The organism is Blautia sp. AF19-10LB (genome assembly GCF_003461245.1).
In the GTDB taxonomy this organism is placed as follows: Bacteria; Bacillota; Clostridia; order Lachnospirales; family Lachnospiraceae; genus Blautia_A; species Blautia_A intestinihominis.
In genome coordinates, this window is sequence record NZ_QTWS01000002.1 from 57,672 (window position 1) to 115,342 (window position 57,671).

Sequence of the window (57,671 nt, forward strand, 5' to 3'; positions counted from 1 at the left end):
GTAAAGCCCTACCAGGGTACACAGATACAGATAGGTTCCTGCTTCCTCCAGTTCATCCCTTGTAAATTCCTTGCTCTGGCAGTTTTTGAGAATTTCCTTTGCAAGACTCTGGTTGTCCTCAAGATAAGCAAGATATGCCTCAAACAGACGGTACTCCGGATATTCATTTCCGGATTCATGAAGTCTTTCCAGAATTCTGTGAGATTTCTCCGCCCAGGTCTTGAAGTCGGTTTTTTCTTCGCAGTAATCAATATAGGCATGAACCAGTCCTGCCTTGCGGCGTTTCTCTTCTGTATTCAGATCAATGCGGATACGCGCACCCCTGGATGCTGTCACATGATAAACAAGCTCCTGATACGGGCTTTTTACGATGATCTCTCCGAACTGATTTCCTTTTTTGAGTTTTTCTGCGTGTATTACATAATTGATGCGGCAGCTGCTTCCGATGAATTCATCCTGAGTGATCACATGACGCTCAGGCTCCAGGAAATCTACGGTCGATTCGATCTCCAGACGGAGATATCCCCACCCTGTCTTGTGAATATCAAAAGATTCCTGTATGGATTCTCTGAGTCCGAAAAAGTCTGCTGCTGTTGTTTTGAGAGAAACAGAGACCGGATCTTTTTCTCCGAGACCGATCAGAAATTCCTCCAGGTTCTGATAGTTGGAGGATGTCGCAGAAAGGCCTGCATACAGTGCCTTCTGTTTCTTGTCTGCCTTTGCCATGACTGCTGCAAAAGACGGTTTCTTAAACAGATGATAGGCTGTTTTGAAATCCTCTGCAGCGGTCTTTTTGAATGTTTCGATGTCCTTTATTTCTTCGAGAAAGTTCTGTTCTTCGTTCTGTCTGGCTTCAATAGAGAATGGAATCTTGTATTCTCCTATGCTTGAAGTAACACAAAGCCAGCCTGTACATACCTCGCCCGGCTGCATTCCTGTCCCGTCGGCACCATACGGAAGGCAGACGGTCGTTCCCGAAAAGCGGCTGCTTCCCGGAACAAGTCTGCGGTTGGAAGAAGTTATGTATCCCTTTATCTTGTCATTGTCCTCTGTTCCAAGATAAAGCTCTCCCCGTGCTGTCTTTCCTGCCTCCAGGGTGATGGACAGCTTATCCTTTGAAAAAAGAAGCCGGGGCTGATCGTACTTGAATTTTCCACTGAGTAATTGTTCAATCTGTTTTTTCAATATGGTTCACCTTGATTTATCCCTAAAAATTGTATTTTTGGCTCACATATTCAATATTATACACTACATCTGTTTGATACGCAAGAAAAGACAGCCCGTTATCTTTACGATAACGACTGTCTTTTTCTGTGTTCTGAATATGATGCTGTTACTGAAGAACCTGCGCAACAGCCTTTTTCCATCCCTGATACTTTTGATCTCGTTCTGCGGCATCCATCTTCGGTGAAAATCTGGTACGGCTCATCTGACTGAAAACTTCTTCACGGTCATAGATTCCCACTGCAATACCGGCCGCATAAGCAGCTCCGATACCGGACAGTTCTTCCGCGGACGGAACCTGTACGGACACCTCTGCGATATCGCTCTGGAACTGCATCAGATATTTGTTTCTGGTCGGGCCGCCATCTACGCGGAGTTCTCCGATCGCAATGCCGGATTCCTCGCTCATGGCTTTTACTACGTCGGTAATCTGGTATGCGATGCAGTCCAGACCGGCGCGGACGATCTCAGCTCTTTTTGTCGTTCTGGTCATTCCTGTGAGAATTCCCTCTGCCTCGCTGTCCCAGTAAGGTGCTCCAAGTCCGGTAAACGCCGGAACCAGATATGCATGGTCTTTTGGATTCGCCTCAAACGCCAGTGCTTCTGTCTCACCCGGAGAGGCAATCAGCTTCAGATCATCCTTAAGCCAGGTGATCACAGCTCCTGTATAATTGATATTTCCTTCCAGAACATAGTTTACTTCTCCGTCCAGTTTCCACGCAAGAGAAGTTACCACGCGGTTACTGTAGACCGGTTTCTTACCGATGTTCATCATAATGGAGGAACCTGTTCCATAAGTGGTCTTAATCATTCCTGTCTCAATACAGCCCTGTCCGAACAGTGCTCCATGGGAATCTCCAAGAACGCCGCGGATCGGGATCTGTGCATCAAGATAGCCGCCAAAATCTGTTGTGCCGTATTCGCCATCGGAATCCGTCACTTCTGCGAGGCAGGATACCGGGATTCCAAACAGTCCGCAGACTTCCGAATCCCAGGCAAGCTCTCCGATATGGAACATCTGGGTACGGGAAGCATTGGAATAATCGGTGCGGAATTCTCTTCCGCCAGTCAGCTTATAGACAAGCCAGCTGTCGATCGTTCCACAGCAGAGTTCGCCTCTGTCTGCTTTTTCCTGTGCTCCCGGCACATTCTGGAGAACCCAGGCGATCTTTGCCGCTGAAAAATATGGAGATAACTGGAGCCCTGTATGCGAGCGAACCAGTTCTTCTGCATTTTCATGCTCTGCTGCAATCTTTTTGCAGATCTCGCTTCCTCTTGCACACTGCCACACAACAGCATTGTATACCGGCTTTCCGGTTTTTTTGTCCCATACAAGAGCGGTTTCTCTCTGATTGCTGATTCCAAGTACAGAGATCTCTTTTTTGTCGATTCCTGCTTTTTCAATGAGATTTTTTACAACCTGGAGGGTATTCGCATAAATCTCCTCCGGATCATGCTCAACCCATCCACGTTCATCGATATATTGTTTATGTGGAAGATCAGCTCTGCAGAGAAGGGCTCCTTTTTCATCAAAAAGGAGTCCCTTTGTTCCCTGTGTACTCTGATCGATCCCAAGTACATATTTATTCATATCATTTCACCAGTTCCGCTGCTTTTTTTGCAATGCCTTCTGCATTTAATCCATAATAATCAAACACTTCTCTGGATGTTCCTGTGATGACCGGTGCATCCGGGAGAGACATATTGACTACCTTACGCGGACACTCGCTTCCTACTACCTGGCTTACCATGGAGCCAAGTCCGCCGAACGGTGCATGTTCCTCTACAGTAAGAACTGCTTTTGCATTGGAAGCAGCCTTTACGATCGCTGCTGTATCAAGCGGCTTGATACAGTACATATCTACTACAGCTGCACTGATTCCCTGCTCTTTCAAAAGCTCTGCTGCTGCCTTTGCAGGTCCTACCATCTCGCCGCAGGCAATGATCGCAACATCGCTTCCTTCACAGATCACTGTTGCCTTATCCATCTCAAATGGTACATTTCCTTCTTCGTAAACAGGGTCTACTGCGTTACGTCCAACACGTATATAAGCTGGCTTTTCATCCTTGAGAAGTGCTTTTGTCAGTTCTTTTGTCTGAAGATGATCACTTGGGATATAAACTCTCATATTCGGAATTGCAGACATTGCTGCGATATCCTGTGCGGAATGATGGCTCATTCCCAGTGCACCGTAGCTTACACCGCCGCTGATTCCGATGAGTTTTACGTTGGTATTGGAGTAGGCAACATCTACCTTTGCCTGTTCATAGCTTCTTGTAGAAAGGAAGCAGGCCGGTGATACTGCATAGGATTTTTTGCCGCATTTTGCAAGTCCGGCAGAGATACTTACAAGGTTCTGCTCTGCAATACCTGTCTCTACAAACTGATCCGGATAAGTTTCTGCAAAAGGGGTAAAGGATCCGCTTCCTCTGGAATCGCTGCACAGTGCAACGATATCTTTATCGGTTTTTGCTGCTTCCATCAGCACTTCACAAATCATCTGTTTATTGGCAATTTTACTCATTGAGAGCAGCCTCCTTTCTTGCTTCCAGGTCTTTCATGATCTGATCATATTCTTCTGCATTCGGTACATGATGATGCCATGCTGCCTTGTCTTCCATGACAGAAGATCCACATCCCTTGATGGTGTTTGCGATCAGTACGGTTGGTTTTCCTTTGACTGTTTTTGCTTCCTCAAACGCTGCATTTAACTGGTCGATATTGTTGCCGTCTTTTACATCGATCACGTTCCATCCGAAGCTTCTGAATCTTTCGTGAAGATCATCCTGATGCATAACGTCCTCTGTATTTCCGGAGATCTGAAGACGGTTTCTGTCGACTACTGCACAGAGATTGTCGAGTTTGTACTGGCTGGCTGCCATTGCACCTTCCCAGACAGAACCTTCTGCCAGCTCGCCATCACCCATAACGGTGTATACACGATAGGTGAGACCATTCATTTTTCCTGCAAGTGCCATACCAACACTTACCGGAAGTCCATGTCCCAGAGAACCGGAGTTCATTTCGATTCCCGGAAGCTTATTGTTCGGATGTCCGATAAATTTGGAACCGAATTTACTGAAGGTATCAATTACTTCCTGTATCGGGAAGAAGCCTTTCTTTGCAAGCACTGCATACAAAGCTTCCACAGAATGTCCTTTACTCATAACAAAACGGTCATGATTCGGATCATCCATATTGTCCGGTGTTACATTCATCTGATTAAAGTACAGTGCTACCAGAGTATCCATAACACTCATATCACCACCGATGTGTCCGGCTTTTCCGGCACAGATCATATCAATTACATCTTTTCGTAAATCATAGGATAACGCTGTCAGATTTTCCATATTCATCTCATTCTCCTCTTAAATAAGCTTTTACATCTTCTTCGATCGGGTCGTAGAGATCCGGTTTTATGCCGATATATTTACATGCCTCATACAGTACCGGAACAACATCCTTGTGGATTCCCACACAGTGATGGATGTAAGGTCCTTCTACGATCTTGGCTTCCAGTCGTTTGATATTTTCTACTTCTACCCAGAGGTAAGTTCCCATTCCCTTTGGTCCGTCCACGCCTTTGGCATTTCCAAGAAGGAGGGAATATTCTCCATTGTCTCCGTCGAAACGTGCCAGAGTAACCTCTCCATGTTTTGCCTCAGCTGTGATCGCACCCGGATGACTGAATGCCAGCGGATAGGTGATCTTTGGTGTTTCTCTTGCCACGGAGATCGGCCATGGTCCGCAGTGCTGCAGAAGCTCACCATTTTCGATATCCGGATGGCGGATGGTCCAGTCTGCAAAGAAGCTTCTGGTATCTCCCATCCCTGCTGCCTCTACCATCAGTGCGGTGATTGCACCGTGAATGTCAGTTTCGCAGACAACCGGGATTCCTTCTTCGTTCAGAAGTGAATTCGCTGCGCACGGCATGATTCCAAGTTCACACTGCAGCTGGTTCCAGCACTGGATTGCTCCTGCCTGACATCCGTATTTTGTGATCAGGTTCTTCATTGCTACCTTGAGGGCTGCCACGTTTTCAAGTTCATTGTCTTTGATGTCAATGATCATGTTCTGGCGGCAGTATTCCATTACTTTGGCAACTTCCGTTCCTTCTTCTTTTGCTTTCTTTACTTCATCAGTAAGTTCCGGCATCGGGATCGGAGTAAGCTGGATATTGAATTTCTCCAGAAGTTCTCCTTCGTTGCACATGGTGGTCCAGAATTCATATGGTCTTGTGGAAATCTGAAGGATTCTGATGTTTTTGAATTTCTTTACTACGTTGCAGACTGCCATGAAGTCTCTCAGGCCACGTTCAAAAACAGGATCGTTCAGACGACAGTTTGTCATGTAAGTAAACGGTACCCGGAATCTTCTGAGTACTTTACCTGTTGCAAAAAGTCCACACTGAGTATCTCTTAAACGAACACCGTTTTCATCCGGACGCTCATCCAGCGGCCCCCAGAGAAGAACCGGAACTCCCAGTTCCTTTGCAAGTCTTGCACATTCAAATTCAGTACCAAAGTTGCAGTGCGGAAGAAACAGACCGTCAATTTTTTCTCTTTTGAACTTCTCTGCGATCTTGTACATTCCTTCATCATCATAGAGAAGTCCTTCCTCGTTGATGTCTGTGATATCTACAAAATCGATTCCAAGCTCTCTCAGTCTGTCTGCAGTCAGTCCACGATACTTTACTGCATCTGGTGCACTGAAAATACTTCTTCTTGTCGGTGCATATCCAAGTTTAATATGGTCCATGGTATTTCCCCCTTAATGTGTTTTTGCGTTTCTCTTTCTGTAAACATTATTATAAACTGTTCATATTATTTTTCAATAAAATATTATATTTTTTTACTCAAAACGGGAAGTTATACAATTTTTATTTCCTGTTTTTGGATGTTTTTCACAGTTATTCTGCTGTTTTCAGTATTTTATCCTTAAATATGTTATAAACGTTTATATAAACATTTATAAAAATTCGCATAAAAAAAGAACCAGAATGTATATTTTTATTTACACATCCTGATTCTGCTGCTCCACGATCATCTGCTGATCATTTGATATTTTTTACGGTATTTCTATATATTATTTTCGGACACACCTGTATTTTGGTAACTGTGCTGGTACCGATCCCATCGATCAGTTCTACCAGACGGCGAACCGCCATCTTACCCATTTCACGCTTCTCTACACGCAGGGTCGTCAGCGGAGGAGAAGAGATTTCACTGAATGTAAGATCATCAAATCCAACAATGGAAATATCCTCCGGGATCCGATAACCCATCTCCTGCAGAGCTTTCATCGCACCAAGCGCGATAATATCATTATCCGCAAAAAACGCGGTCGGAAGCTTGGGTTTTTTCTTAAGATATTCAAGCATATCCTGGCAGGCAGTACTCATATAAGTACCTACTGTTACCGTGTATTCCTCTTTATACGGAACCTTATATTTCTTAAGTGCTGTCTGAAAGCCGATAAATCGTGACCGGAATGCCTTGATCCTGTAATTTCCCCTCAGATATCCAACTTCCCTGTGTCCGTTATCCAGAAGATGCTCTGTAATCGCTCTCGCAGCATCCGCATTATTGATCAGGACAGAGTTAAAATCCATGCTCTCCGTCCAGTGATCCAGTAGAAGGACCGGGCACGAGGCATTCCTGTATAGACTCAGATCACCATCCATCATCTCTGTTCCAAGCAGGATAATTCCAACCCCCTGTTCTTCCAGAAGATCTCGCACCTGCTTCTGATAATTTGGATTTCTCTGGTCAACGTGAGAAATAACCATCTCGTACCCCAGACGATGGCATTCTTCCTCAATCCCCTCTATCATCTGCTGAAAAAACGGAGTCTCCTCCAAAATCTGTCCATTCTTCTTAAAAATCACAAGCCGGATTTTGGTCACAGCATTTGCACTGAGATATCCCGTCTCTCTTGCCACACGAAAAATCTCCTCCGCAGTCTCTCTGTTGACACCTTTTTTATGATTCAGTGCATTTGAAATTGTTGCCGGAGAAAATCCGGTCATTTTACTTAGATCCCGAATACTTACCTTCATATATCGCGTTACCACTCCTGTCTGTCCAAAGTTTTACTGCCGATTTCCGTACAGCACTTATGCAGGCAGAAGCGCCTTACAGTCTGCTGTCCAGAACTTCCCGTTTCATCGGTATGGATGCTGTCGCACCAGGCCGGGAAACTGCGATCGCAGATGCTTTCGCCGCCATTTCAAGTCCTTCCTTAACCGGCATTCCATCTATGATAGAAGAAATAAAATATCCAGTAAATGTATCACCTGCTGCCGTCGTATCTACTGCCTTCACCTTAAAGATTCCCTGATGATAAATCCCAGTTTCATCCTGATACACAGAGCCATCGCCTCCAAGTGTCAGAACAATCTTTGCAGACGGATATTTCTCTTTGACCGCTGCAAGGATCCTCTCCGGTTCCCTCTCTCCTGTAATCTGATATCCTTCTATCTCATTTACAAGAAACAGGCTTACCTTTGACATATCACAGTTTTTCAGTTTATCATCGTATGGGGATGGATTCAGAATGATCATCATTCCCTTTTCATATGCACGATCGATAATATAATCCAACTCATTTATCTCGTTCTGAAGCAGGATAATATCGCCCTTATCAAAAGCGCTCAGGACTTCATCCACAAATTCGCGGGTAATGCTACGGTTTGCTCCGCCATACAGAAGAATGCAGTTCTGCCCATCCTTATCCACCTGAATCACCGTATGGCCGCATGGCCCTGCTATTTTGCGGATAAATTCTGTATTCACGCCATTTTCCCTGCATGTTTCCAGAAGCATCTCTCCGTCATCCCCGATCATTCCGGCATGATAAACCGGAATTCCTGCCTTCGCAAGAGCAATCGACTGATTCAGGCCCTTGCCTCCGCAGAAAGTCTGACGATTTCTGGAAGCCTGTGTTTCCCCCGGAATCAGGATACTTTCTACCTGATATACATAATCAAGGTTCAATGAACCAAAATTCAATACTTTCATATCTGTACTCCTTATTTCTTATGCCGGAAAAGCAACTCCCGCTCTCAGAATAATATTTGGATATGGTGTGAATTCACCTGTACGCACGGCAAACTTCACATTTCGAGACATTTCCTTTAATTCCGTGTGAGGAACCATATTCCACTCTGCATTCGGAAGCTTTTCTCTGATATAAGCAAGAAGTTCCGGATTTTTCTCTTCAATCTCGTTAGCTATAGTATACTGCTCAATTTCTGCTTCGTCAAGAATCGCGTCCATCACCTGGCGAAATGTCGGCACACCGCCGCACAGTGCAAGATCAACAATCTCCACGCCTTTGGGGATTGGCATTCCGCCGTCCCCGATCATAAAGGTATCCTTATGTCCCAGTCCTGCGATCAGACCCGCAAGCTGTGCATTGATAATTCCTCTTTTTTTCATAAAAATCACCCTGTTTTCAGATATTATTTGTTTTCGTTACGTGCCTGAAGTGCCATCTTAGCCTGAAGATTTCTCTGGAACTGGTCAATGATAACTGCGATAATGATTACAAGACCACGGATGATCTTCTGCCAGAACTCTGTAACACCGCACATAGTCATACCATCATTGATAACACCGATTACAAACGCACCGACAATGGTTCCTCCGATGCTTCCGACACCACCTGCCATGGAGGTTCCCCCAAGAACAGAAGCTGCGATCGCATTCATTTCCCAGGATTCACCTGTTTTTGGTGTTGCAGAAACAAGCTGGGATGTCGCGATAATACCAACGATCGCTGAGCAGAGGCCTGAGAATGCATATACCCAGATTTTTACGCGGTCAACCTTGATACCGGAAAGCTTAGATGCCCTTTCATTACCACCGATCGCCTGTACGTGCCAGCCAAACGGAGTTTTCTTAAGAATCAGCCCGGCAATCACTGCCACGATAATCAGGATAATAACGCCTGTCGGAATCATAGTTCCTGCAAAGTTACGTCCAAACACTTCAAACCCTGTATTTCCAAGTCCTTCATATCCTGCAAGGTCAGAGAATGTAGCACCATTGGAACGGATATTTGCAAGACCACGACAGATGTACATAGAACCGAGGGTTGCAATAAATGGTGCTACATTAAATTTGGTGATCACAACACCGTTGAGAGCTCCAATAAATGCTCCCAGAAGAACTGTGATCAGAACTACCAGTGGAATACTGAAATAAATAGTCACACCTGCAAACTCCAGAGTCAGACCTTCCTGGATCAGACCACCGGCAATCATTCCTGCAAGACCTGCCACAGAACCAACAGAAAGGTCGATTCCACCGGTAATGATAACATAAGTCATACCAATTGCCAGGATCCCATAGAGAGCAACGTGTTTTGCTACCGTCAGAAGAGATCCTACTGTAAGGAAGTTATTTGCTGTAATGCTGAAGAAAATCATCAGGATGATCAGAACAATGAAGGTTCTGCCCTTCAGCAATGTCATTGCCAAAGCGTTGTTTGATTTTTTATTATCTGCTGCCATATCAAAAATTCTCCTTTTCACTATTTCTGTGCATGATGTCCTTTATAGGATGCCAGTACAAGAGTATCCTCCTGAATCTCATCACCGCTGAACTCACCTGTCTTCAGTCCATTTGACAGAACCAGAACGCGGTCTGCAATGGATACGATCTCCTGAAGTTCCGAGGAGACAACAATGATAGACAATCCTCTCTCTGCATACTGATTAATAATATCAAATACTTCTGTTTTTGCTCCGATATCAATACCACGGCTCGGCTCATCCATCAGAAGGATCTTAGGCTCTGTAAGAATGCCTTTTCCGATAACAACCTTCTGCTGATTACCGCCTGACAGTGACAGGATCGGCAGATGTTTATCCGCTACTTTGATATGGATATCCTTGATCTGTTCGTCTACTTTCTGTCCTTCTTTTGTCTTATCAAGGAAAATTCCAGCCTTCTTATAACGCTTCATCGCAGAAAGGGAACAGTTTTTCTCGATGTCCATCGTCTGCACAAGTCCCTGTGCCTGTCTGTCCTCCGGAATCAGTGCAAATCCCTTGTCAATCTGTCCGGAAATAGACTTGATATCCAGCTTCTCTCCCTCCAGGAACACTTCTCCGGTATGTTCCGGATGCATTCCCATCAGGCACTCAAAAATTTCACTTCGGCCCGCACCCATCAGACCATAGATTCCAAGGATTTCACCTTTGTGAAGATCAAAATTCACATGATCCACCAGATATCCGCCGCCGGCTTTTGGAAGGCAGAGATCCTTTACTTCCAGAACCTTTTCTGTCTTTGACCAGTCTATCTTGGATTCTCTCTTCGGATAAGATTTCGCGCCACCCGTCATTTCATGAACGATCCAGGGCACATCAATATCTTTTACTTCTGCATCAGAAACATATTTTCCATCTCGAAGAATTGTAATATGGTCTCCGATCTGCATAATCTCCTCCAGACGATGAGAGATATATACAATAGAAATACCCTGAGCTGTCAGCTCTCTCATAATCTTAAAAAGGACCTGTACCTCCTGCTGGCTCAGAGAAGACGTCGGCTCATCCATAATAAGAACCTTAAGATCATCTGCAACCAGGTTTCTGGCAATCTCGATCATCTGCTGCTGGCCTACACGAAGTTCTCCTACCTGTGTATTCGGATCTATTTCATGCTCCAGTCTTTTGAGAATTTTTTGGGTTGCCTCAACATGTGATTTATTATCGAGTTTAATCTTTCCAACTGTTTTTTCTCTCGCCATGAAGATGTTCTGATAAACATTCAGGTTCGGAAAAAGACTCAGTTCCTGATGAATAATACCAATTCCATGTTTTCTTGCTTCCGTCGTATCCTTAAAAGAAACTTCCTGATCACCAATATACATTTTTCCCTCACTGGGATGCTCGATCCCGGCGATCATTTTCATCAATGTGGATTTACCTGCACCATTCTCACCGATCAGAACGTTTACCTTTCCCCTGAGCAGGTCAAAAGAAACGTCATCCAGGGCTTTTGTTCCAGGATAAATTTTGCTGATATGGTCCGCATGCAGAAACACATGCTCCGGACATGTATAACCCATAACCGTCCCTCCTATTTTGCTTCCAGTTCAACCGGAGTGATCAATATTTTTTCATTGTCATTTGCCGTGAAACAGCCTGTGAATGAAATGGTTTTGCCATCCAATGATGCCGGATCTGCTTTCTGTACCACTTCTTCATCAATCAATTTATTGATACTCTGAGAAACAGCTGCCCAATCCTGCTGGTTGGTGTAATCGCCAAACTTGATCACATCCAGCGAATCACGGATAGAAGATCCCTTATAAACAGAACCGATCTGGATAGAAATTTCTTCCGGTCCATCATAGCCATCCAGTTTAACATTCATATATCCTGCTTTCTTTTCCTGATTTACTTCTGTAACTGTGCCGGTTCCCTTTACAACATAATTAATCTCACCGCTGGTTCCCATAGAATATTTTCCATATTTATCAACCAGAGATTTTACATCTCCATTTGCTTCTGTAAGAAATTCTGCAAGATCCACTGCTTTTCCTTCAAGATCCGGGAGAGCTTTTGATTCCCAGATTCCTGCCACATCGTCACCTGCATTAAACTCTGTCTTTCCTGTATATTCCGCTTCCTGACCAATCTTTATTACTTTCACGCATCCAGTCATGGCTGTAGACATCATAACTGCTGCCAGTCCCACTGCTAACACTCGTTTTCTCATAACCGCGCTCCTTTAAACATTCCTTTACTGAAAGACAGGAAAGCAAGCCTCGCTTTCCTGTCCCCTTTTTACTAAATCAGACTTTTCATTCCAGCGGATTATTCTGCTGCTTCTTCTGTTGTTTCCTCTGTTGTCTCTTCTGGTGTCTCTGCATCAGCTGTGTCTGCTCCGTCCTCTGTATATACGAAGGTTTTCAGATTTGCGACATTGTCTTTTGTGATCGCAACACAGTCAACAAGCTGTTTCTCATCAAGTCCAGTGCTTCCATCTTTCAGGTAAGTATCTGCCTGCTCAACTGCCATCTGTGCCATCAGAGCAAACTGCTGAAGCGCTGTACCGGTTGCCTTGCCATCTCTGATCAGAGCAGCTGCTTCATCAGAGCCATCCACACCGATGATCGGAATGCTCAAGCCAGCTGCCTCACATGCTGCCGCTGCACCTTCCAGCATGGTGTCGTTGCCGCAGATGATTCCATCAAGATCCGGGTTTGCCTGAAGGATTGCTTCTGTCTTATCGAAGGCTTCTGTCTTCTCCCAGTTTGCTGTCTGCTGTGCTACCATTTCGAGATCCGGGTACTGATCGATCACTTCATGGAATGCTGAGGAACGAACACCTGCGTTTGTATCAGATTCTTTTCCAAGAAGCTCTGCATATTTTCCTTCTTCTCCCATAGCCTCAACCCATACTTCTGCGATTGCTTTTGCACCCTGATAGTTGTTAGCTACGATCTGAGAGATTGCTGCACCATCTTCATTGATCTCACGGTCGATCAGGAATGTCGGGATTCCTGCATCTTTTGCTTTCTTTACCGCTTCGATGGTTGCATCTGCACCAGCATTGTCACAGATGATTGCTGCTGCTTTATCAGCAATTGCACTGTCAAATAATTCTGTCTGCTTTGTCGGGTCGTCATCGTGTGATGCAGCTTTTACTTCATAGCCGAGATCTTCTGCTGTCTTTGTTGCGATGTCTGCTTCTGTTTTGAATGCCGGGTTGGAAACGGATGGTGTGATAACATAAATAATATTGGAGCCGCCGCCTGGAAGCGCCTCTTCACTCTCTGCAGCCATAACGCTTACACTTCCCATTGCAGAAACTGCCATTGCTGCTCCTAATAATGCCACCAGTAATCTTTTTTTCATTTTAAAACCCTCCTGTTTTTTAATTGTTCTGACAGACACATTCGCTTCTGTCGTTGGGATTCTGTGTCCCTGTTGATGTTTTATATTTTAAACGATAATGTAAATATTTCAATAGTATTTTTATATTTTCTTTAGTAAAGTTCTCTTTTTCGTCAAAATTAACGAGTTATTTTCTAGTTTTTTGTATATTATGCATATAGTTTTTGACGTTCAAATTGAATTTCAGCATCTTTTTTGTTGTTTTGTATATAAACGTTTATGTAAACATTCATAATATTTTTACAGGACATTTTTCTTTTTACCCTGCCTTCAAATCTTCTATATTATTTTTTTGGAAAAGCACGCAGAACCTGTCTCAGACATAAACTATAAGGAACACCCCTTTCGAGGTGGATATTTGAAGACTTTTTCGAAACCTTTGACTTCCGCTCAGGAAAAAATATATCTTCACCGCTGTCAGGAGGGGGATCTGGATGCAAAAAACATTCTTATCGAACGAAATCTCCGCCTGGTCGCCCACATTGCAAAAAAATATCAGAACTCCGGGGAAGACCTCGAAGACCTGATCTCTATAGGAACGATCGGACTTATCAAAGCGATCTCTACTTTTGACCACACACGCTGCGCAAGGCTTTCTACCTATGCCGCACGCTGTATTGATAACGAACTTCTGATGATGTTTCGCTCTAAGAAAAAACATTCCAGGGAGATTTCCCTGTACGAACCGATCGGGACGGATAAAGAAGGGAATGAGATCAGCCTGCTGGATATTATCGAAAGCCCGCCGGTAGATATCGTGGAGGAATATTCTACGCAGGAGGATATCCGGTTTCTGATCTCTATTCTGAAAGATGCGCTTTCTGAGAAGGAATATCAGGTTATTTGTTTAAGATATGGGTTGTTTGGGATTAAGGAGCAGACGCAGAGGGAGATTGCCACACAGCTCGGGATCAGCCGGTCGTATGTGTCTAGAATTGAGAAGAATGCGTTGGAGAAGCTAAAGAAATTGTTCAACTACAGATAATAACACAAAGCTCATTCACAGCCGCTCAGATAAACGAAGCACAAAACAACATTCATAACAGATTTCCACATCGGAAAATATGCTAACTTCCAGTTCCGATGCATCGACGCATAATTCAGAACATAGAATAAGCCCACAGCATTTGCCATGGGCTTACTCTACAGTTTGAAAGCTTCAAAATCTCCTATGCTTCAGATCTTCTCAAGAGATCATATTTCTCAATTTCAACTCCAAGATCCACCGCGAGTTTCTGTTGCGGATGCGGTGCGCTCTCGACGGAATTTCCATCTTCATCATAGATCGCCTTCACCGTAGCTTCGATATTTCTGCCATCTGGTTTCATGATCTCGATGGTCTCACCTACAGTAAATTTATTTCTCTGGGTGATATGTGCGAAGCCGTTTTCATCAACTTCCTCTGCATATCCAAGATAAGTATATTCCTTAACATAGGTATTATTATCATAGATCTGCGTATTCTCATCTGGCTTGCCGTAGAAGAATCCTGTCGTAAACTGACGGTAGGTGCAGTTTGAGATCTGCTCCTGATACCAGGACATGTTTGCCTTGTATTTCTCCGGTGATTCCAGATAATCGTCAATCGCCTTGCGGTAGGTTCTTGCAACAGTCGCTACGTAGAGGGCTGTTTTCATACGTCCCTCGATCTTGAGGCTGTCGATACCGCTGTTCAGGACATCATCCATGTGTTCTACCATGCACAGATCCTTGGAGTTAAAGATGTAGGTTCCTCTCTCGTTCTCAAAGACTGGCATGTACTCGCCTGGGCGTTTCTCCTCAACGATGGAATATTTCCATCGGCATGGATGTGTACAGGCTCCCTGGTTGGCATCTCTTCCTACCAGATAGTTGCTGAGCAGGCAGCGTCCGGAATAGGAAATGCACATGGCACCGTGAACAAAAGTTTCAATCTCCATGTCATCCGGGATATTTGCACGGATCTCCTGGATCTCCTTGAGGGAAAGCTCACGCGCTGTTACAACACGCTTCGCTCCAAGGCGGTACCAGAATCTGTAGGTTTCATAGTTTGTATTGTTTGCCTGTGTACTGATATGGCACTCGATCTCCGGGCAGATCTCACGCGCATAGGTAAAGATTCCCGGGTCTGCGATGATAAGTGCATCCGGTTTTAATTCCTTGAGTTCCTGAAGATATTCTCTGACTCCCGGAAGGTCTCCATTGTGTGCAAGAATATTCACTGTGACATAAACTTTCACTCCATGCTCATGGGCAAAAGCGATCCCCTCTGCCATATCTTCATGGGAAAAGTTCTTGGCTTTGGCGCGGAGACCGAAGGCTTCACCGCCGATATATACTGCATCTGCGCCGAAGATGACTGCGATCTTGAGGACCTCAAGGCTGCTCGCCGGCACCAGTAATTCAATTTTTCTCATAATTTCCTCTTTCCTGTTTTACACTAAGTGAAATCCCGTCCCCCAGCGGCACGATGCTGGTAAGAAGCTGTGGATGGTGTTTCAGTTCATAGAGATATTCCCGCATCCTTTTGTAGATCGTGCGGTTTCTACGCTCTACCAGATAATGGGATTCGATCAGTTCGCCCTCCTGAAGCACGTTATCCGACAGAAGGATCCCTCCCGGTGCAAGCAGACGTACCACATCTGGAAGCCAGCGAATATACTGTCCCTTGGCTGCGTCCATAAAAATCAGGTCATATCGTCCCAAAAGCGTCGGAAGGATCTCACCTGCATCTCCTGTCAGAAAAGTGATCCTGTGTTCCTTTCCGGCTTTGCGGAAATTTTCTCTTGCGATGGGAATTCTCTTTTCATAGTTTTCTATCGTTGTGATATGCATATCCGGCTGTCCGTACTCACACATAAGAAGTGTGGAGAAGCCAACGGCTGTCCCCACCTCCAAAACCTGCATCGGCCGTTTGACCGCAAGCAGTACCTTCATGAAACTCTGCATTTCTTTACGTATGATCGGAACTTCATTCTCCAGGGCAAAACGTTCCAGTTCTTCAAGAAATGGTGTATTGCCCATATCGAGAGAATTGATATATGCACGCATTCTCTCCTCTACGATCACGAAGTAACTCCCTCCTGCTCTGCATCCCCTGCCAGGATTCCCATGATCCTGTTCGGTGTATAGGCAGTGCTGAGAAGGTAGGTTCCCGGTCTCATCTTGCCACTGTAGTTAGACAGTTTCTCCTGGACCACAAACACCAGCGCATTATCGATCAGGCCCTTGCTCTTGAGAGTCTTCGCAATGTCATAACTGGTCGCATCTTCCTTGATGACAACCGTTACTTCCTGCCCTTCTCCTGGGCTCATCGCATGCTGGTTAAAAATGTCATAGCCGAACTGATATGTGACCTTACCGATCCAGATGATCAGAACTGCCACGCAGACATACAGTGCGATCTTAAAAAATCCTCCTGCCACTGCTACGCCGGCCGCCCCCATCCGGTCTCTCGTGTCTCCCATATTGGTTCTCCTTTCTTAGATCCGGGGAATATTCATCTCTATGCCGTCTGTCAGTGTCCTGCAGATTTTCTGCATCATCCTGCACAGAGTAAGCTCTGCATCCAGATAGGCATTTACTTCCGGAAAGCTGCGGAGTTCCTCGGATTCTCTGGCAAGCTGTTCTGCTTTTGCCAGGATATTCTCCGGATCTCCCTCATTCTGAAGTTTGAAGTTCTCAGCACGAAAATGCTGTACTCTCTGCGCCAGTTCCGGATTTTTGTTCAGAATTGCTTCCTGTTTCTTGAAATCTTTGTATACCTGGCACTTCTGGATCGAATTCAGAAGCGCATGAATATTCCTGTTTACTGTTTCCATCTGTATTGTTTATGCCTCCATGATGATCGGAAGAATCATCGGGCTTCTCTTGGTACGTTTCCAGAGGAACTCGCTGAGTGCATCCTTTACTACATTCTTGATCTTGCCCCAGTCGGTGATATTTCGTTCCAGGCAGGAATCCAGTGCGGATTCCACAACTTCCTTGGCATGTTCCATAAGATCCTCGGATTCCCTTACATAGACAAATCCTCTGGACACGATATCCGGTCCTGCAAGAACCACATTGCTGTGACGTTCCAGTGTCATGACTACGATCATGATTCCATCCTCAGCCAGATGCTGACGGTCACGAAGTACGATGTTTCCGACATCACCAACACCAAGTCCGTCGACAAGGATCGCTCCTGTGTGTACGGAACCTGTCACCTCTGCGCTGTATTCATCCATCTCCAGAACATTCCCGGATGCCAGGATAAAGATATTTTCTTTCGGGATCCCAAGATCCTCTACAACATGCTTCTGCGCTGTCAGATGACGATATTCTCCATGGACCGGGATCGCATATCTCGGTTTGACAAGGGAATAGATCAGTTTGATCTCTTCCTGGCAGGCATGTCCGGAAACGTGGACATCCTGGAAGATAACCTTCGCACCCTTCATGGAGAGCTCGTTGATAACCTTGGATACTGCCTTCTCATTTCCAGGGATCGGGTTGGAACTGAAAATGATCGTATCATTTGGCTTGATCGTGATCTTCTTGTGGATATTTGCAGCCATACGGGAAAGAGCCGCCATGGACTCACCCTGGCTTCCTGTCGTGATCAGGACTACCTTATCATCCGGGTAATTCTTGACCTGGTCGATCTCGATCAGTGTATTCTCCGGGATACGTAAATAGCCAAGTTCAGACGCTACTGAAATGATATTGACCATACTGCGTCCCTCTACGGCTACCTTACGTCCGAAGCGGTATGCTGTATTGATGATCTGCTGTACACGGTCTACATTAGATGCAAATGTCGCGATGATGATCCTTGCGCTTCTGTGTTCGTTAAAAAGGCTGTCAAACACTTTACCAACTGTACGCTCAGACATTGTGAAGCCCGGACGTTCTGCATTGGTACTGTCGCACATCAGGGCAAGGACACCCTTCTTGCCGATCTCAGCAAAACGCTGCAGGTCGATCGCATCTCCGAATACCGGTGTATAGTCAACCTTAAAGTCTCCTGTATGGACTACAATTCCTGCCGGAGAATAGATTGCCAGGGCAGATGCATCCTGGATACTGTGGTTTGTCTTGATAAATTCGATCGCAAAATCACCGAGGTTGATGACCTGTCCGTGTTTTACTTCCTTGAGCTTGGTGGAACGCACCAGATTGTGTTCTTTGAGTTTGTTTGTGATCAGCCCCAGTGTCAGTTTGGTGGAATAGATCGGGACATTAACTTCCTTGAGTACATAAGGAAGGGCTCCGATATGGTCCTCATGTCCATGTGTGATCACAAATCCCTTGACCTTGGAAATATTTTCTTTAAGGTAGGTCACATCCGGGATAACAAGGTCGATTCCGAGCATGTCATCCTCCGGGAAGGAAAGACCGCAGTCTACGACCACAATGCTGTCACCGTACTCAAAAGCGGTGATGTTCATTCCGATCTGCTCCAATCCGCCTAACGGAATGATCTTGAGTTTGGAAGCACTCTTGCGTCCTCGCTTGCCTGTATTTCTGTTCTGGACTTTGGCAGGTGCCTTGAGAGCAGCTTTTACCGGTGCTTTGGACTGACCGCTTCTGAAATTAGATCTGCTGTTCCGCTCGCTTCTGTCTGTCTTGTCATTTCTGTTGTCGTTTCTGTCGCTGTTTTTGTCGTTGTGTCTGTTATTTCTCTGTTGCTTATTGTAACGATAATTGTTTTTTCTGTTTGTCGGTCTTTTGTTATCGTTTGGTCTTCTATCGTAACTACTGTATTTTCGTTGAGTTTCTTTTGCTTCGGCTGTATTTTCAGTTACATTATTTTCACTCTTCAATCAAGCACCTCCATATTATTCCGTGCATTTTGTGCACACTAATGCAGGAATACCGTGGGCATTCCTTCCAAATTTGCTTCGCAGATTATATTTTTGATTTTGCTTACATTTCAAGATCTACGTCATCAAGCATCTGCTCAAAAACTTTATAAACTGCCTGCAGTTCTTCGTCGTCTTCTACCATCTCATAGCAGGCTTCCGGCTCTGTGCCTGTAGAAACATCCTTAAGGATATATGCAGTTGCTTCCTCATCCATAGAGTCTGATACCAGAAGATAGGATACTCCTCCTATCATCGTCTGCTCTTCGATATAAAATTCTTCTACTGTTCCGTCCGGAGACTGAAATTTGATTTTTTCCATTTTGTCACCCTTATTTCATCACCAGAGAATCAAGATATCCCTGTAAAATAAAAACTGCTGCAAGTCCATCCAGATACTGCTTACGGTTTTCTCTCCGCACGCCCGCCTCCATGAGAGTTCGATCTGCTTCTACAGTTGTCAGTCTTTCGTCCCACATGACAACCTCAAGCCCGGTACGTCTCTTCAGCATCTCGCCAAACTCCAGCGCTTTCTCTGCACGTTCCCCCACGGTGTTATTCATGTTCTTCGGATAACCGACCACGATCCGCTCTACACCGTATTCTTCTACCAGAGCTTCAATGCTCGCAAGGGTCTTACGCAGCTTGTTTTCCTGTTTTCTCCAGATCGTATCCAGTCTTTGGGCAGTCAGTCCCAAAGGGTCACTGACTGCCACGCCGACTGTCTTAGATCCATAATCCAGTCCAAGAATCCGCATACTAACGTTCCCAGGATTTGTTCTTGATATACTCGTTTAACAGTTCCTCTACCAGTTCATCTCTCTCAACTTTCATGATCATGCTTCTGGCGCCTTTGTGGCTGGTGATGTAAGTCGGATCACCGGACATAATATAACCTACGATCTGATTGACCGGATTATATCCCTTCTCATCCATTGCGTTGTAAACCAGGTCCAGGACTTCCTTTACTTCCAGTTCCTGATCCGGTTTGGTTCTGAAATATTGTGTATTTCCTAAATTGTTTTCTGCCATTTTCTCTCACGTCCTTAATAAGATTTCTTTTTTATTTTAATATAAATCTTCACAAATTGCAAGAAGCACATGCTCATCTGCAAAATCAACTGCTTTTGCCTTTACGAGATCGTTGACTTTATGTACATCCGTCTTCTCGATGACTGCACGTACATATTCTTTGCTGTGCGCCATAAAATAGGTTTTACCGCCGATCTCCACTTCTTCTTCAAGGAGTAGCTCCAGAGTCCTGCCGATCATGGCGGTTTCGTATTCTTTTGCACGAATCTCATGCAGTTTCAGCATTTTTTCACTTCGCTGTGCCTTGACTGCTTCTGTAAGCTGTCCATCCATAGCTGCGGCTTTGGTTCCCTGTCTTCTGGAATATTTAAAAATATGTGTCTCGTAGAAATGAATATTTTTTACAAATTCATAAGAATCTTCGAAATCTTCCTCTGTCTCCATCGGGAAGCCTACGATCACATCTGTTGTCAGTGCCGGTGCCGGATAAAATCTGCGGATCAGTTCGCATTTCTCTGCATATTCCGGTGCGCTGTATCTGCGGTTCATATTCTTGAGGGTCCTGTCACAACCACTCTGCAGGGAAAGATGGAAATGCGGGCATACCTTCGGAAGAGCGGAGATCCCCTCCATGAATTCTTCCGTGATGATACGTGGTTCCAGTGATCCCAGACGGATCCGGGCAATCCCATCCACTTCATGTACTGCCTGGATCAGTGACAGGAGGCTTTCTCTTTCTTCCTTCGGGAAATCCAGTCCATAGGAGCTCAGATGAATCCCGGTAAGAACAACTTCTTTGTAACCTCTTGCTGCAAGAGTACGTACTTCCTCAAGGACCTCTGCGATCTTTCTGCTGCGTACACGGCCTCTTGCATAAGGGATGATGCAGTAAGTACAGAACTGGTTGCATCCGTCCTGAACTTTGATATAGGCACGCACATGTTCTGCAGTGTAACCGATGGAAAGGTCCTCGTATTCCTTTGTCTTGTTGATCTCGATGACTTTTACCTTCTTGGCATGTTCTTTTTCGTATTCCTCGAGAGCTTCTACGATCTGTTTTTTCTGGTTGTTTCCAAGGATCAGGTCCACAGCACTGTCCGCCTCCAGTTTCTGTGTATCTGTCTGGACATAACATCCTGTTGCCACGACAATGGCATCCGGATTCATTTTTTTTGCTTTGTGGAGCATCTGTCTGGATTTACGGTCTGCGATATTGGTGACTGTGCAGGTATTGATCAGATAAATATCCGCCCCTTCTTCAAAAGGAACGATCTCATATCCTGCTTTTTCCAGAAGCTGCTGCATGGCCTCTACTTCGTATGCATTTACTTTGCAGCCCAGGTTGTGAAGGGCAACTTTTTTACTCATATTTTACCTCGATCATTCTTTTAGTTGTTTTATTTTTTCAGACTTTGTTATGTTTTTCATTGAAATTTCATTATATTTTCCCTTGACTTTTTCAGGGGGTACAGGTAAGATTACTCTTGAAAGAGTTACTGTTCACTTTGTTCGCAGTAACTTGGCCAAAATGCATTCCACATCACCTTCGGTGATAGCATTTTGCCCTGTATGTCTCGGGATTTTGCCATATCCATGGCAAAACACCTCGCGGGATACTACCGGTGAGCAGTTACTTTACTAATAATAAAGGAGGATTTATCATAATGAAAACATTAAAGATTTCTCTGAACTCAATCGATAAAGTGAAGGCATTTGTGAACGAGATCAGCAAATTCGACTGCGATTTTGATCTGGTTTCCGGAAGATATGTGATCGATGCCAAATCTATCATGGGTATCTTCAGTCTGGATCTTTCCAAACCGATCAACCTGAACATCCACGCAGAGGGAAGTGCTCTCGATACAATCCTGGCTGTTGTTGAGCCATATGTTATTGAGTGATCCTGCATCGTGCCGGTTTCTGACCGGACATACCAGATTTTAAAACAGCTTCATTGTGTGACCACATATGAAGCTGTTTTTATTTTGCTTTTTTACTGGATTTCGATGATTTCTGTTGTGGCCAGTGCTTCTTCCATCAGCTGGTCGATCTTCTCGTTCAGTTTCTCCTCGGATCTGCGGATCACTTTGAGGTTTGGTTTTGTTACAGGATGTTTTGCAACAAAAATCGTACAGCAGTCTTCAAACGGCTGGATAGAAGTCTCGAATGTGTTGATCTTTCTGGAAATCTGAACGATCTCCTCCTTGTCAAATCCGATAACCGGACGGTATACAGGAAGCTCGCATGCCTCATCTGTTGCAGCAAGACTCTGTAAAGTCTGGCTCGCTACCTGTCCGATGCTCTCTCCTGTGATCAGACCAAGGCATTTATCCTTGCGTGCAAAATGCTCTGCGATACGCATCATGTAACGGCGCATGATGATCGTCAGTTCTTCATGCGGGCACTGATCGTAAATATAAAGCTGGATATCTGTAAAATTGACCACGTGCAGACGGATCGGTCCGCTGTAGCGTGCTACCAGTTTTGCAAGATCTACAACTTTCTGTTTTGCACGCTCGCTGGTGTACGGCGGAGCGTGAAAATAAACGGCTTCGATCTTGACACCACGTTTTGCGATCATGTAGCCGGCAACAGGGCTGTCGATACCGCCGGAAAGAAGGAGCATTGCCTTGCCGTTTGTTCCGATCGGCATTCCTCCCGGTCCTGGAAGAGTCTCGGAATATACATAGATCTTGTCACGGATCTCTACGGACAGTGTCATTTCCGGATGATGTACATCTACAGATGCCTCCGGGAATGCATCCAGGATCTTTTCTCCGATTCCTGCGCTGACTTCCATGGAAGTGATCGGGTAGGATTTCTTGGCTCTTCTTGTGTAGACTTTGAAGCTTCCGGCATATCCCGGGTATCTTGCTTCCATATAAGATACGACATCTTTTGCCATCTGGTCAAATCCCTGATCTTCGTAGATCACGACCGGGCTGATACCTACGATACCAAATACTCGCTGCAGAGCCTCCACAGCCTCGTCAAAATCATATTTCTCCGGACAGAACACGTATACACGGCCCTGGCCCTGTTCCTTGGTTACTGTAAATTCGCCTTCTACCGGCTCCAGAGCCAGTTTCATCTGCTTTACAAGGGCATCTTCAAAAAGATATCTGTTTTTTCCCTTGATGGCGATCTCTGCATATTTGATCAAAAATGCATGAAATATCATACTGTTCCTCCTGATTATTTTCTTGAATATCGTCTGAGCATCGGAACCAGAGTTTTCATGGTTTCCAGGAAATAGTCTGCTTCTTCGATGGTATTTTCTTCACAGAAACTTAAGCGGACGGTGCTTTCGATCTGGTCCTTGGACATTCCCATGGCACTTAAAGTTGCGCTTGGTTTTCTCTTGTGGCTGGAGCATGCGCTTCCTGCGGAAATGTAGATTCCCTTATCTTCCAGGGAATGAAGCAGGACTTCGCTTCGAACGCCCATCACGCTGATACTTAAGATCTGCGGTGCGCCCTCACGGAGCGGCATTCCGTTGATGCGGATGTCTTCGATCTGGGAAAGTCCCTCGGCAATGTGCTCTTTGAGCTGATACATATGCTCTACATTCTCATCCAGATTCTTGTAAATCTGTCCGGCTGCCACACCAAGTCCGGCGATCCCAGGTACGTTGTCGGTTCCTGAACGCATGCCACTCTGCTGACCGCCGCCAAGGATCTGCGGGATGATCTTGACTTTCTCATTGATGTACAGGAAACCGATTCCTTTCGGCCCGTGGATCTTGTGTCCGCTGACTGCGAGAAGGTCGATCCCCATTTTTTTCGGATAGATGCGGTATTTGCCGAATCCCTGGATCGCATCCACGTGATAGAGCGCCTTCGGGCTCTTTTCGTGGACCATCCTGGCGATCTCCTCGACCGGCATCACTGCACCGACTTCGTTATTTACAAGCATGGTAGATACCATGATCGTGTCTAGTCTCAGAACGGCTTCCAGTGCTTCCATCTTCACTCTGCCCTGTGCGTCTACCGGGAGGTAGGTGATCTCAAATCCCTGCTCCTGAAGGTACAGTGCCGGCTGGCTGACCGCCGCATGCTCTACAGATGTGATGATGATGTGGTTTCCGTTTCGTTTGTTTGCCATTGCACCACCAATGAGTGCAAGGTTGTCAGACTCTGTACCACCGGAAGTAAACAGAATCTCTTTTTCCTGTACTTTCAGGATTCCGGCGATCGTCTTTGTTGCTTCTTTTACATATTTCTCCGCATCTACACCCTTGAGATGCATGGCAGATGGATTTCCGAAGTCCTCTGTCATGGTCTTTACTACGATGTCTTTGACGGAATCGTAGCATCTGGTGGTGGCGGAATTATCAAAATAAACTTCCATAATTTCCTCTTTATTATTGTATCCGTATTAATTTTCAAGCTGGAACATGAGGACAGACAGAATCGCAAGTCCTGCTGTCTCTGTGCGGAGGATCCGTCGTCCGAGGGTGATCGGCTTCGCTCCTCCTTCGATCGCAGCTTCTACTTCTTTTTCCTCGAAACCGCCCTCCGGTCCGATGAAGATCCCGATGGACTGTCCCGGTTCTATCGCCGCAAGGATTTCCTTTGTCTCTGGCATTCCCTTTGCAAGTTCGTAAGGGATCAGACGGATATCCATGGATTCTGCATATTTCAGGGCTTCTTTAAAGGTGATAACCTCATGTACATGCGGGATCAGCATTCGCTTGGACTGCTTCGCCGCGCTCTCTGCAATCTGCTGCCAGCGGTCGACTTTTTTGGCGGCCTTTTTGCCATCCAGTTTGACGACACAGCGTCTGGTCTCCACCGGAATGACTTCGTATGCGCCAAGCTCGACTGCTTTCTGTATGATCAGTTCCATCTTATCCGCTTTCGGCAGGCCCTGGAACAGATAAATCCTGCTTGGGAGCTCATAATCCGGCTCCTGAGAATAAATGATGTGAAGGAGCACCTCGTCCGGCTCAAAAGCCTCGATCGTACAGCGGTATTCACATTTGCCGCCGTCGCTGATCCACAGTTCCTCTCCCTGTTTCATACGAAGGACATTGGCGATATGGTTCACATCGGTCCCTGTGATATGGATCTGGTGCGCTTCCTCATCAATCTGATGCGGTTCTACAAAAAACCTCTGCATGAGATCAGTCCTTTCTTGCAGTTACGCAGACCCATTCGCCCTGCTTTGTAACTTCTACCAGAGTAAGACCGGCCTTCTCTACTGCTTCTCTGACAACTTCTTCCTTGACATCAAGGATTCCGGAAGTGATGTAGTATGCACCTTTTTTCATCTGATGAACGATGACCGGGGTCAGCGGAACGAGAACATCTGCAAGGATGTTTGCAGCTACGATATCGTATCTCTCATATCCGACTTCATTCTGTACTTCAACGTCATCGATGATGTTTCCGATCATCATATCAAAAGAATCATCTTCGATCTGGTTTGCTTCTTTGTTATCCTGTACAGCAGAAACTGCACATGGATCAAGGTCTGTTCCGACAACATGTCCTGCACCGAGTTTGAGGGCTGTGATTCCAAGGATTCCGCTTCCTGTTCCTACATCGAGGATTTCTGCACCGCGGGTCACATATTTCTTGAGCTGACGGATCACGAGCTGTGTTGTCTCGTGCATACCGGTTCCAAATGCTGTACCCGGGTCAATGTGAAGGATCATTTTGTCCTTATCTTCTTCTTTGACTTCTTCCCAGGATGGAACGATCAGGATATCATCTACATAGAACTGATGGAAAAATTCTTTCCAGTTGTTGATCCAGTCCTTATCTTCTGTCTCGGATTCTTCGATCGTGCCTTCTCCGATGTCCATGAAAGTACGCAGTTCTTCCAGTGCGTTTCTTACATCACGAAGAATGCTCTCCTTGTCGGCATCTTCTTCCAGATAAAAATTCAGATATGCGATCCCGTCATCTGCCGGTCCTTCCGGCATGATATCAACGAACATCTGAGCTTTATCTTCTTCTGTGAGCGGCTGATGGTCCTGGATCTCAGCACCCTCTACGCCGATCTCTGCCAGTGTGCAGATGATCATGTCCTCTGCTTCTGTTTTTGTTTTAATGGTAAAACGATTCCACTTCATATATTTTAATCTCCTGTCTATTATATGCGACAATTTTACGATACTTACGGATTGTTCCGCAGCAAGCTTTTGTTCTTTTAACCCTGGTATCTAATATACATGAAACCACAAAAAAAGAAAAGAGGGAAACCCTCTTTTCCTTAAACTTTTTAGTCCTCAAAAGTTTCTTTGAGTTTATCCATAAAACTCTTTTTCTTCTTTTCGGATTTCTCGGAACCGCCTTTTTTCTCATCGAGGTTGACGTTTCCGCAGGCTTCGTCGAACTTGCGGAGTGCTTCTTTGGCTTCCTCATTGAGTTTGGTCGGAACCTGAACGATCAGGGTAACGTAGTGGTCACCACGGACATTCTTGTTTCTCAGGGATGGAACACCCTTACCCTTGAGACGGATACGTGTGTCGGTCTGTGTTCCTGGTTTTACTTCGTATACAACGTCACCATCAACAGTATTTATATGGATCTCACCACCCAGTGCTGCCTGTGCATAAGTCAGCGGTGCGGTAGAGAAGATATTCATATCCTGTCTCTGGAAGATCGGGTGACGTGCTACATTTACTTCTACGAGAAGGTCGCCTCTCGGTCCGCCATTGGTTCCTGGTTCACCCTTATCACGGATACGGATGCTCTGTCCGTTGTCGATACCGGCCGGGATGGAAACCTGGATCTTCTTACGTGCGGAAGTATATCCTGTTCCATGGCAGGCACTGCATTTATCCTTGATGATCTTACCAGATCCGTTACAGTCCGGACAGGTCTGTACATTACGGACCATACCAAACATGGACTGCTGTGTATAGACGATCTGACCTTCTCCTTTACATTTCGGACAGGTAGTTGGCTGTGTTCCTGGTTTTGCTCCTGTTCCATGACAGGTGGTACATTCGTCCTTAAGCACGATCTCCAGTTCTTTGTCACAGCCGAATACAGCTTCTTCAAAAGTAATATTTACACGGGCACGTAAATTGGCACCTTTCATCGGTCCGTTGTTGGCACGGCGTCTTCCGCCGCCTCCAAACAGATCTCCGAAAATGTCTCCAAAAATATCTCCCATATCTGCGCCATCGAAACCGCCAAATCCACCGTAGCCGCCGGCTCCACCGCCGCCCTGCTCAAATGCAGCGTGACCAAACTGGTCGTACTGTCTACGTTTGTCTGCATCACTTAAGACACTGTATGCTTCTGTTGCTTCTTTGAATTTGGCCTCTGCTTCTTTATCTCCCGGGTTTACGTCCGGGTGATATTTCTTGGCTAATTTTCGGTATGCGCTCTTCAGTTCTGATTCACTGGCAGTCTTGCTGACACCCAGGACCTCATAGTAATCTCTTTTATCAGCCATCTTTTCTCTTTCCTATATGTGTTATTAGTTTTATTTTTCTTATATCCAAGATGCCTCCCGCGCAGACGGAATGTGTGCGCCGGAGGCTTATTGTTTTTACTTTACTGTCTGGTTCTCAGTAACTTTTATTTAGACTTCTTTGTAGTCAGCGTCTACAACATCATCGCCATAGCCTGCTTCATTTCCGCCCTGAGCTGCGCCTGCTCCCGGGTTCGGACCAGCCTGGCCGCCTGCCTGCTGTGTCTGCTCATACATTTTAGCGAAAAGCTTCTGAGCACTTTCCATCATCTTTTCCTGAGCTGCTTTGATGTCTGCGATCTGAGCATCTGTCAGTTCTGCGTTTGCTGTCTGAGCAAGCAGATCTTTGAGTGCGTTCAGGTCTGCCTCAACTGCTGCTTTGTCGTTAGCGTCGATCTTGTCGCCAGCTTCTTTGAGTGCATTCTCAACCTGGAATACCATGGAGTCTGCGTTGTTTCTTGTGTCGATTCCCTCTTTACGTTTCTTATCCTGAGCTTCGAACTCAGCAGCTTCTTTGACTGCTTTGTCGATCTCGGAATCAGACATGTTGGAACCTGCTGTGATTGTGATGTGCTGCTCTTTACCTGTTCCAAGGTCCTTAGCAGATACATTTACGATACCGTTGGCATCGATATCAAATGTAACCTCGATCTGCGGAACACCACGACGTGCTGGCGGGATTCCATCCAGACGGAACTGTCCGAGGGATTTGTTGTCTTTTGCGAACTGACGCTCACCCTGTACAACGTTGATATCTACAGCTGTCTGGTTGTCTGCTGCTGTGGAGAAGATCTGGCTCTTCTTGGTCGGGATAGTTGTATTTCTCTCGATCAGACGAGTTGCGATACCACCCATTGTCTCGATGGACAGTGACAGCGGAGTAACATCCAGAAGAAGGATATCGCCGGCACCTGCATCACCTGCAAGTTTACCACCCTGTACGGAAGCACCAAGTGCAACACATTCATCCGGGTTCAGGGATTTGCTTGGCTCTTTGCCTGTGAGCTGTTTTACTTTGTCCTGTACAGCCGGGATACGTGTAGATCCACCTACCAGAAGTACCTGACCAAGTTCGGAAGCTGTGATTCCTGCATCAGACAGTGCACGGCGAACCGGCTCTGCTGTCTTCTCTACCAGGTCATGTGTCAGCTCATCGAATTTAGCTCTTGTAAGGTTCATATCGAAATGCTTCGGTCCTTCTGCTGTTGCAGTGATGAACGGAAGGTTGATGTTTGTTGTTGTTGCGGAAGAAAGTTCTTTTTTAGCTTTCTCTGCTGCTTCTTTCAGTCTCTGAAGAGCCATCTTATCTGCACTCAAGTCTACGCCTTCTGCTTTCTTGAATTCCTCGATCATCCAGTCTGTAATTTTCTGGTCGAAGTCATCACCACCAAGACGGTTGTTACCAGCTGTGGAAAGAACTTCGATGACACCATCACCGATCTCGATAACGGATACGTCGAATGTACCACCACCTAAGTCGTAAACCATGATCTTCTGCTCTTTCTCGTTGTCAAGACCATATGCAAGAGCTGCTGCTGTAGGCTCGTTGATGATACGTTTTACATCAAGACCTGCGATCTTACCAGCATCTTTGGTTGCCTGACGCTGAGCATCGTTGAAGTAAGCCGGAACTGTGATAACTGCTTCTGAAACAGTTTCTCCAAGGTATCCTTCTGCGTCTTTTTTCAGTTTCTGAAGGATCATAGCGGAGATTTCCTGTGGAGAATATTTCTTCTCGTCGATAGTTACACGGTAATCTGTACCCATCTCTCTCTTGATGGAGGAGATTGTTCTGTCAGCGTTTGTTACTGCCTGACGTTTTGCAGGCTCACCTACAAGACGTTCTCCTGTTTTTGTGAAAGCAACTACGGATGGTGTTGTTCTTGCACCTTCTGTATTAGCGATAACGGTCGGCTGTCCACCTTCCATTACGGCTACACAACTGTTTGTTGTACCTAAGTCAATACCAATGATTTTTCCCATGATAAATTCCTCCTGATAAATATCTAAATATATGAAATATTAATTAGCCACTTTAACCATGCTGTGACGAACTACGAATCCTTTATAGGTGTAACCTTTCTGAAGTTCCTCTACAACAATGTTCTCTCCGACAGATTCATCCTCCACATGCATGACTGCGTTGTGGAAATCTGGATTGAATTCCTTGCCGACTGCTTCGATCGGTTCTACTCCCATGCCTTCCATTGTGGTGGTAAGCTGTTTGTAGATCTTCTCCATTCCATCAGCAAACGGATCATCCTGTGGTGCCTGTGCAAGTCCTCTCTCAAAATTATCCACAACCGGAAGGATCTTCTCGATGATGTCCTTTGCTCCGATCACATACATGCTGGATTTCTCTTTCTCTGTACGTTTACGGAAGTTATCGAACTCAGCCATGTTACGTTTCAGTCTGTCTGTCAGTTCTTCGATCTGCTGTTCTAATTTATTGTCTTTTTTCTTCTTGCCGAAGAAAGATGTTTTGGATTTGGTTTCTTTATCGTCGTCTGCCTCAGGGGCTTTCTCCGCTTCTGCGTCCTGTCCTGCCGTTGCTTCCGGCGATTCTTCTGTCGGCTCGTTCACAGTTTCTGTTTCCGGAATGTCTTTCTCTGTTTCTTCCTGCTCATTTGCCGTGTTTTTATTTTCTTCTGACACCTTTGTTTTACCGCCTTTCTGCCTGGCTGCTAGCCGTCTTCATTGCTTTTATTTTTTATGAAAACCTGATCAAGTTCGACCTTGAGGGTCTTCAAGCTATTTACTACATTCTCGTAATCCATTCGCTTCGGTCCTACAATACCGATCGTTCCATGCATTCCCTCTCCCAGTTCATAGGTTGCGGTTACAACGCTGCAATCCTTCATGGTCGAGATCGGAAGTTCGTCTCCGATGTACACCTGAACTCCGGTATTGTCATCTGCCATCCGCTCCTTGACCAGATCTACCAGCTGCTGCTTCTCCTCGAAAGTGGAGATCAGTCCGGTTGCTCTCGTCGTATCCGATAACTCCGGATACTTGAAGAAGTTCGTGGCTCCTGACGTATAGATTTCCATGTCGTCCTCATCCACATGAATCGTAGCTGCCACTGCATCCAGCACCTTGGCCACCAGCTTACTGTGAATACCTGCCTGTTCCTTAAGTCTGGCGATCATTCCAAGATTGATATCCTGGATCGGCAGTCCGTTCAGATTGGTATTCAGAAGCAGGTTCAGCTTCAGGATCGTCTCATCGTCCATCTCTTCATCCAGATCGATGATCTGATTTCGGATGACGTTGCCTTCGCATACAACAACTGCTACCAGCTGCAATTCATTGACACGGGATAACTGAATAAATTTCAGTTTGCTTCCGCTGTACTGAGGAACCGAAACCATCGTTGCGTAATTGGTGTTCGAGGCGAGGACACGTGCTACATTCTTAAGCACTTTCTCCATCTTATCTGTCTTCTCGATCATCAGATTACGGATCTCTGCAATCTCGTCTTCCTTCTCCCGCATCAGTTCATCCACATAAAGCCTGTAGCCCTTATCAGAAGGTATTCTTCCTGCCGATGTATGTGGCTGAACGATATATCCCATGTCTGTCAGATCAGACATCTCGTTCCGGATTGTTGCTGAGCTGACATTCAGATCCTTGTCCTTGGAAATCGTCCTGGATCCTACTGGTTCGCCTGTCTCCATGTATGTCCTGATGATCGCCTTGAGAATCCGTTTCTTACGATCTGTCAGTTGTTCATCCATGTTCCCAGCTCCTTTCCGTTTAGTCTGTTAGCACTCATCATTAAGGAGTGCTAACATCTATAGTGTTAAGATAGCACTGTCGTTATTATTTGTCAACAGATAATTACGAATTTTTTGAAAAAAACATAAAAATCACAGTTCCGACACAGATAGGGAAACTCCGACAATTCTGGCAGGACCTTCTCTGTGTTCGACACTGTGATTCTCTTAATCTTCCTGTATTATGATATATCTGTTTTACTTTACAGACCGCTTCTGCGGATTGCTTCTACTACTTCTTTGATTTTCTCCGGAGGGAGTACCAGCGCAAAACGTACATATCCTTCTCCGTGCGGGCCAAAGCTTGCTCCTGGTGTCACGATGACGCCGGCTTTTTCCATCAGTTCCATACAGAATGCCATGCTGTCTGTACGTCCTCCCGGGATCCTTGCCCAGACGAACATCGTTCCCTTGCCATTTGGAAGGTCCCAGCCGATCTCGCGGAGGCCATTGCAGAGTGCATCCCTTCTCTCCTGATACATCTGACACTGCTCCTGAACGCTTTCAAGAGGTCCTTTGAGTGCCGCGATCGCTGCTTTCTGGATCGGAAGGAACATTCCGAAATCAATCTGGCTTCTGAGTTTGCGGAGTGCCGCGATCACATCCGGGCGGCCTACGAGAAAACTGATCCTTGCGCCTGTTACATTAAAGGACTTGGAAAGGCTGAAGAATTCTACACCGATCTCCTTTGCTCCTTCTGTTGCGAGGAAACTTCCACCATGTGCTCCGTCAAAGATGATATCGCTGTATGCATTATCATGGATAATCAGGATATCATATTTCTTCGCAAATGCTACGATCTCTTCGTAAAGTCCTGGTGTGGCAATGCTTCCTACCGGGTTGGATGGCAGAGAAACTACCATGTATTTGGCTTTGCGTGCTACTTCCTCCGGGATATCCTTTACATATGGAAGAAAATCGTGCTCTGCGACAAGCGGGTAGTAGTATGGCTCTGCCCCTGCCATCAGGCTTCCTGCTGCAAATACCGGATAGCATGGATCCGGAAGAAGGACAACATCTCCCTCATCGCAGAGTGCCATTCCAAGATGTCCCATTCCTTCCTGGCTGCCGTAAACGGTCATGACCATGTCCGGTGTCAGCTCTACGTCAAAACGTTTCTTATAATAGTCACAGACTGCTTCCAGAAGTTCCGGGAGATCCCTGAGACTGTATTTCCAGTTATTGTCATCCATGGCCGCCTCTGCCAGAGCTTTCTTGATGTGTTCCGGTGTTTTGAAGTCCGGCGTTCCCACACTCATATTATAAATTTTCATACCCTGTGCTTCCAGTTCCATACGTCTGTTATTCAGGGCTGCAAAGATTTCTTCTCCAAATCTGTCTAATCTCTTGGAAAACTGCATATCGATTTACCTCTTTCGTTTCTGTTCAAGCATCATACCTGCCGTTCGTTCTATTGTAGCACTCTCTCCATTACTGTACAAGAGTAAAGTACACTAGTCATCCAATTCTTCCAGATTTTTCTTAAGTTCGATCATCTTGTCACGGAGTTCTGCTGCCTGTTCGAAGTTCAGGCTTGCTGCTGCTTCGCGCATCTGCTTCTCGACTTTGGTAATCAGCTTGGTAAGTTCTTTGCGGTTCATGGACTCCGGATCTTTCTTGAGTTTCGCTTCGGTCTCAGCAACTGCCTTGGAAACTGTGATCAGGTCGCGGACTGCTTTCTTAATTGTGGTCGGCGTGATTCCATTTTCTTTGTTGTAGGCTTCCTGGATGCTTCTTCTTCGCTCGGTCTCCTGGATGGCTTTTCGCATGGAATCGGTCATGACATCTGCGTACATGATAACGTGACCTTCGCTGTTTCGGGCGGCTCGGCCGATCGTCTGGATCAGGGAAACTTCTGAACGGAGGAAACCTTCTTTGTCTGCATCGAGGATTGCAACCAGTGTGATCTCCGGGATGTCAAGGCCCTCTCGGAGAAGGTTGATTCCGACAAGTACGTCAAAGACATCCAGTCGCATATCGCGGATGATCTCCGCACGTTCCAGCGTGTCAATGTCGGAATGAAGGTAACGCACACGGATACCTACATCCTTCATATATTCTGTCAGGTCTTCTGCCATTCGTTTGGTCAGGGTCGTGATCAGGATCTTGTGGCCCTTGTCCACTTCTTTGTTTACTTCGCTGATCAGATCGTCGATCTGTCCTTCGACCGGGCGGACTTCTACCTTCGGATCGAGAAGTCCTGTCGGACGGATGATCTGTTCTGCACGGAGAAGTTCGTGCTCTGCCTCATACTGTCCCGGTGTTGCAGAGACAAACAGGACCTGGTCGAGTTTGTTTTCGAACTCATCGAAGCTTAACGGGCGGTTGTCCTTGGCAGATGGCAGGCGGAAACCGTAGTCGACAAGCGTCTGCTTACGGCTTTGGTCTCCGGCGTACATTCCACCGACCTGAGAGACTGTTTTGTGGGACTCATCTATAATAAGAAGAAAATCATCCTTAAAGTAGTCCATCAGGGTATATGGCGGCTGGCCCGGTGCAAGCCCGGTAAGGTGTCTCGAGTAGTTCTCGATTCCGGAACAGAAGCCGGTTTCTTTCATCATTTCTACATCGAAGTTGGTACGCTCGGCGATACGCTGCGCTTCAATCAGCTTATCCTCGCTCTTGAAATAGGAAACCTGTTCTTTCATTTCTTCCAGGATCGCATCGGCTGCTTTCTGGATTTTTTCCTGTGGAACAACGTAATGGGATGCAGGGAAAATCGCAGCATGCTTCAGTTCATTGTGGATCTCACCTGTCAGAACATCTACTTCTGTGATGCGGTCAATCTCATCTCCGAAGAATTCTACGCGGATCGCGCGGTCTGAGTAGTTGGCAGGAAAAATCTCCAGCACATCGCCCCGCACGCGAAAAGTACCTCGATGGAAATCCATCTCGTTGCGGTTATACTGGATATCGATCAGTTCTTTGATCACATCATCCCTGTCCTTCTCCATCCCCGGGCGCAGAGAGATCATCATATCAAAAAATTCTTCCGGTGCACCCAGACCGTAGATGCAGGATACAGAGGAAACCACTATGACGTCTTTGCGCTCGCAGAGTGCCGCCGTTGCAGAGAGGCGGAGCTTATCGATCTCGTCGTTAGTGGAAGCGTCCTTTGCTATATAGGTGTCGGTAGATGGGACGTATGCTTCTGGCTGGTAGTAATCATAATAGGAGACAAAGTATTCTACTGCGTTCTCAGGGAAGAATTCCTTCATCTCGCCGTAAAGCTGCGCTGCCAGTGTTTTATTGTGCGCAAGTACCAGGGTTGGTTTGTTGAGCTGGGCGATGACATTCGCCATCGTGAAGGTCTTACCGGAGCCGGTGACACCAAGCAAAGTCTCGAACTGGTTACCTTCCTTGAAGCCCTTGACTAGCTGCTCGATTGCCTGCGGCTGATCGCCGGTGGGGTGATATTCGGAGTGTAGTTTGAAGATTTGTTGTGAATTTTGCACAAAAGCACCTCCTGGTTGTATGTTGAAAAAGTTCAATGCTATTCTTTTTGCAATTCTATTGCATTTGTGTTTCCAAATATTTCTCACATAAATGATTATTTAGAGGAGATGGCAAAGACCATCTACGACTATTGGTTTGTACAATTTGAGTTTCCTGATGGAAACGGAAATCCATATAAAACTTCAGGTGGAGCCTTATTATACAATGAAGTTCTCAAAAAAGAGATTCCATTTGGATGGACTATTGATACTTTACTCCTTCTTTGTGAATATTGGAATAAAATGGATAATTCACAATCCATTTGTCGAAATGTGCTTCACTTTTTGCAATAGGTTTGATATCCAGATCATTGTCCATATTGAAATCATACGTCATATAGGATAGCTGCTGCGCATATGCCTTTAATTCCAGGTCAGACATATCCACCAGAATCATAATATCCACATCAGAATCCGGACGGAAGTCACCCCTTGCATAAGAACCATAAAGGATTATCTGGCGTACATGAGAGCCATAAATCTTTTTGATAGCCTCCACATATTCTTCAATTAAATCCTGCATAAGCTTTGACATACATCTCACCTCACTTCTCATCTACCTCAATTGTGTCCATCATTGCTATTTTTAGTATATCATTTCACATAAAAGAAGTACAGAACAAGCGAATATTTGTTCTGTACTTTTTATAAGTTCTATTCTATCAGACCTCCACCTCAAACGGCAGCCGATCGAGGATGTCTTTCTGCATATCCACTCCCGGGTAGACTTCGATCAATTTCAGGCCTTTGGGGGTGAGGCGGAAGACGCAGCGTTCTGTTACGTAGAGGACTTTCTGGCCGTTTTCGATCGCGCGTTTTGCGGAGAAGCTGATGCTTGAGACGTTCTCTACAAATTTAGGGATCTCGCCTTCTTTGTGGATGGTTACGACACCCTTTTCCTGGGTGGCTTCCAGACCTTTGGCGTTGAAAGTCATGCAGAAAACTACGGTTGGGGTCTTGGCTGTGATATTGGCAAAGCCACCGATGCCTGCAAAGGCCCCTGTTCCTCTGTGGGCATTGATATTTCCGTAACGGTCTGCCTCCAAACCGCCCATAAAGCAGATATCCAGCCCACCGTTGTCGTACAGGTCAAACTGGTTTGCCATATCATAAACGGAAGCGGCACCAATCATTGCCCCAAATGCTTCGCCCGAAACAGGAAATCCCCCGATTCCTCCGGACTCCACCGTGAGCGTGATCATATCGAGCATCCCGCTCTTTCGCGCATATCTGGATACCATTTCCGGAATTCCGATTCCTATGTTTACAATATCATCCACTCGCAGCTCTTTAGCGGCTCTTTTTCCTATGATATTTGCCGGAACGTTGTTTTTACGCTGCTTCTGGGAGAGGTCATTGATCTTCTCATTCCAGGTATGCCATTCTTTGTACGGGATCTCAAAACTTCCGGTAAGTGCCGTGTATGCTTCATTTCGCTCCTCCGGCTCTGCCACAACGATCGCATCGACCAGACAGCCCGGAATGATGGCGTTACGCGGACGGGACGGCGTGTCTACGAGACGATCCACCTGTACGATGACCTTTCCACGGTTTGCTTTGACCGCCTGACAGATGGACAGTGCGTCGCCGGACATGAACATATCATCAAAGGTGATATTTCCTTTTCTGTCTGCAGCAGTTCCCTTGATCATGGCAATCGTGATCTTTGGAAGTTTATAATAAAGAAATTCATCCCCATCCACTTCCACATGCTTCACCAGTGAATCATCGATGGAAATTCTGTTGATCCCCGGTCCTTCTCTCCTCGGATCAACAAAAATATCCAGTCCGACTTTGGACAAAGCTCCCGGAAGACCGCCTGCCTGTGCACGGATTGCATGAGAAATACACCCAAGCGGCAGATTATACGCCTCAAATCTGTCCTCCAGCACCAGTTTTTTGGTGCTCATCATCGCGCCAAAATGACCGCAGATCAGCTTGTCCACCGCACCTTCCCGAATATATCCTTCCGCATTATGTTCGTCATCCCAGACACCAAATCCGGCACTGGATACGATCGTCAGATGCGTCGGCGACTGCATTTTCTGATATCTTCGGTATAATGCCTCGTGGAGTTCAGTCGGGTTTTCGATCCCTACAAATGAATTCACGCAGATACAGTCCCCGTCCCGGATCAGACGGATGGCTTCATCTGCATTCATAATCTCATACATACTTATTTCCTCTCAAATACGGTCTCGCCGCCAAGGATCGTCATATCCACCTTCGTGGTCTTGATCTCATCCGGGTCGATCTCATAGAGGTCTTTCTCAAGCACAACAAAATCCGCGTTCTTTCCAGTCTCGATCGTACCGTTCTCATCCTCTGTGTACGACGCATAAGCAGCATATTTTGTAAAAAGTTTCACTGCCTCATCTACTGTCAGGCGTTCCGACGGGATCCAGCCCTCTTTCGGCTCGCCGTTTATATTCTTGCGGGTCACGGCAAAATAGATGTTTTCCATTGCATCGAAACTTACCACCGGTGCATCAGAGCCGCCGGATGCATGGATGCCGAGATCCAGCATGGTCTTCCATGCATAAATACCTTCCATACGATGTGTTCCGATCGCCGGTTCTACGGTATTCATATCAAGATCGACAAATACAGGCTGAATGTATGCCAGAATGTCGTTTTCTTTCATTGCTCGCAGGATCCGCGGGTTTGTGATCTGACAGTGGACGATTCCATGTCTGCCCTTGGCGTTATCCTTACGGTATGGAGATTTCGCGATCGCCTCGATCACCATATCCATCGCACGGTCGCCAATGCAGTGTACTGCCGCCTGCATCTGATGCTGGTCAAAAAATGCGAACAACTCATCCAGTTCTTCCTGCGTGAAGATAATGTTCCCGCAGTTTCCAGGGCTGTCCTCATATGGCTCGTTCATCGCTGCAGTTCTCGCACCAAGAGAACCATCCTGAATGAGCTTCATCGGCCCGATCGTAAAATGATTGCCCCTCTGACCAGTACGATATCCCTCTTCCACAAATGCCTTGGCGTCATCAAAACGCTCAAACAGGCACTGCTCATAATGGCGGACATTCAGCTCGCCTCTCGCATCCAGTGCTTTGTAGGCATTCATGATACGCTTCCAGTTTTTGCCCGGAAGTGCTGCGAGGTCGTCAGACTGTACACCGGTAAAGCCGCATTCGTTCAGTTTTTTTGCGCTGTAGGTAATGTAGTTTTCTACTTCTTCCTGTGACGGGGTGTCAAGCAGAGAATAGTAAAACTGTACAGCATTTTCCTTGATCAGACCTGTTTCCAGATCAACATCCTTCTCGATCTCAGAGAACTGCGGAATCGTCTTAAGCAGTTCCAGACCGCGGCTGTTGCAGACACCTACATGTCCACAGACTCTGACCATGATGATCGGAATTTCTGTGGACAGGGCATCCAGCTCATCCTTGTGCGGATATCTCGGCTCCGCAAAATGTTCTTCGTTCCATCCTCGGCAGTAAAGCCAGGTCAGCGGTTTGCCCGCATGCTCCTCGATACGCTTCTTCGCTGCGTCCAGCATTTCTTCCACGCTGGTGCAGTCAAACAGTTTGACGGAACGCTCTACAAATGCATAATGCAGCATGTGCAGATGCGTGTCCACAAATCCCGGAAGAAGCAGTCTGTCGCCAAGGTCAACTTTCTCTTCACAGGCGATCTTCTCTGCCTCTTCGTTGGTTCCTACAAAAACAATTTTGCCATTTTCCACGCCAACCGCTTCTGCTACGTGGTCGGCATCATCTAATGTACGGATTCGTCCGTTAAAAAAAATCTTATCCACTGCTTCTTCATCCTTTATGAATTATTTCTGGTAAATCATTTGTTTTCTTTTGCCTTTTTATCCTCGTAAAAAAGCGCAAGATCTTTGTCTACCTCTCCAATTCCCATGTAACGTGCCTTATAATCCTTAAGCAATTTGATAAAGGTTCCGCTTAAGAGAAACAGAGTCGCTACGTTTACGAATGTCGGGAATACGGTCGTGAAATCTGCGATCACCCAGAGCTGTGCCGGTGTTCCGTTTCCATAGAGAGTCAGTACAGTTACAAGCAGCCCCCATAACGGAGTTCCGAAAATAAATACTTTTTCTGCAACCTTGAGGACTTTCTGATTTCCCTTGAGCCAGTGTTTCAGGATGACACTATAGTATGTAAACCATCCTGTAGAAGTGGTCAGGCCAAACAGGAAGATGCTGAGTGCAATCAGTGCACGTGCCACAGAGCCCATGCCGGATTCAAATGCAGTCAGAGTAAGTTCGGAACCCTGAAGTCCTGAATTCCAGTAACCTGTCACGATAACAACAAGTCCTGTCATAGAGCAGACAACGATGGTATCTGCAAATACTTCAAATGCTCCCATCAGACCCTGTTTTACCGGGTGGTCTGTCTTCGCGGAAGCGTGGATCATCGGAGAAGTTCCCCATCCAGCCTCATTGCTGTATACAGAACGGGCAAAACCAAGACGCATACAGGTTGCAACACCAGCTCCCAAAAAGCCACCGACAGCAGCCTGTGTGGTAAATGCACCTTTGAAGATCATGCTGAATGCTGCCGGCAGCTGTTCAAAGTTTGTGAGCAGGATAAAAAGTGATCCCAGGATATAAAGCAGACACATGATTGGTGTCATATAAGAGGAGATCACGCCGACCTTCTTTACACCGCCAATGATGATCACATAGATTGCAAGTACGTACAACAGAGACGGTACGATGTATGGAAGTTTGAAGGTACTTCCAACTGCCTCAGATACCGTATAGTTCTGAAGAGTGATAAACCATGTCATAAAGATACATCCACCGAATAATACCGCAAAGATCTTCCAGAACGGAAGCTTCTTCTCATCGCCCAGACCTTTCTGCATATAGTAGGTCGGTCCACCGAGATATTCGCCGTTTGGCTGTTTTTCTCTGTAGTAGACAGCCAGAGTTACCTCTGTCATTTTGATGACCATGGCAAGGAGTGCAGCAACCCACAGCCAGAACAGTGCACCAGGACCTCCTGTTGCGATCGCGGTTGCAACACCGGACATATTGGATACACCAACGGTTCCTCCGATCGCGATGGAAATCGCCTGAAATGGCGTCAGACTCTTGCCGTCGTCTCCACCTTCCTCACGACGTTCTTTGCTGAACATATTTTTGATGATATGTCCAAAGTGACGGAACTGGAAAAATCCGGAGCGGATCGTCAGATAGATTCCTGTTACCAGAATTGTGATCAATAATGGCAGCCCCCATAACCAGTTTGTTAAGTTTTCGAATAATGCAAACATTCCCTCTCTCCTTTTCTTTTGTTTTGCATAAAAATGCATTGCCCCTCATTTTTATTCGTTTCAGTATAGCATATACTTTTCTTTATTTCTACGCTAAAGCGGCATTTTCCTAAAATATTTTTAGATATATGCAAAAAAACACAGAGCAGTCTGCGAAACTGCTCTGTACTTGATTATTATTGTAAAGCCACCGGGGACACTCAAAAAGCCGGCAAACACCGTCCCCGTGGTCACTCCACTTCTTCCGGCTCCATGCTCACTACATGATCCCCGCCATTGACAGCATCAATGTCATATTTCTGTCTGTATTCATTGAAATAAGAATAATACTCCATTGTGTCAGTCGGATAGACCTTGGAATCGTGGATGTGAAGATCCGGGTCTTCTTCTCCGCTCTTCATCAGCGCCATCATTGCACTTGCGCTGTGGGCTGCAATACGTCCGAAACTGTTAAGGATGTCATTAAATACGGTTCCCTCTTCCAGGCCGCACTCGCCCTTGCTGAGTCGTGCTACATGATGTAATTTGAGTTCATCACAGAGATTGGTGATAACTGCTCCAAGCGGTGCTACTCTCTGCGCTGCCTCTCTGTCATCCTTCATAAATGCATTGCAGGTCACATTGATCTCCTCACGGACAGCTTCCATGACGATGTTCAGCTCATCCCAGGCTGACTGAGAAAAGTTTGTATGGTTGTCATGCATCTCATTTGCCATATGTGCGATATAAGATGCGTGATCCCCGATTCGTTCAAAGTCATTGATCGTATGCAGATACAGGGAAACCTGTCTTGTCTGTGCTGTATTCATCTCACGCTTGGTGAGCTGGATCAGGTAATCACCCAGACGGCTCTCGTATTTGTCGATCAGGTCTTCCTTACGCTGAACCTTGTCGTATTTATCCTGCTGATAATCATTCAGAAGGTTCATCGCACGGTTGACATTCTTGCGGAGTTTCTTGGACATTCCGTTCATTGCACGATGGCACTGACCGATTGCAAGTGCCGGATAGTTGATCAGACGTTCCTCAAGGAGGTCAAAGTCTGCTTCGTCTTCCAGTTCTTCTGCGCTGTCTTTTACGAGCATGCACACCAGTTTCTCTAGTTTCGGAATGAATGGGAACAGAACTACAACTGTTGCCACACGGAATACTGTATTCAGAGCTGCAATCGTTACCGGTGTCATGATCGTATCCATAAATCCAAAATGCACGATCGCATTCGCTGTATAAAAGATCACAGACCACAGGATAAGACCGAACAGGTCATTCATAAGATAGATGAGTGCTGTTCTCTTACCATTCTTGTTTGCACCGATCGCAGAGATCAGTACCGGACAGGCTGCGCCGACACCGATACCAAGTACGATCGGGAATGCACTTGCAAAGGTCAGGATACCTGTTACGGAAAGAGCCTGCAGCACACCGACTGTCGCAGATGCACTCTGAAGCACAGCGGTGAACAGGATACCTACTAGGATACCTGCCAGCGGGTTGGAAAACATTGTCAGCATGTCAATAAATACTTTGCTCTCTCGAAGAGGTGCAACTGCACCACTCATTGTCTGCATACCGGTCATAAGGATCGAGAAACCAAGCATGATGTTTCCGATGTTCTTATGTACAGAACGTTTGCAGAACATACGAAGGATAATACCGATGATCGCCACAACTGCTGAGATCGTTGCTGTAGAAAGGATGCTTGCGATACCGCCGGATCCCTGAATATAGGAAAGACAGAGAATCCATCCTGTGATACTGGTACCGATGTTGGCACCCATGATGATACCGATTGCCTGTTTCAGTTTCATCATACCGGAGTTTACAAAACCGATGACCATGACTGTCGTTGCCGATGAAGACTGGATGACGCTGGTAACAGCAGTTCCCAGGGCAACACCCTTGAGCGGGGTATTGGTCATGCGGTACAGAAATGCCTCCAGCTTATTGCCAGCCACCAGTTTCAGGCCATCGCCCATCAGAGACATTCCAAACAAAAATAGTGCTACTCCTGAGAGTAAAGATAAGACCATTGAAAATATTGCCATAATTTTCTCCTCTGTTGTCTTTTCGTCCTGCGTCCGTGCAGAACGGACACCTTCTGTTTTTTTACCTTTTCTTAACTTTCTTTTTATTCATTTTTTACATTGCCTTTTTTATTATGCCATACTCATGGCTCGATTACAACATTGGATTAAATTTTATACCAAAAAAAATCCTCCCGGATCTGATCCCGGAAGGACTCTTTTTGTCAAAAATCAATAAAAATCACAGCCATTTCGACCATTTTCTTTTACACGGTACAGGACCTTGTCTGCATCCTTAAAAATGCTCTCTCCTGGATTTTCTCTGTCTGCAAAGGCAACACCGACACTCAGGGAAACTGCCGGGGGTACCATCCTCTGTATTCTGATTTTTTTCGTATCTTTCATACGAGCATTTCGATTCCTTTTATTGGATTTTCCTCATTCATTATACGACAGCAGATACCTCGCATCAAATAAATAGTTGTTAAGTTTTCCTCTTAACATTTTGTTATTCAAAACAATTGACAAAAATTTATCCAGATTCTATACTGTAAAAAAATTTAAAGCAGTATGTTCCATATAATAAGGAGGAAACTCTATGAACCTGCAGTTATTTGCAACCCTGAAAAATTATAATTTCAAAAATCTTCCCAGGGATATTTTTTCCGGCATTATCATTGCCGCCGTGTCGATTCCTATTTCCATGGGATATGCACAGATTTCCGGAATTCCTGCCATATACGGGCTCTATGGTTCGGTCTTTCCTATTCTGTTCTTTGCGCTTTTTTCTACCTCGAAGCAGTTTATCTTTGGCGTGGATGCCGCACCTGCTGCGATCGTAGGAAGTGCACTCTCCACCCTTGGGATCGCTGTGGAATCCCCGGATGCCATGAAATATGTTCCGATGATCGCGCTTTTTGCCGGTCTGTGGCTTCTTTTGTTTTATTTTCTGCATGCTGACCGTATTGTGGATTTTATTTCCACACCAGTCATGGGCGGGTTCATCAGTGGTATCTCGCTTACGATCATTTTTATGCAGATTCCCAAACTTATGGGAAGTTCTGCCGGTTCCGGCGAGATCCTGGAACTGCTTATACATATTTTTCACGCTGTCAAAACTATAAGCTGGTTCTCTCTTGGCATGGGGATCGGCGCGCTGCTTCTGATCCGTATTTTTAAGAAGATTTTCCCGAAGTTTCCTATGGCGATCGTGATCATGATCCTTGGAGTCCTCGCTACACGCCTTTTTCACGTTGACGAACATGGTGTCGTTCTTCTCCAGGCAGTTGAACCAGGCCTTCCATCCCTGGTCCTTCCGCAGTTTGGAGGAATCCAGCTCACACACGTTGTCGGAAGAGGTCTGATGGTCGCTGTCGTTATCATGGCAGAAACTCTCCTTGCCGAAAATAACTTTGCTTTCAAAAATGGTTACAAATTAAACGACCGCCAGGAAATCCTTGCCTGTGCTGCCGGAAACATCGCGGCCTCCGCTGTTGGCTGCTGCCCGGTAAACGGAAGTATTTCCCGTACTTCCATGAACGAACAGTACGGAGGAACCTCGCAGGCCGTTTCCCTGACCGCCGGTCTTGTCATGGCAGTCCTCCTTGCCGGTTTTACAGGTTTCATCGGCTATCTGCCGGTCCCTGTCCTGACCGCGATCGTGATCTCTGCCCTGATGGATGTCGTGGAAACACATCTGGCGGTCCGTCTGTTCAAAGTCAGCCGCAATGAATTTTATATCTTCATGGCAGCCTGCCTAGGCGTTTTATTCCTCGGCACGATCTACGGCGTGATAATTGGAATCCTTCTTTCCTTTGTTTCCGTGATCCTCAAAGCAACCAACCCGCCGCGCTCTTTCCGAGGCATGATCCCCGGCAAAGAAGCCTACTATGACCTTCAGAGGAACCGCCACGCCTACCCGATCCGGCATGTCGTGATCTACCGTTTCAGCGAAAATCTTTTCTTTGCCAACGTAAAGATCTTTCAGGAAGACCTTGAAAACAGCATAAAAGGAGACACGAAAGTTATGATCGTGGATGCATCTTCCATCAACTCCATCGATATCACAGCCGCTGACCGTCTGGAAGCCATTGCCTCAAGCATGAAGAAAAAAGGGATCCAGTTCTACATCACGGAACATTCTTCCAATCTGAATGAGCAGATGCGCTCTCTCGGAATCGGTCATCTTATCAAGGAAGGCTGTGTCCGCAGGACTATCCTGGCCGCACTTAACGATGCCGATGTCCAGAAACCCTATGATCTGGAAATTCCGGAGGCGGAGAAAAAACTGGCTCAGATCCGCAGCCAGTCCCATCTTCCTGCCGAAGAAGAGAATACACTGGAAGAATTTGCCTGGGCATTTGGCAGCAATACTGTACGGGAACTGGAAGAAGCTACTCACCAGATCATCCAGCATCTCCATCAGATGCCTGACGTTGAGAAGTTATCCGACGAAGGTCTCCGGGAGCATTTCGAAAACTGGCATGCCTTTGGTGCTCTGGACGAAGATGAGATCCTGCACCGAATTGAGCTGCATATCGATGAACTTCCAGAAGAACTGCACAAAGAACATGGACATATCCTGGAACTGATTGAGAAACGCCGAAGCCGTATCCGTGAGAAGATTCTGGAAGAACATCCGGAACTTGCTTCCAAGCTGGAACAGAACCGTAAACGTCTGGAAGAACGCCTGGAACAGCAGAATCCGGAGGCCATGAAAAAATGGCGAGACTGGAAAAAGAAAGATTAACTGTAACACAAAGAGGACTCTGCACAAAGCAAAGTCCTCTTTTCTTTTGGGAAATATTTTTATCTGATATAAATTCCGTCTGCTCCAAGGTATGCTCCCTCCGGGCATTCTGTCAGGTTCTGTTCTCCCGCAAGCTCTGCAACACGGGAATAGTCTTCTTCCATCAGTGCCTGCAGAAGTTTACGTGAGATCCCGACACGCACCTTAAGTTCCTCCGGTTCTTCATACTTCTCTGAGAAATATGGGATCGTCACCGCAATCTCCGCATTGGAATCATGAAATCTCAGTCCACTCTCTTTATCAAGGAACAACTCACAGATTGGTTTATAGTAAGATCTGTAGAATTCTTCCGGTGTAAATACAATCTTTTCGCCCTCGGTATCACCTTCCGGTTCTCTTAAGATCCCACATAAATATCCATGATCATAATATGTCATGCAGACAACTCCCGGATCTGGTCCGGCTCCATTTACCGTGCCGATCGCTTCCAGCTGCTGTGCACCCTTCTTGAGTGCCTGTTCCCTGCGGTTACTGCCGCCCTTGGCTTCCCACACGCTCCAGGTCTGTGCGCCAGGACGATAACCGATCATCTCCGGTCTCCACTCGCTTGCAAAGAAATCAATAAACTCTTTCTCATCCGGCTTACGGATCAGGTTCAGCTGTGTAAGATAATCTGTTCCATACAGCCGGCTGCTGATCATCTTTGTAAAAAACATGCCCATATAATAGGAAATAACACTCTTCTCCGAAGAATCCAGGTAAGCGATCTTCCTGGCCTTCTTGAGCCTGTCTCCCTCTGTATCCAGTGCAGTCTCCACAAGAAACAGCTTATAAAGGACTTCCAGTCTGCGTTTCTCAGGATATGCCGCAGTCAGTCTCTGGATCGGCATTCCACAGGTGATGATCGCATGAAGGAGTTCTTTGTTTGAAAACTCCAGTTCAACGGTTTTGTTTGTCAGTACACTGTCACTGCTGTTATCCTCGGTCTCCAGTGACATGGTATATGTTTTGTCCTCTGTCAAGATCATTTGTATTTTCCTCGCTCTTTCCGAACCTATGATTTCCTGCCATTTCGACAGTTAGTCTGCATATATTATAGCATCGGTTTTCTCATTCATGCAACGATATTTGTCGAAAAAAATGACCGGCTCCCTGCAGAGCCGATCACTTCGGATGTTTATTTACTTCATGTATGTCTTAAGCCAGGTATATACTTTCTGCTGACGGGTCTTATATGTTCCTACCTGACCTCCTGTATCTGTACTCATAGCCTTGTAGATATTGTCAAGGGTATACTCACCCCGGGTTTTACCAAGAATTCTGGTTACTGCTCCATAACCGCCCTGATGCCGGATATTAATGCATTCACCCACTGCCTTTGCATCTTTAACCCCAAGATTTCGTACCTCTGCTTCATACTCCTCAATCTGCTTATACATCAGATAATCCTGACATTTAATTCCTGCCGGTGAACTGATCAGATTTATTATTATCTGTATTTTGTTTTTATCTTTTTTGTCTTTTTTCTCAAGTCTATACTTTGACCAGTCTGCATTTACAACATCATTCCATACTTCATTCTTGGAATCGTATTTCTTGTATGTCTTCGGGCTCGTTGTATGAATCAGTTTCAGAAGTCTCTGTGCCTCAGTTGCATACCACTGACCAGCTCCTATCGTAATCGCATATTCTGTCTTACTGTTTGTAAATGCCTCTGTAAAATCACTGTAATCCTGATTTCCATACACCTGTCCGCCAGTCTCTACAGCATAGAGGATTTTCTTCATGACTTCCTTCTGGCTGCTGCTGAACTTTGAATTAGAAGAAGAGCTTTTTGGAGTTGTCACTGTATTGCTCTGCTTTAAAGTACCAAGATATTTTACATTTCCGGCTTTTTTGTAAGGTCTTACCGTATATACGTACTTTGTACCTGCGGATACTTTCTTATCTGTGTAAAATGTTTTTGAAGAACCGACATCTGCTGCCAGACTCCAGTTTCCGTTGTTTGCCTTCCGGTAAATACGATATCCGTCTGCTCTGCTTACAGCCTTCCACGCAATATTGATCTGGCTGCTGGATGCCGCTTTAATTGTTGATGATGTTCCATCTGGTCTGGTTGCTCCGAGAACGGCAGTATATTTACTGAAAACGTATTTTCCATTTTCTCTGCGGTATGCTCTTACTGCATACTGATAGGTTTTTGCCACCGGAAGACTTCTGTCCAGGTAAGATGTTGTACTTCCTGATGTTACCTTACGGTAAATCTTAAAAGGTTTTCTCAGAGACTCTCTTCGATATATAGTGTAGCCACTGGCACCTGAAATCCTGTTCCACTGAATTTTCAGTGCACGTGTCCCTGAAGCAGTTATAGATGTCTTAACTGTCTGATTCGTAATGCTGGATGCCGCATTTACAGATACTCCGCTTCCCAATAGCAGTGTCAGCATAAAAAGCACTGAAAGTCCATACATCTTGCATCGTTTATGTAACCTTGCTCTTTTCATATTCTGTTCCTTTCCAATACCCCACTGGTTTTTGTTCTGTCTGTCAACTTCTCCACGGAATATTGTAATAAATTTCTATAAAAAAAGCAAGTATATTTTACATTTCTTTTAAATTTGTTACATTTATCTTACATCGCCTACAAAAAACAATGCCATTGTTCCAGGACCGGAATGCGCCCCGATTACTGCTCCGACATCATTAATCAGTTCTGTTGTGATCTGATATTTTTGTTTGATTTTACGGGCAAGAAATTCTGCTTCTTCACGGCAGTCCCCATGACTGATAAAAATCATATTACATGATTTTGCATAACTTCCAATCTTACGATCCATCAGATCTGCGAGTTCGAGAAGAGATTTTTTCCTTCCCCGTACTTTTCCTATCGGAATCAGCTTTCCTGCATCATCCACATGGAGAATTGGCTTGATATTCAACATTCCTCCCAGAAACGCAGTAGTTCTGGATACCCGGCCGCCACGATAAAGATGATCCAGATCATCTACCGTAAAAAGATGCACAATATTTCTTTTGTGTGTCTCAACCCAATTCGCAACATCCTCTATACTGCCGCCCTTCTCTTTGCGCTCCTGTGCAAGATAAACCAAAAGTCCCTGTCCAAGAGATGCCGATAATGAATCCAGCACCAGAACACGCCGTCCGGGATATTCCTGCATCAGTTCTTCTGCCGCGATCCGGCAGCTGTTGAACGTACCGCTAAGACCCGAAGAAAACGCAATGTGCAGAATATCTCTCCCGTCTTTAAGATACGGCTCAAAAAGTGCTCTGGCACTCTCTGGATTGACCTGTGATGTTGTCGGCATACTTCCTGCACGCATTTTATTATAAAATTCTTCCACCGGAAGGAAATTTCCCTCTGTGTATTCCTTTCCCTCCAGGGTATAGCTTAAGTATGTGCAGCCCACCTCATGATTCTTATAAAAATCCTCTGGAAGGTCGGCATTATTGTCTGTTGTGATTATATAATCGTTCATAGCTGGTCCTTTCCGGCTTCTCACCATGTTTCAGACTCTGGTTGCATTGTTATTTTATCATACCCGGCGTCATTGCACCACTACATTTTTGTCATTCAGGATCTTCAGTGCCTCCTGAAGCTGGTTGTCCTCATCATGGCTGATCTCTGTTTCGTTTACGAGAGATGCATCCAGTTCCACTTCCACATCCGGCTCAATTCCTGTCTTGTTGATTGAATTTCCATTCGGCGTATAATAATTTGCCACGGTCAGCTTTACTGCACTTCCGTCACTTAACTGACGGATCGACTGCACCACGCCCTTTCCGTAAGTCGTCGTTCCTACGATCGTTCCGATTCCATAATCCTTGACTGCTCCTGCAAAGATTTCAGACGCACTGGCACTGTTTCCGTTGACAAGGACCGCAAGTGGCATGTCCAGAGGATTTTTGCCATCGCAGGTTTCCTCGCTCCGGTTTCCGTTTTTGTCTTCTGTATAGACAATCAGACCTTCCGGAAGGATATCTCTCAGAATGTCGCAGACAATATTCAGAAGGCCTCCCGGGTTGTCTCGAAGATCAACGATCAGTCTGGTCATTCCCTGATCTTTAAGGTCTGCAAACGTTTCCTCATACTGCTGCGCCGTCACGCCCTTAAATTCTGTGATCTGAATATATCCGGTATTTTCGTCCAGCATCTCTCCGAAAACAGATGGAAGTTCCACGTCGCTTACTTTGACAGTGATCTCCTGTGTATCCTCTCCCTGCCTCTGTACAGTGAGGACAACGTCTTCGTCCTGCTTTTTCTTTATCATAGAAACAACATCACTTAATTCTGCATCTGTGATATTCTCTCCGTCAATTGCGGTGATCACATCACCGGCTTTGATTCCCGCTTCTTCTGCAGTACTTCCCTTATAACACTCCACGATCTGCACTCCACCGGCCGCATTTTGCTGCATGGATACTCCGATTCCAACGTAGGATCCTTCTGTTGTTGCATTTTCCTGATCGTATTGTTCTTTCGTATAATACCTGGAATACACATCATCCAGCCCGTAGATCAGTCCGGCATACACCCCTTCCTTCAGATCATCTGTACTGATATCTCCCAGATATTCCTCGTCGATCATATTTTCCAGATATTTTACTTTCTGTGTAAAAGATACATCTGAAAGGATCTCTCCCGAACGGTAAAACTGTACTGCCCTGATACCGCCTCCTGCAAGTATTGTCAGAACAACTCCCGTTGCCACGCCCTTCATGTATGTCCCGTGTTTCATCTTATTATTCACCTTTCCCCGGAATCAGAGAACGCACCGCTGGCGCTCCTCAACATGCAATGTAACAAGATATGCGGCCTATGAGTTCTGTCCTCAGCTTAAGAGGCTCAGCTTCATACGCCGCATATCAGATATTCAAATATTTATATTTATACTCTTAAATGCTTTCTTGAAGTCAGGAAACTTCCGATCAGGCCGATTCCGATTCCAAGTGCCAGTCCCATAGGAAGCAGTGTCTGGTAAATTTTCCATACCGGAATAAAGTCTACCACTCCTGTGAGGACATTGAAACGTGTCAGAATGTATTCTACTGTTGTGTTGTAAATGAAATATAAGGCGGTAAGCGGAATTGCCGCGCCGATCACTCCAAGTACCATACCTTCCAGCAGGAACGGTGCCCGTACAAAACCGTCTGTCGCACCGATGTACTTCATGATCCCGATCTCTTCCTTACGGACTGCAATACCAACAGAAACCGTGTTGCTGATCAGGAAAATAGAAATGACCAGAAGGATCGCAATGATGATCATAGATGCGTAAGATGCCAGCTTGTTAAAGTTTCCAAGTGTGTTGGCTGCTTTTTCTGACTGCTCTACATCACGCACATGATCCAGTCCCTGTATGTAGGCAACCAGTTCTGTCTGCTTCTCGATCTGATTGAGGTAGACCTGATAGTTGGACGAGTTTACCAGCGGGTTGTCATCCTTAAATCCATTTGCCGCATCAGAACCCTGGAAATACTGATCTTTAAATTTCTGCCATGCCTCGTCTGCGGATTCAAATTCAATTCTCTCCACTTCCGGACGCGCCTGGATCAGATTGCCTACTTCCTGCATCTGCTCCTCTGTGGTTCCTTCATCAAAGAATACGGTGACCGGAACTTCCTGTTCCACCTTATGTGCAATATTATTGACGTTTGTCACCATTGAATAAAAAACTCCTACCAGGAAGATGCAGGCTGCCATGGTCAGGATGGATGCCAGTGAAAACATCCAGTTTCTCTTTATGTTTATAATACCCTGTTTCAGAGTATACCAGATTGTACTAGGCCTCATGATATCCTCCTTCTTTTTCGTCACTGACGATCACACCATCATGCATCGTAAGTACTCGTTTCTTCATCGCATTTACGATTTCTTTGTTATGTGTTACCACCAGTACCGTCGTGCCTTTCTCGTTGATCTGCTCCAGAAGTTTCATGATCTCCTCAGAAGTCTTAGGGTCGAGGTTTCCTGTCGGCTCGTCTGCGAGAAGGATGTCCGGGCGGTTTACGAGTGCTCTCGCGAGGGCAACTCTCTGCTGCTCACCACCGGACAGCTCATCCGGAAAAGATTTGTATTTCTCGGCAAGTCCGACTTCCTGCAGTACTTCCGGCACACGCTTGCGGATCACCTTGGTCGATCTTCCAATAACGCGCTGTGCAAAAGCTACGTTCTCATATACGTTGCGGTCCTTGAGAAGTCTGAAATCCTGGAACACAACGCCCAGTTTACGACGATATTTCGCTACACGGCGGTGTTTCATCTTCTCGAGACGCTCACCACTTACGATCAGCTGACCGCTGGTGCAGTCCAGTTCTTTCATAAGAAGCTTGATCAGGGTAGACTTACCGGATCCACTGCTTCCTACAACAAACACGAACTCACCTTTATCAACATGCAGATTCACATGGTTAACGGCCGGAAGCCCTTTGCCATATGATTTGCTCACATCTATCAGATCAATCATCCGTTCCTCCTTCTTGCGCAAAAAATGCTGCCAGAATCTCCGGCAGCATTTCACGCATTCTGCTGCATAAATAGTTTAATGTTTTTGTAACATTGTTGTAACATATCTTTTGGCAGAATGCAAGCATTTTTGTTGAATTCATAAAATTTTCACGATTTTAGTACTCAAGTGTCTCCATATACTTCATGTATCTTACAACCATCAGTGCGATCTTAAATGTGATTGCATCCTCAAACACACGAAGATCAAGGCCTGTGCTCTTCTGGAGTTTGTCCAGGCGGTATACCAGAGTGTTTCTGTGGATGTAAAGCTGTCTGGATGTCTCGGAAACATTGAGGCTGTTCTCGAAGAACTTGTCAATGGTGACCAGAGTTTCCTCATCGAAGTCATCCGGTGATTTGTTCTCAAAGATTTCCTTGATGAACATCTTACACAGCGGAATTGGAAGCTGGTAGATCAGACGGCCGATTCCAAGAGAGCTGTATGCGATGACATCCTTCTCTCCAAAGAAGATCTTACCTACATCAAGTGCCATTCTTGCTTCCTTATAGGAACGGGAAACTTCCTTCAGTTCATTTACGATCGTTCCATATGCGATATGTGTTTCTTCGTTCTGGTTCAGTCCGAGAGTATCAAGGATCGCATGAGACAGTTTGTCCAGGTCTGCATATCCCTCTCCCTCCTCAAGTTCCTTGACGATAATGATGCTCTTCTCATCAACAGCAGTAATAAAGTCCTTGCTCTTGCCACCAAAGAAACTCTTCACGCTCTCCATGGAACTGTGATCCTTCTCCTGCTGAAGTTCCAGGATCATAACTGCACGGCGTACATCTGCATCGATGTGCAGTTTCTTGGCGCGGTTGTAAATATCTACGAGGAGCAGGTTATCAAGAAGAAGGTTCTTGATAAAGCTGTCCTTGTCAAATCTTTCCTTATATGCAACGATCAGATTCTGGATCTGGAACGCTGCCAGTTTACCGATCATATAGGTGTCCTCATCGTCTCCATGAGCGACCAGAATATATTCCAACTGATAGTCGTCACAGACCTTGAAATACTGGAATCCCTTGACGAGCTGACTGTCAGCCTGGGATTCTACAAACGCCTGGATGTCTCCCTGCTGTATTGAAAAATCTGAAAATGTCGTTGCGAGCACCTTTCCCTCGGTGTCAATAATGCAGAATTCTGTCCTGGAGATTTCCTTTAATCCTTCCAGTGTATTCTGAAGTACCTGATTTGATATCATCTGCCTACATCCCTTCTCGCTTATTGTGCGTTTTCTCTTGTTATCCCCATATCAACCTGAATATTTACTATATTTTAATACAAAATCACCAAAAATAAAAGAGGAAAACACAACTTTTTTACAACTTTTTGTTTATTTTTGCTATTTTTCGAGGAATCCTTCGCCATGGACCTCTCTCGCATCCCCAACGATCACGAACGCATTCGGGTCGATCTCATCGATCATTTCCTTGAGATGTACCAGTTCTTTCTTTCCGACTACGCAGAAAAGCATCAGTTTATCCTGTCCGGAATACATTCCCTTCGCAGAGATTCCGGTAATTCCGCGGTCAAGATCCTCCATTACCATGCGTGAAACTTCATCCGGCTTCTCTGTGATGATGTAGACAGATTTGGAGAATTTAAGACCTTCGATGATGCCGTCGGATACTTTTGTGACGAGATATACTGCAATGATCGCATAAAGTGCACGCTCTACCCCAAATACATACATGCCGACCAATACAACTGCTCCGTCAACAAACTGCATGATCTGCGCGATCGAATAATGTCTCATAAAGTTCTGGATGATTGCCGCAAGAAGATCGGTCCCGCCTGTCGTTCCTCCCCCAAGGAACACAAGACCGATCCCTACACCCTGCAAAAGACCTCCATATAATGCCACGAGAAGAAAATCTCCGGACAGTTTCCATGCCGGAAGGACTGCCAGCCAGACAGTCAGAGAGAGATCTCCCAGAAGTGCTTTTTTTACAAAGGCAACTCCTTTTATTTTGGCCGCGAGAAGAAACACCGGAATGTTTAATACAAGGTTTGTTACCCAGAGAGGAATTCCATTTCCGTATAAACTCTTTGTTCCTGCTTTGACCAGGATTGCAATGCCTGAAAAGCCTCCCGTTACCAATCCTGCCGCATCAAAACAGGAAGTGATCGCGGTTGCCATCAGTGCGGTTCCAACGATGATCAGCAGATATTCCATATACCATGGTTTTTTGCCCGTAATTTTCATAAGTTCTCCTTTCTACTCTCCTATCGCTGTACTGTAATAAAGTATCCCTTAACCCAAAAGAACGGGATACAGCGATTTGGCTGTTTCCCGTTCTTAGTGTGCCCTACTTGGAAGGCTTGTTTGCAAATTTTATGAAATGATAGCTCTCAACGATCTGGAAATATTTGACGATCCTCGGATAAAGCGGCTCTGCTGCCTCCCCGAACTCGTCCTTGACCAGTGCTGCGATATCAGCAACGGTACGTTCTCCATCGATCAGAGGCCAGATAAATGTCCCCTGCTGATCCAGATGTACCTTGGTGAACTGCGGTTTGTTGAATACCTTCTGGGCAATCTTGTTGAACAACCCTGTATTCTCGACTTTGAGCACGATACGGTCCCTGCGGTCTGTAAACCACTGAAGTTCCTCTGCGCGCACCGGGATCAGATCCAGATAGTTGATATCCAAAACTTCTTTTTTGCTTTTTTTATTCTGTTTTTTCATCAGGCTTTTTTCTTTTTCCATAAGGAGAATTTAAGCAGTGTAAGGATCATGATAACCATGAGGATAACACCACCGATGTTACCAAAGTTAGCAACACCAGAGATATCCAGGCTGACACCTGCAACTGCAAGGATCGCAAGTGCGATACCAACAAGACCCTCACCGGCGATCATACCAGCACAGTACAGAGTACCGTCTGTAACCTGATCGTTCTTTGTCTTCTCATCAACGTTCTTTCTGCCATCCATCAGCATACGAACAACACCACCGATCATGATGGTTGCGTTCAAGTAGATTGGAAGGTAGAGACCGATTGCGAATGGCATTACCGGGATTCTCAGGATTTCCATACCGATTGCAAGGAATACTCCGATGAATACGAGTGTCCAAGGAAGGTTTCCTCCCATGATACCCTCAACGATCATCTTCATAAGTCCTGCCTGAGGAGCCGGAACTTCTGCTCCGCCGTATCCCCATGCTGCATCCAGAAGGTAAAGAACACCACCGATTGCAAGACCGGAAGCAACAACACCGATCAGCTCACCGATCTGCTGTGTCTTAGGAGTTGCTCCAAGAAGGAATCCTGTCTTAAGGTCCTGAGAAGTATCACCAGCGATAGCTGCGATGATACAGATAACAGAACCGATAGCGATAGCTGCTTTCATACCATCGATTCCAGTCTGTCCGCTTCCTTTGATCACCATTGTGGAAATCAGAAGTGTAGCGATCGCCATACCGGAAACCGGGTTGTTGGAGCTACCGATCATACCTACCATACGGGAAGATACAGTTGCAAAGAAGAATCCGAAGATTACGATAAGGAGTGCACCAAGCGGGTTAACCGGGATAGCCGGTACAGCCCAGATGATAGCTACCATTGCAAGGATTCCGATCAGGATAAAGTTCATCGGAAGATCCTGGTCAGTTCTTGCTGTTCCCTTAACAGATCCGCCCTTCATGCTCTTCATGGAATCACGGAATGTGCTGATGATCAGCGGCAGGGATTTGATCAGGGAAATGATACCACCAGTAGCGATAGCACCAGCTCCGATGTATTTAACGTATGTGCTCCAGATTGCAGATGCTCCGCCGTTTGCATACAGGTCAGCGATTGTAGTTCCCTGTGCTGCCGGATACAGCCATGTGTCTGGTCCGAACAGACAGATCATCGGGATGATGACCATCCATCCTACAAGTGAACCTACGAACATGAAGGATGCGATACGCGGTCCTACGATATAACCAACACCAAGAAGTGCCGGATATACTTCCATACCGAGCTCACCCTTGAGGGATGTAAATGCTGCAGAAACGTCTGCCGGGATCACCTTCAGACCGTCTACTACAAATTTGAATACTGCTGCAAGTCCCATTCCTGAGAATACAGTAGATGCATTAGCTCCACCCTCTTCACCGGCAAGAAGTACGTCTGCGCAGGCAGTTCCTTCCGGATAGAGAAGTGTTGCGTGCTCTTTTACGATAAGAGCGTTACGAAGCGGTACCATGAAAAGTACACCAAGGATACCACCGCAAAGTGCGATCAGAGTGATCTCAACCAGGCTCGGTTTGTCACAGAGACCTTCTTCTGCCCACAAAAAAAGAGCAGGCATTGTGAAGATAGCACCTGCTGCAAGTGATTCACCGGCGGAACCGATGGTCTGTACCAGGTTACTCTCCAGAATGGAGTTTTTCTTCATGATGACACGGATAACACCCATAGAAATAACTGCTGCCGGAATAGATGCAGAAACAGTCATACCGACACGAAGTCCGAGGTATGCGTTAGCAGCACCAAATACGATAGCAAGGATGACACCCATGATCACTGATGTTACCGTCATCTCTGCTGTGACTTTTTCAGCAGGAATATACGGCTTGAACTCTTTGTTCTCGTTCATTGATTTCCTCTCCCTTGTTTTTATTGGTCTATGAACCTCAGACCATTATAACCGACTTTGCTTGTATTAGCAAGGGCGATTTTATGAAATTTTTATATTTCCGTTCGTTTTATTTGACTCTTTTTGGAAATTTTGCACATTTCTGTCTATTATCCATCAATTTCCAGCTGTTTTGTCAGATACCTTCCGACAATCTTCGAGAAATTTTTGATATTACGGATATAGGCAAAATCCTTGCCGAAGATCTTTTTTTCCGTGGCAAGGTCCTTCTCCTCTCCTGCAAAAACACCCAGGACGCTGACATCCAGATTCCTCAGACGGCGAATCTCCGTTGCGGTATCCGCGATCGCTTCTTTTCCCTGATATGGTTTCGGATTTCTCGCATTCGGACGGTTCACCAGCACATCGTAAGGCTTGCCGTCGCTCAAAACGATCAGGATCTTTTTTTCCTCTTCTCTTGCGAGAAGTCCGTATCCGGCGGTCTTGATCGCCAGTCCGTCCCTGTTGTTGGAAGATGTTACATAATTAAAAATATTCTCATTCGCTGACCGCGGGTCATCGTATTCCCGGAACCGGTGAAGGATCGTATAATCCCAGAATGTACAGAAACTCATCACCCTATGCGGGATCTCGACATTGCTTAGGGCTTCGCTGATGATATATGCCTGAAGTGCCACCTCTCCCTGCCGGCTCATCTGCGAACCGCTCGCATCGATCAGTACATCCACCACGAAATCTGACGCATCCGCCTTGAGCTCTCTTTCAAAAAGTTTCGCATCCTGGCTTCGTCCGACCCGCCACAGCCTCGATGGTACGATCTGTCCGCGGTCAGAAAGGACTGTCTGTGTCTCACTTCTGAGGACAAGAGATTTGCGGAGTGTATCTGTCAGCACAGAAATATTCCGCTTCACGATACGGTGCTTGTCATGGTACAGCCAGATATTCTTGTTCCGCAGGCGCTTCGCGTATTCATACTGGTAATTTCGTTTTACCGGATTCTTAAGGACTCCCTCTGTGAAATAAAGGCTGCAGTCGCTGTGAACGCCCCGGCACATCAGATAGTTGATCTTTTTTTCCTCTGCTTCGCTTAAATAGGTTCTGCCGTAGTTCAGTTCTACATAGGTGTAGGCTTTTTCCAGCATTTCGGGAGTGACTACTGTGATGTTTTTCTTTTTCTGGCGTTTCTGCTCCATCTCTTCTGTCACGGAGCGGTCCTCCATGCCTGCCATGTTGGTCGTCAGTTTCTCGACATAACTCTCAAGTGCTTCCTCATACATCTCCTCAGAGAGAAAATCTTCCCAGGAAAATTCTGTAAGTTCTTCCAGTGTGACCGCCATTACACGTTCCAGACTGCCTCGCCGCTGTTCAAATGCCGGGTCGATCATGGAATTATACAGTTCATCGATGCAGCGGATCAGTTCCATCGTATCCTCTGCCTCGCCGGAACGGATCACCAGATCCATAAACGGCTGAAGTTTCTGTTCGACTCTGTATACGCCTCCGTCCAGTCTCCTGCGGAGCACCGCGACCTTCAGTCTTCCCAGAAAGTCTGCCTGTGACGGCATCTTCTCGAACTCCTGATCCAGAATATCCTCAAAAGCCTCTCTCTGCATGTTCCGGATGCCCGGGCGTTCCTCACAGATCTTTTCTCCGATCGCCTCCTCGATGCAGAGCTGTGCAACAGCAGTCAGTTCGCCTTCGTCAGCCTGCAGAAATACTTTTTTGACGAGATAAAGCCCCAGAAGATCTTTATCATAAAATCTTGCCAGGGCTCCCTGTTTGATTCCGTCATAAAGGGCGATCGCCTTCGAGCGGAGA

At 45.9% G+C, this 57,671-nt stretch carries 51 protein-coding genes (2 of these 51 cut by a window edge); 3 read left to right on the forward strand and 48 right to left on the reverse strand.

The features are described from left to right. The 12 genes from DWX28_RS19775 to DWX28_RS02165 all read right to left on the reverse strand — a co-directional run. Positions 1 to 1,185, reverse strand: partial view of a DUF5717 family protein gene (locus DWX28_RS19775; RefSeq protein ID WP_227221920.1) — the start only. It extends 2,361 nt beyond the left edge of the window; only the first 1,185 of its 3,546 coding nucleotides appear in the window; it begins with the start codon at positions 1,183 to 1,185; its stop codon lies off the left edge, out of view. A 148-nt stretch (positions 1,186 to 1,333) separates the two neighbouring features. Then, positions 1,334 to 2,815, reverse strand: coding sequence for a glycerol kinase GlpK (gene glpK, locus DWX28_RS02115; RefSeq protein WP_118251538.1), 1,482 nt, complete (start codon positions 2,813 to 2,815; stop codon positions 1,334 to 1,336). 1 nt (position 2,816) lies between these two features. Then, a complete protein-coding gene (locus DWX28_RS02120) occupies positions 2,817 to 3,749 on the reverse strand; it encodes a transketolase family protein (RefSeq protein ID WP_022213513.1) in 933 nt (310 codons plus the stop codon). After that, positions 3,742 to 4,575, reverse strand: a complete 834-nt coding sequence (locus tag DWX28_RS02125; protein ID WP_118251735.1) for a transketolase — start codon at positions 4,573 to 4,575, stop codon at positions 3,742 to 3,744. The genes DWX28_RS02120 and DWX28_RS02125 overlap by 8 nt, the downstream gene beginning before the upstream one ends. Before the next feature lie 7 nt (positions 4,576 to 4,582). Next, positions 4,583 to 5,983, reverse strand: coding sequence for an L-fucose/L-arabinose isomerase family protein (locus tag DWX28_RS02130; RefSeq protein WP_022213515.1), 1,401 nt, complete (start codon positions 5,981 to 5,983; stop codon positions 4,583 to 4,585). A 295-nt stretch (positions 5,984 to 6,278) separates the two neighbouring features. Continuing rightward, complete coding sequence (locus DWX28_RS02135) at positions 6,279 to 7,283, reverse strand: substrate-binding domain-containing protein (protein ID WP_022213516.1); 1,005 nt, start codon at positions 7,281 to 7,283, stop codon at positions 6,279 to 6,281. Positions 7,284 to 7,359: 76 nt separating this feature from the next. Then, positions 7,360 to 8,244 (reverse strand): ribokinase, encoded by an 885-nt coding sequence (locus DWX28_RS02140; protein ID WP_022213517.1) that lies wholly within the window; start codon positions 8,242 to 8,244, stop codon positions 7,360 to 7,362. Positions 8,245 to 8,262: 18 nt separating this feature from the next. Beyond that, a complete protein-coding gene (rbsD, locus tag DWX28_RS02145; RefSeq protein ID WP_022213518.1) occupies positions 8,263 to 8,664 on the reverse strand; it encodes a D-ribose pyranase in 402 nt (133 codons plus the stop codon). Between the two features lie 23 nt (positions 8,665 to 8,687). Then, positions 8,688 to 9,740 carry an ABC transporter permease gene (locus tag DWX28_RS02150; protein WP_118251540.1) on the reverse strand — a complete coding sequence of 351 codons (1,053 nt, stop codon included), beginning with the start codon at positions 9,738 to 9,740 and terminating at the stop codon, positions 8,688 to 8,690. A 20-nt stretch (positions 9,741 to 9,760) separates the two neighbouring features. Beyond that, a complete protein-coding gene (locus tag DWX28_RS02155; protein WP_118251542.1) occupies positions 9,761 to 11,305 on the reverse strand; it encodes a sugar ABC transporter ATP-binding protein in 1,545 nt (514 codons plus the stop codon). Positions 11,306 to 11,316: 11 nt separating this feature from the next. After that, positions 11,317 to 11,958 carry a DUF2291 domain-containing protein gene (locus tag DWX28_RS02160; protein WP_118251544.1) on the reverse strand — a complete coding sequence of 214 codons (642 nt, stop codon included), beginning with the start codon at positions 11,956 to 11,958 and terminating at the stop codon, positions 11,317 to 11,319. 98 nt (positions 11,959 to 12,056) lie between these two features. Next, positions 12,057 to 13,100, reverse strand: coding sequence for a D-ribose ABC transporter substrate-binding protein (locus DWX28_RS02165; RefSeq protein WP_118251545.1), 1,044 nt, complete (start codon positions 13,098 to 13,100; stop codon positions 12,057 to 12,059). 397 nt (positions 13,101 to 13,497) lie between these two features. Here DWX28_RS02165 and sigK point away from each other — a divergent pair, with 397 nt between their 5' ends. Further along, the gene (sigK, locus tag DWX28_RS02170; protein WP_118251547.1) at positions 13,498 to 14,124 is read left to right on the forward strand and encodes an RNA polymerase sporulation sigma factor SigK; all 627 of its coding nucleotides are present in this window, start codon (positions 13,498 to 13,500) and stop codon (positions 14,122 to 14,124) included. Positions 14,125 to 14,308: 184 nt separating this feature from the next. On the opposite strand, the gene DWX28_RS02175 is transcribed toward sigK, so the two are convergent. The 9 genes from DWX28_RS02175 to mtaB form a co-directional block, all read right to left on the reverse strand. After that, on the reverse strand, positions 14,309 to 15,535 hold the full coding sequence (locus DWX28_RS02175; protein ID WP_118251550.1) for a peptidase U32 family protein: 1,227 nt from the start codon (positions 15,533 to 15,535) through the stop codon (positions 14,309 to 14,311). Continuing rightward, on the reverse strand, positions 15,522 to 16,187 hold the full coding sequence (locus DWX28_RS02180) for an O-methyltransferase (RefSeq protein WP_118251552.1): 666 nt from the start codon (positions 16,185 to 16,187) through the stop codon (positions 15,522 to 15,524). Before DWX28_RS02180 ends, DWX28_RS02175 begins: the two co-directional genes overlap by 14 nt. Next, positions 16,184 to 16,585 (reverse strand): endolytic transglycosylase MltG, encoded by a 402-nt coding sequence (locus tag DWX28_RS02185; protein WP_022213526.1) that lies wholly within the window; start codon positions 16,583 to 16,585, stop codon positions 16,184 to 16,186. Before DWX28_RS02185 ends, DWX28_RS02180 begins: the two co-directional genes overlap by 4 nt. Before the next feature lie 15 nt (positions 16,586 to 16,600). Next, positions 16,601 to 16,939, reverse strand: a complete 339-nt coding sequence (locus DWX28_RS02190) for a YlbF family regulator (protein ID WP_118251554.1) — start codon at positions 16,937 to 16,939, stop codon at positions 16,601 to 16,603. A gap of 9 nt (positions 16,940 to 16,948) precedes the next feature. Further along, positions 16,949 to 18,583 carry a ribonuclease J gene (locus DWX28_RS02195; RefSeq protein ID WP_227221940.1) on the reverse strand — a complete coding sequence of 545 codons (1,635 nt, stop codon included), beginning with the start codon at positions 18,581 to 18,583 and terminating at the stop codon, positions 16,949 to 16,951. Between the two features lie 445 nt (positions 18,584 to 19,028). After that, positions 19,029 to 19,286, reverse strand: coding sequence for a DUF1292 domain-containing protein (locus DWX28_RS02200; protein WP_118251559.1), 258 nt, complete (start codon positions 19,284 to 19,286; stop codon positions 19,029 to 19,031). A 10-nt stretch (positions 19,287 to 19,296) separates the two neighbouring features. Beyond that, positions 19,297 to 19,722 (reverse strand): Holliday junction resolvase RuvX, encoded by a 426-nt coding sequence (gene ruvX, locus DWX28_RS02205; RefSeq protein WP_022213530.1) that lies wholly within the window; start codon positions 19,720 to 19,722, stop codon positions 19,297 to 19,299. A 1-nt stretch (position 19,723) separates the two neighbouring features. After that, on the reverse strand, positions 19,724 to 19,996 hold the full coding sequence (locus tag DWX28_RS02210) for an IreB family regulatory phosphoprotein (protein WP_118251561.1): 273 nt from the start codon (positions 19,994 to 19,996) through the stop codon (positions 19,724 to 19,726). Positions 19,997 to 20,032: 36 nt separating this feature from the next. Further along, positions 20,033 to 21,364, reverse strand: coding sequence for a tRNA (N(6)-L-threonylcarbamoyladenosine(37)-C(2))-methylthiotransferase MtaB (gene mtaB, locus DWX28_RS02215; protein WP_118251564.1), 1,332 nt, complete (start codon positions 21,362 to 21,364; stop codon positions 20,033 to 20,035). 296 nt (positions 21,365 to 21,660) lie between these two features. Between mtaB and DWX28_RS02220 the strand changes: the two genes are divergently transcribed. Further along, positions 21,661 to 21,897: an HPr family phosphocarrier protein gene (locus DWX28_RS02220; RefSeq protein WP_022213533.1), complete on the forward strand. Its 237-nt coding sequence runs from the start codon at positions 21,661 to 21,663 to the stop codon at positions 21,895 to 21,897. 92 nt (positions 21,898 to 21,989) lie between these two features. Here the strand turns inward: DWX28_RS02220 and thiI are convergent, their stop codons facing one another. The 16 genes from thiI to DWX28_RS02300 all read right to left on the reverse strand — a co-directional run bounded on the left by thiI (position 21,990) and on the right by DWX28_RS02300 (position 42,391). Next, positions 21,990 to 23,177: a tRNA uracil 4-sulfurtransferase ThiI gene (thiI, locus tag DWX28_RS02225; protein WP_118251566.1), complete on the reverse strand. Its 1,188-nt coding sequence runs from the start codon at positions 23,175 to 23,177 to the stop codon at positions 21,990 to 21,992. Positions 23,178 to 23,191: 14 nt separating this feature from the next. Beyond that, positions 23,192 to 24,346, reverse strand: a complete 1,155-nt coding sequence (locus tag DWX28_RS02230) for a cysteine desulfurase family protein (protein ID WP_118251568.1) — start codon at positions 24,344 to 24,346, stop codon at positions 23,192 to 23,194. A 27-nt stretch (positions 24,347 to 24,373) separates the two neighbouring features. Continuing rightward, the gene (locus DWX28_RS02235) at positions 24,374 to 25,117 is read right to left on the reverse strand and encodes a 16S rRNA (uracil(1498)-N(3))-methyltransferase (protein WP_118251575.1); all 744 of its coding nucleotides are present in this window, start codon (positions 25,115 to 25,117) and stop codon (positions 24,374 to 24,376) included. A gap of 4 nt (positions 25,118 to 25,121) precedes the next feature. After that, positions 25,122 to 26,075 carry a 50S ribosomal protein L11 methyltransferase gene (gene prmA, locus DWX28_RS02240; RefSeq protein WP_022213537.1) on the reverse strand — a complete coding sequence of 318 codons (954 nt, stop codon included), beginning with the start codon at positions 26,073 to 26,075 and terminating at the stop codon, positions 25,122 to 25,124. Between the two features lie 149 nt (positions 26,076 to 26,224). Further along, the gene (dnaJ, locus tag DWX28_RS02245; protein ID WP_022213538.1) at positions 26,225 to 27,409 is read right to left on the reverse strand and encodes a molecular chaperone DnaJ; all 1,185 of its coding nucleotides are present in this window, start codon (positions 27,407 to 27,409) and stop codon (positions 26,225 to 26,227) included. Between the two features lie 129 nt (positions 27,410 to 27,538). Then, on the reverse strand, positions 27,539 to 29,410 hold the full coding sequence (gene dnaK, locus DWX28_RS02250; protein WP_118251579.1) for a molecular chaperone DnaK: 1,872 nt from the start codon (positions 29,408 to 29,410) through the stop codon (positions 27,539 to 27,541). A 39-nt stretch (positions 29,411 to 29,449) separates the two neighbouring features. Then, positions 29,450 to 30,082: a nucleotide exchange factor GrpE gene (gene grpE, locus DWX28_RS02255; protein WP_022214190.1), complete on the reverse strand. Its 633-nt coding sequence runs from the start codon at positions 30,080 to 30,082 to the stop codon at positions 29,450 to 29,452. A gap of 29 nt (positions 30,083 to 30,111) precedes the next feature. Beyond that, positions 30,112 to 31,164, reverse strand: a complete 1,053-nt coding sequence (hrcA, locus tag DWX28_RS02260; RefSeq protein WP_022214189.1) for a heat-inducible transcriptional repressor HrcA — start codon at positions 31,162 to 31,164, stop codon at positions 30,112 to 30,114. Between the two features lie 242 nt (positions 31,165 to 31,406). Next, a complete protein-coding gene (locus tag DWX28_RS02265; protein ID WP_022214188.1) occupies positions 31,407 to 32,564 on the reverse strand; it encodes a pyridoxal phosphate-dependent aminotransferase in 1,158 nt (385 codons plus the stop codon). Between the two features lie 93 nt (positions 32,565 to 32,657). Continuing rightward, positions 32,658 to 34,658: an excinuclease ABC subunit UvrB gene (gene uvrB, locus DWX28_RS02270; RefSeq protein WP_118251581.1), complete on the reverse strand. Its 2,001-nt coding sequence runs from the start codon at positions 34,656 to 34,658 to the stop codon at positions 32,658 to 32,660. Positions 34,659 to 34,899: 241 nt separating this feature from the next. Then, entirely contained in the window at positions 34,900 to 35,232 is a 333-nt protein-coding gene (locus tag DWX28_RS02275; protein ID WP_118251584.1) for a nucleotidyltransferase domain-containing protein, read from the reverse strand. 127 nt (positions 35,233 to 35,359) lie between these two features. After that, positions 35,360 to 36,871, reverse strand: coding sequence for a CoA-transferase (locus DWX28_RS02280; protein ID WP_118251587.1), 1,512 nt, complete (start codon positions 36,869 to 36,871; stop codon positions 35,360 to 35,362). A 2-nt stretch (positions 36,872 to 36,873) separates the two neighbouring features. After that, positions 36,874 to 38,475, reverse strand: a complete 1,602-nt coding sequence (locus tag DWX28_RS02285; RefSeq protein ID WP_118251589.1) for an amidohydrolase — start codon at positions 38,473 to 38,475, stop codon at positions 36,874 to 36,876. A gap of 35 nt (positions 38,476 to 38,510) precedes the next feature. Next, complete coding sequence (locus DWX28_RS02290) at positions 38,511 to 39,962, reverse strand: alanine/glycine:cation symporter family protein (protein ID WP_022213936.1); 1,452 nt, start codon at positions 39,960 to 39,962, stop codon at positions 38,511 to 38,513. Positions 39,963 to 40,192: 230 nt separating this feature from the next. Further along, positions 40,193 to 42,007: a Na/Pi cotransporter family protein gene (locus tag DWX28_RS02295; RefSeq protein WP_022213935.1), complete on the reverse strand. Its 1,815-nt coding sequence runs from the start codon at positions 42,005 to 42,007 to the stop codon at positions 40,193 to 40,195. A 210-nt stretch (positions 42,008 to 42,217) separates the two neighbouring features. Continuing rightward, complete coding sequence (locus DWX28_RS02300; protein ID WP_022213934.1) at positions 42,218 to 42,391, reverse strand: diguanylate cyclase domain-containing protein; 174 nt, start codon at positions 42,389 to 42,391, stop codon at positions 42,218 to 42,220. A 193-nt stretch (positions 42,392 to 42,584) separates the two neighbouring features. Here DWX28_RS02300 and DWX28_RS02305 point away from each other — a divergent pair, with 193 nt between their 5' ends. Then, positions 42,585 to 44,735, forward strand: a complete 2,151-nt coding sequence (locus DWX28_RS02305; protein ID WP_118251593.1) for a SulP family inorganic anion transporter — start codon at positions 42,585 to 42,587, stop codon at positions 44,733 to 44,735. Positions 44,736 to 44,794: 59 nt separating this feature from the next. Here DWX28_RS02305 and DWX28_RS02310 read toward each other — a convergent pair whose 3' ends face one another. The 11 genes from DWX28_RS02310 to DWX28_RS02360 all read right to left on the reverse strand — a co-directional run. Beyond that, the gene (locus tag DWX28_RS02310; protein WP_118251598.1) at positions 44,795 to 45,763 is read right to left on the reverse strand and encodes a hypothetical protein; all 969 of its coding nucleotides are present in this window, start codon (positions 45,761 to 45,763) and stop codon (positions 44,795 to 44,797) included. 153 nt (positions 45,764 to 45,916) lie between these two features. Beyond that, positions 45,917 to 47,239, reverse strand: coding sequence for a fibronectin type III domain-containing protein (locus DWX28_RS02315; RefSeq protein WP_022213931.1), 1,323 nt, complete (start codon positions 47,237 to 47,239; stop codon positions 45,917 to 45,919). A 123-nt stretch (positions 47,240 to 47,362) separates the two neighbouring features. Then, positions 47,363 to 48,232 (reverse strand): DegV family protein, encoded by an 870-nt coding sequence (locus tag DWX28_RS02320; protein ID WP_118251737.1) that lies wholly within the window; start codon positions 48,230 to 48,232, stop codon positions 47,363 to 47,365. 69 nt (positions 48,233 to 48,301) lie between these two features. After that, complete coding sequence (locus DWX28_RS02325) at positions 48,302 to 49,492, reverse strand: S41 family peptidase (RefSeq protein ID WP_118251600.1); 1,191 nt, start codon at positions 49,490 to 49,492, stop codon at positions 48,302 to 48,304. Between the two features lie 149 nt (positions 49,493 to 49,641). Then, a complete protein-coding gene (ftsX, locus tag DWX28_RS02330; RefSeq protein ID WP_118251602.1) occupies positions 49,642 to 50,547 on the reverse strand; it encodes a permease-like cell division protein FtsX in 906 nt (301 codons plus the stop codon). After that, positions 50,537 to 51,220: a cell division ATP-binding protein FtsE gene (ftsE, locus tag DWX28_RS02335; RefSeq protein WP_022213927.1), complete on the reverse strand. Its 684-nt coding sequence runs from the start codon at positions 51,218 to 51,220 to the stop codon at positions 50,537 to 50,539. The genes ftsX and ftsE overlap by 11 nt, the downstream gene beginning before the upstream one ends. Positions 51,221 to 51,377: 157 nt before the next feature. Beyond that, entirely contained in the window at positions 51,378 to 52,466 is a 1,089-nt protein-coding gene (locus DWX28_RS02340; RefSeq protein ID WP_118251606.1) for a PucR family transcriptional regulator, read from the reverse strand. 141 nt (positions 52,467 to 52,607) lie between these two features. Then, complete coding sequence (locus DWX28_RS02345; protein ID WP_118251608.1) at positions 52,608 to 53,471, reverse strand: YitT family protein; 864 nt, start codon at positions 53,469 to 53,471, stop codon at positions 52,608 to 52,610. A gap of 103 nt (positions 53,472 to 53,574) precedes the next feature. Then, a complete protein-coding gene (locus tag DWX28_RS02350) occupies positions 53,575 to 53,976 on the reverse strand; it encodes a PqqD family protein (RefSeq protein WP_118251612.1) in 402 nt (133 codons plus the stop codon). Further along, a complete protein-coding gene (locus DWX28_RS02355) occupies positions 53,955 to 55,853 on the reverse strand; it encodes an OPT family oligopeptide transporter (RefSeq protein WP_118251616.1) in 1,899 nt (632 codons plus the stop codon). Before DWX28_RS02355 ends, DWX28_RS02350 begins: the two co-directional genes overlap by 22 nt. A 149-nt stretch (positions 55,854 to 56,002) precedes the next feature. Beyond that, positions 56,003 to 57,671, reverse strand: the 3' portion of a protein-coding gene (locus tag DWX28_RS02360) for a cobaltochelatase CobT-related protein (RefSeq protein ID WP_118251620.1). Its footprint extends 125 nt past the window's final position; 1,669 of the gene's 1,794 nt are visible here — the last part of the coding sequence; its start codon lies off the right edge, out of view; the stop codon is at positions 56,003 to 56,005.

Excerpts from the sequence above, each read along its gene's own strand:
- DWX28_RS02220 (WP_022213533.1), top strand. The coding sequence starts at position 21,661 with ATGAAAACATTAAAGATTTCTCTGAACTCAATCGATAAAGTGAAGGCA.
- DWX28_RS02155 (WP_118251542.1), bottom strand. The coding sequence starts at position 11,305 with ATGGGTTATACATGTCCGGAGCATGTGTTTCTGCATGCGGACCATATC.
- DWX28_RS02345 (WP_118251608.1), bottom strand. The coding sequence starts at position 53,471 with ATGAAAATTACGGGCAAAAAACCATGGTATATGGAATATCTGCTGATC.
- DWX28_RS02315 (WP_022213931.1), bottom strand. The coding sequence starts at position 47,239 with ATGAAAAGAGCAAGGTTACATAAACGATGCAAGATGTATGGACTTTCA.
- DWX28_RS02140 (WP_022213517.1), bottom strand. The coding sequence starts at position 8,244 with ATGAAAGTATTGAATTTTGGTTCATTGAACCTTGATTATGTATATCAG.
- DWX28_RS02175 (WP_118251550.1), bottom strand. The coding sequence starts at position 15,535 with ATGAGAAAAATTGAATTACTGGTGCCGGCGAGCAGCCTTGAGGTCCTC.
- ruvX (WP_022213530.1), bottom strand. The coding sequence starts at position 19,722 with ATGCGGATTCTTGGACTGGATTATGGATCTAAGACAGTCGGCGTGGCA.
- DWX28_RS02135 (WP_022213516.1), bottom strand. The coding sequence starts at position 7,283 with ATGAAGGTAAGTATTCGGGATCTAAGTAAAATGACCGGATTTTCTCCG.
- DWX28_RS02320 (WP_118251737.1), bottom strand. The coding sequence starts at position 48,232 with ATGAACGATTATATAATCACAACAGACAATAATGCCGACCTTCCAGAG.
- DWX28_RS02310 (WP_118251598.1), bottom strand. The coding sequence starts at position 45,763 with ATGATCTTGACAGAGGACAAAACATATACCATGTCACTGGAGACCGAG.
- DWX28_RS02295 (WP_022213935.1), bottom strand. The coding sequence starts at position 42,007 with ATGGCAATATTTTCAATGGTCTTATCTTTACTCTCAGGAGTAGCACTA.
- DWX28_RS02120 (WP_022213513.1), bottom strand. The coding sequence starts at position 3,749 with ATGAGTAAAATTGCCAATAAACAGATGATTTGTGAAGTGCTGATGGAA.
- DWX28_RS02265 (WP_022214188.1), bottom strand. The coding sequence starts at position 32,564 with ATGCAGTTTTCCAAGAGATTAGACAGATTTGGAGAAGAAATCTTTGCA.
- rbsD (WP_022213518.1), bottom strand. The coding sequence starts at position 8,664 with ATGAAAAAAAGAGGAATTATCAATGCACAGCTTGCGGGTCTGATCGCA.
- DWX28_RS02340 (WP_118251606.1), bottom strand. The coding sequence starts at position 52,466 with ATGATATCAAATCAGGTACTTCAGAATACACTGGAAGGATTAAAGGAA.
- DWX28_RS02125 (WP_118251735.1), bottom strand. The coding sequence starts at position 4,575 with ATGGAAAATCTGACAGCGTTATCCTATGATTTACGAAAAGATGTAATT.
- DWX28_RS02290 (WP_022213936.1), bottom strand. The coding sequence starts at position 39,962 with ATGTTTGCATTATTCGAAAACTTAACAAACTGGTTATGGGGGCTGCCA.
- DWX28_RS02165 (WP_118251545.1), bottom strand. The coding sequence starts at position 13,100 with ATGAAAAAAAGATTACTGGTGGCATTATTAGGAGCAGCAATGGCAGTT.
- DWX28_RS02200 (WP_118251559.1), bottom strand. The coding sequence starts at position 19,286 with ATGGAAAAAATCAAATTTCAGTCTCCGGACGGAACAGTAGAAGAATTT.
- DWX28_RS02275 (WP_118251584.1), bottom strand. The coding sequence starts at position 35,232 with ATGTCAAAGCTTATGCAGGATTTAATTGAAGAATATGTGGAGGCTATC.
- DWX28_RS02210 (WP_118251561.1), bottom strand. The coding sequence starts at position 19,996 with ATGGCAGAAAACAATTTAGGAAATACACAATATTTCAGAACCAAACCG.
- DWX28_RS02355 (WP_118251616.1), bottom strand. The coding sequence starts at position 55,853 with ATGAACGAGAACAAAGAGTTCAAGCCGTATATTCCTGCTGAAAAAGTC.
- mtaB (WP_118251564.1), bottom strand. The coding sequence starts at position 21,364 with ATGAGTAAAAAAGTTGCCCTTCACAACCTGGGCTGCAAAGTAAATGCA.
- dnaK (WP_118251579.1), bottom strand. The coding sequence starts at position 29,410 with ATGGGAAAAATCATTGGTATTGACTTAGGTACAACAAACAGTTGTGTA.
- DWX28_RS02350 (WP_118251612.1), bottom strand. The coding sequence starts at position 53,976 with ATGGAAAAAGAAAAAAGCCTGATGAAAAAACAGAATAAAAAAAGCAAA.
- DWX28_RS02300 (WP_022213934.1), bottom strand. The coding sequence starts at position 42,391 with ATGAAAGATACGAAAAAAATCAGAATACAGAGGATGGTACCCCCGGCA.
- DWX28_RS02230 (WP_118251568.1), bottom strand. The coding sequence starts at position 24,346 with ATGGAAGTTTATTTTGATAATTCCGCCACCACCAGATGCTACGATTCC.
- dnaJ (WP_022213538.1), bottom strand. The coding sequence starts at position 27,409 with ATGGCTGATAAAAGAGATTACTATGAGGTCCTGGGTGTCAGCAAGACT.
- DWX28_RS02130 (WP_022213515.1), bottom strand. The coding sequence starts at position 5,983 with ATGGACCATATTAAACTTGGATATGCACCGACAAGAAGAAGTATTTTC.
- ftsE (WP_022213927.1), bottom strand. The coding sequence starts at position 51,220 with ATGATTGATCTGATAGATGTGAGCAAATCATATGGCAAAGGGCTTCCG.
- DWX28_RS02190 (WP_118251554.1), bottom strand. The coding sequence starts at position 16,939 with ATGGAAACAGTAAACAGGAATATTCATGCGCTTCTGAATTCGATCCAG.
- prmA (WP_022213537.1), bottom strand. The coding sequence starts at position 26,075 with ATGAAGTGGAATCGTTTTACCATTAAAACAAAAACAGAAGCAGAGGAC.
- DWX28_RS02305 (WP_118251593.1), top strand. The coding sequence starts at position 42,585 with ATGAACCTGCAGTTATTTGCAACCCTGAAAAATTATAATTTCAAAAAT.
- DWX28_RS02325 (WP_118251600.1), bottom strand. The coding sequence starts at position 49,492 with ATGAAACACGGGACATACATGAAGGGCGTGGCAACGGGAGTTGTTCTG.
- hrcA (WP_022214189.1), bottom strand. The coding sequence starts at position 31,164 with ATGGATGAACAACTGACAGATCGTAAGAAACGGATTCTCAAGGCGATC.
- ftsX (WP_118251602.1), bottom strand. The coding sequence starts at position 50,547 with ATGAGGCCTAGTACAATCTGGTATACTCTGAAACAGGGTATTATAAAC.
- DWX28_RS02150 (WP_118251540.1), bottom strand. The coding sequence starts at position 9,740 with ATGGCAGCAGATAATAAAAAATCAAACAACGCTTTGGCAATGACATTG.
- DWX28_RS02185 (WP_022213526.1), bottom strand. The coding sequence starts at position 16,585 with ATGGGAGACACGAGAGACCGGATGGGGGCGGCCGGCGTAGCAGTGGCA.
- DWX28_RS02235 (WP_118251575.1), bottom strand. The coding sequence starts at position 25,117 with ATGCAGAGGTTTTTTGTAGAACCGCATCAGATTGATGAGGAAGCGCAC.
- thiI (WP_118251566.1), bottom strand. The coding sequence starts at position 23,177 with ATGATATTTCATGCATTTTTGATCAAATATGCAGAGATCGCCATCAAG.
- DWX28_RS02160 (WP_118251544.1), bottom strand. The coding sequence starts at position 11,958 with ATGAGAAAACGAGTGTTAGCAGTGGGACTGGCAGCAGTTATGATGTCT.
- DWX28_RS02280 (WP_118251587.1), bottom strand. The coding sequence starts at position 36,871 with ATGTATGAGATTATGAATGCAGATGAAGCCATCCGTCTGATCCGGGAC.
- glpK (WP_118251538.1), bottom strand. The coding sequence starts at position 2,815 with ATGAATAAATATGTACTTGGGATCGATCAGAGTACACAGGGAACAAAG.